This is a genomic window from Falsigemmobacter faecalis (genome assembly GCF_003863335.1).
GTDB classification, from domain to species: domain Bacteria; phylum Pseudomonadota; class Alphaproteobacteria; order Rhodobacterales; family Rhodobacteraceae; genus Wagnerdoeblera; species Wagnerdoeblera faecalis.
On record NZ_RRAZ01000017.1, the window covers coordinates 53,542 to 111,212 of the forward strand.

The 57,671-nt window shown below is 63.9% G+C and carries 46 protein-coding genes (1 of these 46 running past the window's edge); 13 read left to right on the forward strand and 33 right to left on the reverse strand.

Going from position 1 to position 57,671, the window contains the following annotated elements:
- Window positions 1-33: 33 nt before the first annotated feature.
- The 4 genes from EG244_RS12695 to proS all read right to left on the reverse strand — a co-directional run bounded on the left by EG244_RS12695 (window position 34) and on the right by proS (window position 4,850).
- Complete coding sequence (locus tag EG244_RS12695) at window positions 34-717, reverse strand: ABC transporter ATP-binding protein (protein ID WP_124965365.1); 684 nt, start codon at window positions 715-717, stop codon at window positions 34-36.
- Window positions 710-1,999 (reverse strand): ABC transporter permease, encoded by a 1,290-nt coding sequence (locus EG244_RS12700; RefSeq protein ID WP_124965366.1) that lies wholly within the window; start codon window positions 1,997-1,999, stop codon window positions 710-712. Before EG244_RS12700 ends, EG244_RS12695 begins: the two co-directional genes overlap by 8 nt.
- 1,022 nt (window positions 2,000-3,021) lie before the next feature.
- Window positions 3,022-3,267 carry a hypothetical protein gene (locus tag EG244_RS12705; RefSeq protein ID WP_124965367.1) on the reverse strand — a complete coding sequence of 82 codons (246 nt, stop codon included), beginning with the start codon at window positions 3,265-3,267 and terminating at the stop codon, window positions 3,022-3,024.
- Between the two features lie 245 nt (window positions 3,268-3,512).
- Window positions 3,513-4,850, reverse strand: a complete 1,338-nt coding sequence (gene proS / locus EG244_RS12710; protein ID WP_124965368.1) for a proline--tRNA ligase — start codon at window positions 4,848-4,850, stop codon at window positions 3,513-3,515.
- Window positions 4,851-5,015: 165 nt separating this feature from the next.
- On the opposite strand from proS, the gene EG244_RS12715 reads away from it, so the two are divergent.
- The 3 genes from EG244_RS12715 (at window position 5,016) to EG244_RS12725 (ending at window position 10,023) form a co-directional block, all read left to right on the forward strand.
- The gene (locus tag EG244_RS12715) at window positions 5,016-6,080 is read left to right on the forward strand and encodes an AI-2E family transporter (RefSeq protein WP_124965369.1); all 1,065 of its coding nucleotides are present in this window, start codon (window positions 5,016-5,018) and stop codon (window positions 6,078-6,080) included.
- Window positions 6,081-6,175: 95 nt separating this feature from the next.
- Window positions 6,176-8,350, forward strand: a complete 2,175-nt coding sequence (locus EG244_RS12720; protein ID WP_124965370.1) for an RNA degradosome polyphosphate kinase — start codon at window positions 6,176-6,178, stop codon at window positions 8,348-8,350.
- Window positions 8,351-8,502: 152 nt separating this feature from the next.
- On the forward strand, window positions 8,503-10,023 hold the full coding sequence (locus EG244_RS12725; protein ID WP_124965371.1) for a Ppx/GppA family phosphatase: 1,521 nt from the start codon (window positions 8,503-8,505) through the stop codon (window positions 10,021-10,023).
- Between the two features lie 66 nt (window positions 10,024-10,089).
- On the opposite strand, the gene EG244_RS12730 is transcribed toward EG244_RS12725, so the two are convergent.
- Window positions 10,090-11,394: a D-amino acid dehydrogenase gene (locus tag EG244_RS12730; protein WP_124965372.1), complete on the reverse strand. Its 1,305-nt coding sequence runs from the start codon at window positions 11,392-11,394 to the stop codon at window positions 10,090-10,092.
- Between the two features lie 189 nt (window positions 11,395-11,583).
- Complete coding sequence (locus tag EG244_RS12735) at window positions 11,584-12,174, reverse strand: transglycosylase SLT domain-containing protein (protein ID WP_124965373.1); 591 nt, start codon at window positions 12,172-12,174, stop codon at window positions 11,584-11,586.
- A 332-nt stretch (window positions 12,175-12,506) separates the two neighbouring features.
- Between EG244_RS12735 and gatB the strand changes: the two genes are divergently transcribed.
- Window positions 12,507-14,018 (forward strand): Asp-tRNA(Asn)/Glu-tRNA(Gln) amidotransferase subunit GatB, encoded by a 1,512-nt coding sequence (gene gatB, locus EG244_RS12740; protein WP_124965374.1) that lies wholly within the window; start codon window positions 12,507-12,509, stop codon window positions 14,016-14,018.
- A gap of 426 nt (window positions 14,019-14,444) precedes the next feature.
- On the opposite strand, the gene EG244_RS12745 is transcribed toward gatB, so the two are convergent.
- The 5 genes from EG244_RS12745 to EG244_RS12765 all read right to left on the reverse strand — a co-directional run bounded on the left by EG244_RS12745 (window position 14,445) and on the right by EG244_RS12765 (window position 19,165).
- Window positions 14,445-15,563 carry a hypothetical protein gene (locus EG244_RS12745; RefSeq protein WP_124965375.1) on the reverse strand — a complete coding sequence of 373 codons (1,119 nt, stop codon included), beginning with the start codon at window positions 15,561-15,563 and terminating at the stop codon, window positions 14,445-14,447.
- A 133-nt stretch (window positions 15,564-15,696) separates the two neighbouring features.
- Window positions 15,697-16,344, reverse strand: coding sequence for a L,D-transpeptidase (locus EG244_RS12750; protein ID WP_124965376.1), 648 nt, complete (start codon window positions 16,342-16,344; stop codon window positions 15,697-15,699).
- Window positions 16,345-16,435: 91 nt separating this feature from the next.
- Window positions 16,436-17,275, reverse strand: a complete 840-nt coding sequence (kynA, locus tag EG244_RS12755) for a tryptophan 2,3-dioxygenase (RefSeq protein ID WP_124965377.1) — start codon at window positions 17,273-17,275, stop codon at window positions 16,436-16,438.
- A 133-nt stretch (window positions 17,276-17,408) separates the two neighbouring features.
- Window positions 17,409-18,605, reverse strand: coding sequence for a kynureninase (kynU, locus tag EG244_RS12760; RefSeq protein WP_124965378.1), 1,197 nt, complete (start codon window positions 18,603-18,605; stop codon window positions 17,409-17,411).
- A 68-nt stretch (window positions 18,606-18,673) separates the two neighbouring features.
- Window positions 18,674-19,165, reverse strand: coding sequence for a hypothetical protein (locus EG244_RS12765; protein ID WP_124965379.1), 492 nt, complete (start codon window positions 19,163-19,165; stop codon window positions 18,674-18,676).
- A gap of 247 nt (window positions 19,166-19,412) precedes the next feature.
- On the opposite strand from EG244_RS12765, the gene EG244_RS12770 reads away from it, so the two are divergent.
- From EG244_RS12770 to EG244_RS12785, 4 genes are all read left to right on the forward strand, one after another.
- Window positions 19,413-20,459, forward strand: coding sequence for an ABC transporter substrate-binding protein (locus EG244_RS12770; protein ID WP_124965380.1), 1,047 nt, complete (start codon window positions 19,413-19,415; stop codon window positions 20,457-20,459).
- Between the two features lie 281 nt (window positions 20,460-20,740).
- Window positions 20,741-21,331, forward strand: a complete 591-nt coding sequence (locus EG244_RS20425) for a hypothetical protein (RefSeq protein WP_158617301.1) — start codon at window positions 20,741-20,743, stop codon at window positions 21,329-21,331.
- A 26-nt stretch (window positions 21,332-21,357) separates the two neighbouring features.
- Window positions 21,358-21,972: a hypothetical protein gene (locus tag EG244_RS12780; RefSeq protein WP_199737956.1), complete on the forward strand. Its 615-nt coding sequence runs from the start codon at window positions 21,358-21,360 to the stop codon at window positions 21,970-21,972.
- Between the two features lie 449 nt (window positions 21,973-22,421).
- The gene (locus EG244_RS12785; protein ID WP_124965382.1) at window positions 22,422-22,625 is read left to right on the forward strand and encodes a helix-turn-helix domain-containing protein; all 204 of its coding nucleotides are present in this window, start codon (window positions 22,422-22,424) and stop codon (window positions 22,623-22,625) included.
- 117 nt (window positions 22,626-22,742) lie between these two features.
- On the opposite strand, the gene tssM is transcribed toward EG244_RS12785, so the two are convergent.
- The 3 genes from tssM to EG244_RS12800 all read right to left on the reverse strand — a co-directional run bounded on the left by tssM (window position 22,743) and on the right by EG244_RS12800 (window position 30,923).
- The gene (tssM, locus tag EG244_RS12790) at window positions 22,743-26,084 is read right to left on the reverse strand and encodes a type VI secretion system membrane subunit TssM (RefSeq protein WP_124965383.1); all 3,342 of its coding nucleotides are present in this window, start codon (window positions 26,082-26,084) and stop codon (window positions 22,743-22,745) included.
- Complete coding sequence (icmH, locus tag EG244_RS12795) at window positions 26,081-27,523, reverse strand: type IVB secretion system protein IcmH/DotU (RefSeq protein ID WP_124965384.1); 1,443 nt, start codon at window positions 27,521-27,523, stop codon at window positions 26,081-26,083. Before icmH ends, tssM begins: the two co-directional genes overlap by 4 nt.
- Window positions 27,524-30,242: 2,719 nt before the next feature.
- A complete protein-coding gene (locus tag EG244_RS12800; RefSeq protein ID WP_124965385.1) occupies window positions 30,243-30,923 on the reverse strand; it encodes a nitroreductase in 681 nt (226 codons plus the stop codon).
- A gap of 188 nt (window positions 30,924-31,111) precedes the next feature.
- On the opposite strand from EG244_RS12800, the gene EG244_RS12805 reads away from it, so the two are divergent.
- Window positions 31,112-32,290, forward strand: a complete 1,179-nt coding sequence (locus tag EG244_RS12805; RefSeq protein ID WP_124965386.1) for a thiolase domain-containing protein — start codon at window positions 31,112-31,114, stop codon at window positions 32,288-32,290.
- 6 nt (window positions 32,291-32,296) lie between these two features.
- On the forward strand, window positions 32,297-33,448 hold the full coding sequence (locus EG244_RS12810) for an ATP-grasp domain-containing protein (protein ID WP_233589006.1): 1,152 nt from the start codon (window positions 32,297-32,299) through the stop codon (window positions 33,446-33,448).
- Here the strand turns inward: EG244_RS12810 and EG244_RS20430 are convergent.
- The 12 genes from EG244_RS20430 to secG all read right to left on the reverse strand — a co-directional run bounded on the left by EG244_RS20430 (window position 33,433) and on the right by secG (window position 45,059).
- Window positions 33,433-33,570 (reverse strand): cupredoxin domain-containing protein, encoded by a 138-nt coding sequence (locus EG244_RS20430; protein ID WP_158617303.1) that lies wholly within the window; start codon window positions 33,568-33,570, stop codon window positions 33,433-33,435. The two genes, EG244_RS12810 and EG244_RS20430, sit on opposite strands and share 16 nt — an antisense overlap.
- 16 nt (window positions 33,571-33,586) lie before the next feature.
- Window positions 33,587-34,570, reverse strand: coding sequence for a Rieske 2Fe-2S domain-containing protein (locus tag EG244_RS12815; protein ID WP_124965387.1), 984 nt, complete (start codon window positions 34,568-34,570; stop codon window positions 33,587-33,589).
- Window positions 34,567-35,664: a GNAT family N-acetyltransferase gene (locus tag EG244_RS12820; protein ID WP_124965388.1), complete on the reverse strand. Its 1,098-nt coding sequence runs from the start codon at window positions 35,662-35,664 to the stop codon at window positions 34,567-34,569. The genes EG244_RS12815 and EG244_RS12820 overlap by 4 nt, the downstream gene beginning before the upstream one ends.
- Entirely contained in the window at window positions 35,661-36,908 is a 1,248-nt protein-coding gene (locus EG244_RS12825) for a CoF synthetase (RefSeq protein WP_124965389.1), read from the reverse strand. The genes EG244_RS12820 and EG244_RS12825 overlap by 4 nt, the downstream gene beginning before the upstream one ends.
- Window positions 36,905-37,705: an MBL fold metallo-hydrolase gene (locus tag EG244_RS12830; RefSeq protein ID WP_124965390.1), complete on the reverse strand. Its 801-nt coding sequence runs from the start codon at window positions 37,703-37,705 to the stop codon at window positions 36,905-36,907. The genes EG244_RS12825 and EG244_RS12830 overlap by 4 nt, the downstream gene beginning before the upstream one ends.
- The gene (locus tag EG244_RS12835; RefSeq protein ID WP_124965391.1) at window positions 37,702-38,673 is read right to left on the reverse strand and encodes an NAD-dependent epimerase/dehydratase family protein; all 972 of its coding nucleotides are present in this window, start codon (window positions 38,671-38,673) and stop codon (window positions 37,702-37,704) included. Before EG244_RS12835 ends, EG244_RS12830 begins: the two co-directional genes overlap by 4 nt.
- Before the next feature lies 1 nt (window position 38,674).
- Window positions 38,675-39,652, reverse strand: a complete 978-nt coding sequence (locus EG244_RS12840; RefSeq protein WP_124965392.1) for a 3-oxoacyl-ACP synthase III family protein — start codon at window positions 39,650-39,652, stop codon at window positions 38,675-38,677.
- A gap of 58 nt (window positions 39,653-39,710) precedes the next feature.
- On the reverse strand, window positions 39,711-40,610 hold the full coding sequence (locus EG244_RS12845; RefSeq protein ID WP_124965393.1) for a LysR family transcriptional regulator: 900 nt from the start codon (window positions 40,608-40,610) through the stop codon (window positions 39,711-39,713).
- Window positions 40,611-40,613: 3 nt separating this feature from the next.
- Entirely contained in the window at window positions 40,614-41,582 is a 969-nt protein-coding gene (locus EG244_RS12850; RefSeq protein ID WP_124965394.1) for a glutathione S-transferase family protein, read from the reverse strand.
- 17 nt (window positions 41,583-41,599) lie between these two features.
- Window positions 41,600-42,433, reverse strand: coding sequence for a VOC family protein (locus EG244_RS12855; protein ID WP_124965395.1), 834 nt, complete (start codon window positions 42,431-42,433; stop codon window positions 41,600-41,602).
- A 492-nt stretch (window positions 42,434-42,925) separates the two neighbouring features.
- Window positions 42,926-44,569 (reverse strand): CTP synthase, encoded by a 1,644-nt coding sequence (locus EG244_RS12860; protein ID WP_124965396.1) that lies wholly within the window; start codon window positions 44,567-44,569, stop codon window positions 42,926-42,928.
- Window positions 44,570-44,705: 136 nt separating this feature from the next.
- Window positions 44,706-45,059: a preprotein translocase subunit SecG gene (gene secG, locus EG244_RS12865; protein WP_124965397.1), complete on the reverse strand. Its 354-nt coding sequence runs from the start codon at window positions 45,057-45,059 to the stop codon at window positions 44,706-44,708.
- A gap of 1,590 nt (window positions 45,060-46,649) precedes the next feature.
- Here secG and EG244_RS12870 point away from each other — a divergent pair.
- Both EG244_RS12870 and EG244_RS12875 read left to right on the forward strand, forming a co-directional pair.
- Window positions 46,650-47,942 (forward strand): adenylosuccinate synthase, encoded by a 1,293-nt coding sequence (locus EG244_RS12870; protein WP_124965398.1) that lies wholly within the window; start codon window positions 46,650-46,652, stop codon window positions 47,940-47,942.
- Entirely contained in the window at window positions 47,942-48,163 is a 222-nt protein-coding gene (locus EG244_RS12875; RefSeq protein WP_124965399.1) for a DUF2842 domain-containing protein, read from the forward strand. Before EG244_RS12870 ends, EG244_RS12875 begins: the two co-directional genes overlap by 1 nt.
- A gap of 66 nt (window positions 48,164-48,229) precedes the next feature.
- Here the strand turns inward: EG244_RS12875 and EG244_RS12880 are convergent, their stop codons facing one another.
- Window positions 48,230-50,206: a hypothetical protein gene (locus EG244_RS12880; RefSeq protein ID WP_124965400.1), complete on the reverse strand. Its 1,977-nt coding sequence runs from the start codon at window positions 50,204-50,206 to the stop codon at window positions 48,230-48,232.
- A gap of 137 nt (window positions 50,207-50,343) precedes the next feature.
- Here EG244_RS12880 and EG244_RS12885 point away from each other — a divergent pair, with 137 nt between their 5' ends.
- Complete coding sequence (locus tag EG244_RS12885; protein ID WP_124965401.1) at window positions 50,344-51,027, forward strand: thiamine diphosphokinase; 684 nt, start codon at window positions 50,344-50,346, stop codon at window positions 51,025-51,027.
- Here the strand turns inward: EG244_RS12885 and EG244_RS12890 are convergent.
- The 6 genes from EG244_RS12890 to EG244_RS12915 form a co-directional block, all read right to left on the reverse strand.
- A complete protein-coding gene (locus EG244_RS12890; protein WP_124965402.1) occupies window positions 50,957-51,892 on the reverse strand; it encodes a DMT family transporter in 936 nt (311 codons plus the stop codon). The genes EG244_RS12885 and EG244_RS12890 overlap by 71 nt on opposite strands.
- A gap of 120 nt (window positions 51,893-52,012) precedes the next feature.
- Complete coding sequence (locus tag EG244_RS12895; RefSeq protein WP_124965403.1) at window positions 52,013-53,182, reverse strand: ABC transporter substrate-binding protein; 1,170 nt, start codon at window positions 53,180-53,182, stop codon at window positions 52,013-52,015.
- A 45-nt stretch (window positions 53,183-53,227) separates the two neighbouring features.
- Entirely contained in the window at window positions 53,228-55,114 is a 1,887-nt protein-coding gene (locus tag EG244_RS12900; protein WP_124965404.1) for an AMP-dependent synthetase/ligase, read from the reverse strand.
- Window positions 55,115-55,116: 2 nt separating this feature from the next.
- Window positions 55,117-55,890: an ABC transporter ATP-binding protein gene (locus EG244_RS12905; protein ID WP_124965405.1), complete on the reverse strand. Its 774-nt coding sequence runs from the start codon at window positions 55,888-55,890 to the stop codon at window positions 55,117-55,119.
- Window positions 55,887-56,687, reverse strand: a complete 801-nt coding sequence (locus EG244_RS12910) for an ABC transporter ATP-binding protein (RefSeq protein WP_124965406.1) — start codon at window positions 56,685-56,687, stop codon at window positions 55,887-55,889. Before EG244_RS12910 ends, EG244_RS12905 begins: the two co-directional genes overlap by 4 nt.
- Window positions 56,684-57,671: the 3' portion of a branched-chain amino acid ABC transporter permease gene (locus tag EG244_RS12915; protein ID WP_124965407.1), read on the reverse strand. 95 nt of this gene lie beyond the right edge of the window; only the last 988 of its 1,083 coding nucleotides appear in the window; its start codon lies off the right edge, out of view; its stop codon occupies window positions 56,684-56,686. The genes EG244_RS12910 and EG244_RS12915 overlap by 4 nt, the downstream gene beginning before the upstream one ends.

Consider the following 57,671-nt stretch of genomic DNA (forward strand, 5'->3'; position numbering starts at 1 on the left):
AGGCAGCCCTCCCCGGCGCGCTCCAGAGAGCGCTCAGGCCCCGGTAATGGCGCCCTGTTCCAGCTTCACCACCCGGTCCATCCGGCCCGCCAGATCAAAGTTATGCGTGGCAATCAGCGCCGAAAGCCCGGTCTCCCGCACGATCTCCATCAGCACACCAAACACCTGATCCGAGGTCGCCGGATCCAGGTTCCCCGTGGGCTCATCCGCCAGCAACAGCTTCGGCCCATTGGCCAGCGCCCGGCAAAAGGCAACCCTCTGCGCCTCGCCCCCCGACAGTTGCGCCGGGCGGTGGCCCGCACGCGCCGAAAGCCCCACGCGGCCCAGCAATTCCATCGCCCGCGCCTTCGCGGCCTTATGCGTCCCGCCATTGGCCAGCTGCGGCAGCATGACATTCTCGAGCGCAGTAAATTCCGGCAGCAGATGGTGGAACTGATAGATAAAGCCCACCTCCGCGCGGCGGATCTCTGTGCGGGCACGGTCAGACAGACGCCCCACATCCTGCCCCGCAATCACCACCTGTCCGCTCTCAGCCTCATCCAGCAGTCCCGCGATATGCAAAAGCGTGGACTTGCCTGAGCCTGAGGGGGCGACCAGCGCCACCACCTGGCCGCGCGGCAGCACCAGATCGGCCCCCCGCAGCACCTCGACAGCACTGGGCTTTCCCGGATTATAGGTCTTGGTGATCCCCGAAAGGTGCAGCACAGCTTCACTCATGACGCAGCGCCTCCACCGGGTTCATCCGCGCCGCCCGCCAGGCAGGCGGCAGGGTCACGATAAAGGACAGCCCCAGCGACAGAGCTGCCGCTTTCACCACATCCACCAGCCGCAACTCGGCGGGCAGCGCATAGATGCCACGGATCTCCGGATCCCAGACCCCGCCATCCCCGACGCCATTCACCACCGCAAAGATAAAATCGATGTTCACCACGAACATCACCCCGAGAAACAACCCTAAAGCCGTCCCCGTCACCCCGGTCGCCACACCGCAGAGAAAGAAAATCCGCAGCACCGCCCCTTCGGTCAGCCCCATGGTGCGCAGAATGCCGATTGCCCGGCTTTTGGTACGCACCAGCATGATCAGACCCGCGATGATATTCAGCGAGGCAATCAGCACGAGGATCGACAGGATGATGAACATCACATTGTCCTCCACCGTCAGCGCCCGCAAAAACGCACCCGAACTGTCGCGCCAGGACCAGAGCAGCGCCCCGTCTCCGGCAGCGCGCAAAAGAGCGGGCGACATCTCATCGACCTTATCGGGGTCGGTCACCATAACCTCGATCTCATCCGCGAAGCCTTCGCGGTTGAAATAGCTCTGCGCCTCCGTGAAGGGCATATAGATGCGGGTGCGGTCGATGTCATAGCGACCTGCGGTAAAGATCGCCACCACCTCATAGGCGCTGACCCGTGGCGAGGTGCCAAAGGCGGTCTTTACGCCATCGGGTGAGATGATACGAAGGCGGTCGCCGACCATCACGCCGAGTTCCCGCGCCACGCCCGAGCCGATCGCCACGCCCTCGTCAAAGCGCGACAGATCCCCCTCAATCGTCGCCTGATCTCCGGCGACGCGGGGGATGCCTTTCAGGTCCTGCAGCGTAATGCCAAAAACTTCGGCCCCGGCATTGCGACCATTGGCATTTGCCATGATCTGCCCGCGCACCAGCGGTGCGGCCCGGGTGACGCCCGCGACCTGCGACAGCCGCTGCGCCTCAGCTTCGTACTCGGCAATACCCCGCTGCAGCCCGCCTTCCGGCGTGGAGCGCGCGGCGTGATAGACCGTCACATGGGCATTGGCCCCAAGGATCGTGTCAACAAATTCCGTCCGGAAGCCCGAGCGCACGGCAAGGGTTGCGACCAGCGCAAACACCGCCAGCGTAATGCCCAGCAGAGAGATGATGGTGACAACGGAGACCCCGCCATCAGCCCCGATGCCCCGCATATAGCGCCAGGCAACCATCCATTCGAAACGCGAAAACGGCGCGGTGCGATTAGCCAAATGTCCCTCCGGTCAGACCTGCGGCACCTTTGACAGGCAGAGCCAAAAGGTCAAGGCCAGAGGGCTGCGTCACACCCGCTGCGCTTATGACAGCTGCGCGAGCGCGGGGGAGATCAGGGGCGCTCAGGGGCGGCGAAGACAGCTTCGCGATGAAACACAGGGAAAGCTCAGCACAGAGAATGCGCAGGATGCGCTGCGAAAACAAAGAGCGACGCCAGGCCTCCACATGGATCGCTGGCAACAACGCGACGCGCGCTCAATACATGGCAGAGCGCATCATGACAGAAGAGACGCGCGCCGGACCTCACCGTGAGCACTGAGCACTGAGCACTGAGCACTGAGCACTGAGCACTGAGCACTGAGCACTGAGCACTGAGCACTGAGCACTGAGCACTGAGCACTGAGCACTGAGCACTGAGCACTGAGCACTGAGCACTGAGCACTGAGCACTGAGCACTGAGCACTGAGCACTGAGCACTGAGCACTGAGCACTGAGCACTGAGCACTGAGCACTGAGCACTGAGCACTGAGCACTGAGCACTGAGCACTGAGCACTGAGCACTGAGCACTGAGCACTGAGCACTGAGCACTGAGCACTGAGCACTGAGCACTGAGCACTGAGCACTGAGCACTGAGCACTGAGCACTGAGCACTGAGCACTGAGCACTGAGCACTGAGCACTGAGCACTGAGCACTGAGCACTGAGCACTGAGCACTGAGCACTGAGCACTGAGCACTGAGCACTGAGCACTGAGCACTGAGCACTGAGCACTGAGCACTGAGCACTGAGCACTGAGCACTGAGCACTGAGCACTGAGCACTGAGCACTGAGCACTGAGCACTGAGCACTGAGCACTGAGCACACAGACTACCCGGCGCAACTCATTGCAAGAAGCGAAAGTCGCGACCGAGGCTTCATGCGACGCTATGAAGGAAAGAGACCGCAGGCGACGCTGCGCCGGAGAGACCAAAGGCAGCGGACATGCACAGAGACGCGGGAGAGTTCAGAGACCGGCCGCCGTTTAGTGACGCGCGGGGACCGCATGGGGTTCGCCCCGCCGGTGCTCGGGGCCGCAATAGGCGGTGTAGTCCTCAAAATCCATCTGATCGCTGCGATGTGCCTGCCGCAATACGAGCGTGCAGCAGACCAGAGCGGCGATGCCATAGCCGATAAGAACCGAGAGCAGGAGGCCCGCCCCCAAAACCCCAAGTGTCACAGAGCCGGCAAAACCGATCAGAGACGTGATGATGACAAAGACGCCTGCCATTGCGGATTACCCTAAACCCGTTTCACCGAAAGATTGAATGTCATGGGGATCAAGGTCTGCATCCCCACCTGACAAAGTGTCCTCTTCGGGCGGGTCTGCGTCAAGACTGTCGCTAAAATGCAGGAGAAATCCCGCGTATCAGCGAAATTTGTTTCAATTTTGCATCCAATCGCCTGGTGACAGCGACAAAAAAAGGGGCCAGGGCCCCTCTTTCCGACTGTCGCCTGGGTTGCAAAGGCCCCGGCTCAGATGTTTTCGTAGATCGCGGCGATCTTTGCGATTGCCGCTTCCGCCGACATCTCTTCCGAAACACCGCTGCGGCGGCTGGTCACTTCGACCACGCCATTGGCCAGACCGCGCGGGCCCACGGTGATGCGCCAAGGCAGACCGATCAGATCCATGGTGGCGAATTTCGCGCCCGCACGCTCGTCGCGGTCATCGTAAAGCGCCTCAAGACCCTTTGTCGCCAGACCTTTGTAAAGCGCGTCACAGGCCGCATCGGTGCCTGCATCACCCTGCTTCAGGTTCACAATGCCCACCGGGAAGGGGGTCACGCCCTCGGGCCAGATGATGCCCTTGTCGTCGTGGCTGGCCTCAATGATCGCACCGAGCAGACGCGAAACGCCGATGCCATGCGAGCCCATTTCGACCGGAACCTGCTTGCCCTCGGGGCTGACGACGGTGGCGCCCATAGCCTCGGAATATTTGGTGCCGAAGTAGAAGATCTGGCCGACCTCAATCCCGCGCGCAACCATACGGTGCTCTTCGGGGACATCGGCGAAAATCCCCTCATCATGGGTCTCATCGGTGCGGGCATAGAGGGTGGTGAACTCGTCACAGACGGCCTTCACCGCCGCGCGGTCCTCGTAATCGACGGCGCGATCGCCCAGTTTCAGATCGGTGACGCGGGCGTCATAGAAGACTTCCGACTCACCCGTCTGCGCCAGAACCAGGAATTCATGGGTGTCTTCGCCGCCGATCGGTCCGGAATCGGCGCGCATCGGAATGGCGGTCAGACCCATGCGCTCATAGGTGCGCAGATAGCTGACCATATGGCGGTTATAGGCGTGCAGCGCGTCGTCTTTGGTCAGGTCGAAGTTGTAGCCGTCCTTCATCAGGAACTCGCGGCCACGCATCACGCCAAAGCGCGGGCGCATCTCATCGCGGAATTTCCACTGGATCTGATACAGCGTCAGCGGCAGCTGTTTGTAGGACGAGACATGGGCACGGAACATATCCGTGATCATTTCCTCATTGGTCGGCCCGTAAAGCATCTCACGGTCATGGCGGTCTTTGATGCGCAGCATCTCGGGGCCATAGGCGTCATAACGCCCGCTCTCGCGCCAGAGATCGGCCGATTGCAGCGTGGGCATCAGCACCGGCACGTGACCGGCGCGGATCTGTTCTTCATTGACGATCTGCTGAATGCGGCTGAGCACCCGCAGGCCCAGCGGCAGCCAGGAATAAATCCCCGCCGACTGCTGTTTGATCATACCCGCACGCAGCATATAGCGGTGCGAGACGATCTGCGCCTCTTTGGGGTCTTCCTTCAGAACGGGCAGGAAATAGCGGGACAGACGCATGGGCGGCCTCTGGCATAAGGGTTTGCGGTTTCCTAGCCGCTGCGCCCTGCCCTGACAAGTGCGCCATGGGGGAGCGCAGGGCCGCCTTTTGCGCCGCGCGGCCCCATTCTTCTTGAACACCGGGCCATCCTGGGCAATCTGTCTCAAACGATAAGGACGAGTGGTATGGCGCATCCGGTTCGCGATCAGCTGAAATACTGGGCCATCGGGATGGTGCTGCTGTTTGTGGTGCTCTGGGCGCTGGGCAAGGTGATGCTGCCCTTTCTGGTGGGCGGCGCGATTGCCTATTTCCTCGACCCCGTTGCCGACCGGCTGCAAAAGCTGGGGCTGTCGCGCACCGCAGCCACGGCGATCATTTCGCTGGCGGCACTCTTTGCGACTGTGGCGCTGTTTCTCTCGGTCATTCCGACCCTCGTGCGTCAGCTCAGCGATCTGATCAACGCCGCACCTGATATTATCCGCAAACTGATGGATTATCTTTATGAGCGCTTTCCCGAGCTGACCGATAATACCTCAACCATCCGCACCTCTCTGGCCGAACTGGGTGAGGCGATCAAATCCCGCGGCATGACGGTGGTGAATACCGTCATCGGCTCTGCGGTCAGTGTGCTCGACTGGGTGCTTTTCCTGGTCATCGTGCCGGTGGTGGCCTTTTATCTGCTGCTCGACTGGGACCGCATGATGCGCCGCATTGATGAGCTGCTGCCGCGTGACTATGCGCCGACCGTGCGCCATCTGGCGGGCGAGATTGACCGGGTGCTGGCGGCCTTTGTGCGCGGGCAGCTGACGGTCTGTCTGATCCTTGGCGGCTTTTACGCAGCCTCTCTGGCGGCGGTCGGGCTGCAGTTTGGCTTCATTGTCGGCGCCATTGCCGGGGCGATCACCTTCATTCCCTATATCGGCTCCATCGTTGGCGGCGTGCTCGCCATTGGCCTTGCACTGGTGCAATACTGGGGCGACTGGTGGTCGGTGGGACTGATTGCCGCAATCTTCGCGGTCGGACAGTTCCTTGAGGGCAATATCATCACGCCGCGTCTGGTGGGCGGCTCGGTCGGGCTGCACCCGGTCTGGCTGCTGTTTGCGCTTTCGGCCTTCGGCACGCTTTTTGGTTTTGCAGGAATGCTGGTGGCGGTTCCGGTGGCGGCAGCGATCGGCGTTCTCGTGCGCTATGCCTCGGCGCGCTATGTGGAGAGCGATATTTACCGCGGCGCGACCCCGCCCGAGCCCTGAGCCCTGCAGGCGGCTTTTCGTATTTTCACAGAAAGCCGCCTTGCGCCTGCAGATTTGTCACATCACTGTCACAGAGCAGCTTCATCAGTGACATCATGACCCAGGCCGATTTCCTCTCCGCACCCTTCGCCGATCCCGTCACGCTTCCCGAAGGCGAAACTGAGGGGGCAAAACGTTTTTTCAACCGTGAACTCAGCTGGCTGGCCTTTAACTGGCGCGTGCTGGAGGAGGCCGAAAACCCCCGTGTGCCGCTGCTTGAGCGGCTGCGGTTCCTGTCGATCTCGGCCACCAATCTCGATGAGTTCTACACCGTCCGCGTGGCAGGCCTGCGCCAGCTGGTGCGCTCGGGCAACCGGATGCTCTCAGATGATGGTCATCCCCCGGCAGAACAGCTGCGCCTGATCAACGCCGATGCCCGCGATCTGATGAGCACGCAGCAAAAAACCTACCGCAGCCTCAGCACGGCCATGGAAGAGGCCGGGATCTCGATCCTGACCCGCGCGCGTCTGACGCAGGGTGACCGGGACTTTCTGCGCGAGTATTTCCTGCACCAGGTGTTTCCGGTGCTCTCGCCGCTGGCGATTGATCCGGCGCATCCCTTCCCCTTCATCCCCAATACCGGCTTTTCGCTGGGGCTGGAGCTGGAGCGCACCTCCGATCGCCGCCGCCTGCAGGCCTTGCTGCCGATCCCGAACCAGATTTCGCGCTTTGTCATCCTGCCCGCCGAAGAGGGCAGATACCGCGTTCTGCCGCTGGAGGATCTGCTGCTGCTGAACCTCTCATCGCTTTTCCCGGGCTATGATGAGATCGGCCACTGCGCGTTCCGGGTGCTGCGCGACAGCGATCTGGAGGTCGAGGATGAGGCCGAGGATCTGGTGCGCGAATTCGAGACGGCCCTGAAGCGCCGCCGCCGCGGCGAGGTGATCCGGCTGAAAATCTCGGCCGGGGCGCCCGAGGCTTTGCGCGCGCTCATCATGGAAGAGCTCGACGTCACCTCAGATGAGGTGGTTGAGGTTAAGGGCCTGATCGGCGTGGCGGATCTGAAAGAGCTGGTGATCTCTTCGCGGCCCGATCTGCTCTGGCCGCCCTTCACCCCGCGCGTGCCCGAGCGGGTTCTGGATCACGACGGCGATATTTTCGCCGCGATCCGACAAAAGGACATGCTGCTGCATCATCCCTATGAGACCTTCGACATGGTCATCCGCTTTTTGCAGCAGGCGGCGCGCGACCCCAATGTGCTGGCGATCAAACAGACGCTTTACCGCACCTCTTACGACAGCCCCGTCGTGGATGCGCTGTGCGAAGCGGCGGAGAACGGCAAATCCATCACCGCGCTGGTTGAGTTGAAAGCCCGCTTCGATGAGGCCTCCAACATCCGCCAGTCACGCCGGCTTGAGCGCTCGGGCGCGCATGTGGTTTACGGCTTCATGCATTTGAAAACCCATGCGAAAATCTCAACCGTGGTGCGGCGTGAGGGTGACAGCCTGGTCACCTATACCCATTTCGGGACCGGCAATTACCACCCGATCACCGCGAAGATTTACACCGACCTCAGCTTCTTCACCTGTGATGCGGCGCTGGGCCGGGATGCGACCAAGGTGTTTAATTATCTCTCGGGCTATGTGCAGCCCGACAACCTGGAGAACCTTGCGATCTCGCCTATCAGCCAGAAACCGCGCCTGCTGGAGCTGATCGCGGCAGAGGCCGACCATGCCCGTCAGGGGCGGCGCGGTGAGATCTGGGCGAAGATGAACTCGCTCATTGATATGGAAGTGATCGACGCGCTTTACGCCGCAAGTCAGGCGGGGGTGAAGATCAGCCTTGTGGTGCGCGGCATGTGCGGGTTGCGGCCCGGCATTGCGGGGCTGTCGGAAAACATCCGCGTGAAATCCATCGTCGGGCGCTTCCTTGAGCACAGCCGCATCGTCTGCTTTGGCGGCGGTGAGGGGCTGCCCTCGCGCAATGCGCGGGTCTTCATCTCCTCGGCCGACTGGATGCGGCGCAACCTGAACCGCCGGGTCGAGACGCTGGTCGAGATCCTGAACCCCACCGTCAAGGCACAGATCGAAAGCCAGATCATGGCCGCCAATATGGCCGATGAGGCGCAGAGCTGGATTCTCGGCCCCGATGGCCGCTACGCGCGCCAGTTGCAAAGCGAAGATCAGCGGCTTTTCAGCTGTCATCGCTTCTTTATGGAGAACCCCTCGCTTTCGGGGCGCGGCTCTGCGGGGGCGGCCGATGTGCCGCGGCTGGGCTTTTCCGGGGATTGACGCGACGGTCCACTCCGCGCATTTTCGCGCAGTGGACCAAAGCTGCCGGGACTCCCGCTTGAAATCGAATCTTAAGGGATATGCAGCGTTTCAGGTCGCGGGGGCTTTCGCCTCGCGGCCTTTTCCCCTTCACGGCAAAGCCGGATTTCCTGATGATCGATGATTTTGAGCCCTTCGGCCGCCCGCTCTTTGAGGACCCCTCTGCCCGCGCCCTGAGCCGGGTTGGCGTGGTGGATGTCGGCTCAAACTCGGTGCGGATGGTGGTCTTTGACGGCGCGGCCCGCAGCCCGGCCTATTTCTACAACGAAAAGGTCATGGCGGGTCTTGGCAAAGGTCTGGCGCAGACCGGGCGTCTGAACCCCGAAGGCCGGATCCGGGCGCTGGCAGCGCTCCGCCGCTTTGCCGCGCTGGCCGACGGAATGGGCATTGCCCCCCTGACCGTGGTCGCCACCGCCGCCGTGCGCGAAGCCGAAGACGGCCCCGAATTTCAGGCCGAGGTTGAGCGCGAGACCGGGCTCAGACTTTTCGTCATCGACGGCCAGGAAGAGGCCCGTCTGACCGCCCAGGGCGTGCTTCTGGGCTGGCCCGATGCCTCCGGGATCGTCTGCGACATCGGTGGCAACTCGATGGAACTGGCGCGGATCGGCAAGGGCAAGGTCGGGGACCGTATCTCGACGCCGCTGGGGCCCTTCCGCCTGCAACAGGTCGAGGGCGGGCCTGAACAGCGCGCGAAGGTCATTGAGCGCATTTTGCGCAAAGCCCGTGATATCGTGAAGCCTGAGGGCGAGCGGCTCTATCTGGTGGGCGGCTCCTGGCGGGTGATCGCGCGCCTTGATATGGAGCGGCGCGGCTATCCGCTGACGGTTTTGCATGAATACCGCATGGAGCCTGCGGCGGTCCTTGAGACCGTGGACTGGATCCGGCGCAATGATCCCGCGACGCTGCGCAGCCGCACCGGCACTTCCGCTGAGCGGATGGAACTGGTGCCGCTGGCGGGCGAGGTTCTCTCCGCCATGGTGCAGATGTTCAGGCTGCGCGAGATTGACGTCTCATCCTATGGCATCCGCGAGGGGCTGCTCTATGAGCAGATGCCGCAGCGCCTGCGCGAGCGCGATCCGCTGATTGAGGCCGCCCGTCAGATGGAGGCCACGCAGTCCCGGATGCCGGGTTTTGGCAAGAAGCTCTTCACCTTCCTGTTGCCGCTGTTCAAAGACGCCGATATGGAACGCTCGCGGCTGATCAAAGCGGCCTGCCTGCTGCATGACACCACCTGGCGCTCGCATCCCGATTACCGCGCCGAGGTCTGCTTTGAGAACGCCACCCGCGCCAACTTAGGCGGGCTCGACCATCCCGGGCGGGTCTTCCTGGGGCTCTCGCTGCTGCACCGCTATAAAAACAGCCGCTCTGGCTCGCGCTTTGAGGCGCTGTTCCGGCTTTTGAACGAAGATGAGCTGCGTCAGGCCGAAGTGCTGGGCAAGGCGATGCGCTTTGGCGCGATGTTCGCTTTGGGGGATCCGAATGAGGCAGCAGCGCTGCGCTGGCAGCCAAAGAAGAAGCTTCTGGAGCTGACCCTGCAGCCAAGGGGAGAGGCCCTCTTTGCCGAAGTGGCCCAGGCGCGGTTCAAATCGCTTGCCAATGCTCTGGGCGCGACCGCGACCGTCAGATCCGCCTGAGCGCCCCGTCCCGGACATGAAAAAGCCGGCCCTTCGCGGGGCCGGCTTTTCTGCTGTCTGCGGATCTCAGATCGTGGCCGGGCGCAGCGGCGCGGCGCTGCGCGTTTCCGGCGCGCTGCGGCCATAGCGCGACACCGCCAGACCCGAGGGGTCGATCTGCGGCTGCAGGCCCGACATCAGATCCGCGAGCATCCGGCCCGAGCCTGCCGCCATGGTCCAGCCCAGCGTGCCGTGGCCGGTATTGGTCCAGAGGTTGCGATAGGGGGTCTGGCCCACAATCGGGGTGCCATCGGGCGTCATCGGGCGCAGGCCGGTCCAGAAGGTCGCCTGCGACAGATCGCCCGCCCCGCCGAACATCTCGGTCAGCGATTTCTCCAGCGTCTCGCGGCGGCGCTGGTGCAGGCTCAGATCATAGCCCGCGATTTCGGCCAGACCCCCGACCCGGATCCGGCCGCCCAGACGGGTGATCGCGACCTTGAAGGTCTCATCCATCACCGTCGAGACCGGGGCCTTCGCCTCATCCACGATCGGCGCGGTGATGGAATAGCCCTTCAGCGGCTGGATCGGCAGACGGATGCCCAGATGCTGCACGATCTGCGGCGCATAAGAGCCCAGCGCCACAACATAAGAATCCGCCTCCATCAGCCCCGCCGAAGTGGTGACCCCGGTGATGCGGTCGCCGTTCGACAGGATCGAATGGATCGTCACGCCATATTTGAAGGTCACACCGGCAGCAGCGGCCTTTTCCTGCAGGACATTGGTGAACTTAAAGCAATCGCCGGTGCCGTCACCCGGCAGACGCAGACCGCCCGCAATGCGGTGGGCTGATCCGGCCAGACCCGGCTCGGCCGCGATGCAGCCCGCGCGGTCGAGCACCTCAAAGGGCACGCCGTCTTTGCGCAGCACTTCGATGTCTTTCGCGGCGGCATCGACCTGCTTTTGCGTGCGGAAAACCTGCAGGGTGCCCTGCTCGCGGTTGTCATAGCTCAGGCCGGTCTCAGCGCGCAGATCATCCATGCAGTCGCGGCTATATTCCGCCAGACGCACCATGCGGCTTTTGTTGCGCGCATAGGCTTTGGAGGTGCAGTTCGCCAGCATCTCCAGCATCCAGCGCAGGCGGTCCTTGTCAGAGGTCCAGTGCAAAACCAGCGGGGCATGGCGCTCAAACATCCATTTCACGGCTTTGAACGGCACGCCCGGCGCGGCCCAGGGCGCGGAATAGCCAGGGCTGATCTGCCCGGCATTGGCAAAGCTGGTCTCCTGGGCGGCACCTGCGGCGCGGTCGATCACCGTCACCTCATGTCCGGCCTTCGCCAGATACCAGGCTGAGGTTACACCGATGACACCGGAGCCGAGGATAAGAATACGCATGCTGATCTCCGCCGCGCGACAGGACTATTCCCGCGATTTTAGACCGGATCAAAGTGCAGTTCCTGCGTTTCTTCAGCGCTGAATCGCGCGCAGAAACAAGAAACCCCCGCCGCAGAGGATCTGCACGGGGGTTTCTTCGCAAGGTTCGATATTCAACGCAAGATCTGCCCGCAGGCGGAAAGCCGCGACTCAGGCCTGACAATAGGCCTGATTGCGGGTCCAGGAGGCAATCTCTGCGCGCTTGGAGGCATTGCGCATCGGACCCCAGTCCATCGCCAGCCCGCCCCAGTCGCCCGGGCCGCCCGCCACTTTTCCGGTCTTTGCCACCTGCCGCGAGGCGATGTTCACCGCGCAGCTGAGATTGGCTTCGGCCTCATAAAGCGCGCCCGCATCGCAGCCATAGGCCCGCGCGGTGGCCGGAGAGATCTGCAACAGCCCGCGGTAGCGCCCGCCTGCCCCGGCAGCCTGCGGGTTCCAGGTGCTTTCATGCTTGGCCAGCGCCGAGAAGATGCCGACCCAGAAGGCCTGCTTTTCCGCCTCGGAGGCACCGGGATACCCCGGGCAGAAGGTGGTGACATCGGAAAGCGGCGTGGCCACCAGGGCCTGTCCCCGCGTCGAGATCGCGGCCAGCGTTGCTTTGGTCCAGTTCCCGGCATTGGGGCGATGATCCCAACGGGCGACGGGCGGCTCTGCGGTCGCATTGGCCCCCTCATTGAGGGTGCAGGCGGCGGGCAGAAGAGCAACAAGAGCGATGATCAGCGAGCGGGTAAGGGGTCTCATGCGAGGATCCGGGCAGCACCGGATCCAGTGCCCGGCGCGCGATTGCTGCCCGCCAGGTGCCCCCAGGGCAACCCTGTGGCCGGGAACTGGTCACAAATTGGCGAAATTTCGCCGGAAGCAGCAGGCAAAAAGCGGAATGTTCCCGATCAACCCCTGCAATGTTCCCATGGGCGGGGAGTAGCCGATAGAGGTCCGGCCCGCGGATTCGCCTCTGAGCGCGGCTTTCGACGGGGCGGTTGAAAAGCCGGATTGCGGCTCTGTGACCCGGCCTCGCGGCTTGCTCAATTTCGCCTGCTGCGCTATTCGGCAGGCTGCAACACCGGAGGCAGACCATGCTCGACCTGACCTATACCGCGCCGCAGCCGAAAGTGTATGCGGGCGCCAAGCAAGACTGGGAAATTGTGATCGGGATGGAGATCCATGCCCAGGTCTCCAGCCAGGCGAAGCTTTTCTCCGGCGCCTCGACTTCTTTTGGCGCAGAGCCGAATTCCAACGTCGCCTTCGTCGATGCCGCGATGCCGGGTATGCTGCCGGTCATCAATGAATTCTGCGTCGAGCAGGCTGTGCGCACCGGTCTGGGCCTGAAGGCAGGGATCAACCTGCGCTCGGCCTTTGACCGCAAGAACTATTTCTACCCGGATCTGCCGCAGGGCTATCAGATCAGCCAGCTTTATCACCCCATCGTGGGCGAGGGCGAAGTGCTGGTGGAACTCGCGCCCGGTATCGCCCGTCTGGTGCGCATCGAGCGGATCCACCTTGAGCAGGACGCCGGCAAGTCGATCCACGACATGGATCCGGCGCTGTCTTTTGTGGACTTCAACCGCACCGGCGTGGCGCTGATGGAGATCGTCTCGCGCCCCGATATCCGTGGCCCGGAAGAGGCCGCAGCCTTTGTGACCAAGCTGCGCCAGATCCTGCGCTATCTCGGCACCTGCGACGGCAATATGCAAAACGGCAATATGCGCGCCGATGTGAACGTCTCAATCTGCCCGATCGGCAATTATGAGAAGTTCCAGGAAACCGGCGATTTCGGCTGGCTTGGCACGCGCTGCGAGATCAAGAACATGAACTCGATGCGCTTTATCCAGGCGGCCATCGACGTTGAGGCCCGCCGCCAGATCGCCATCGTCGAAGACGGCGGCAAGGTGGATCAGGAAACCCGCCTTTACGATCCGGATAAAAACGAGACCCGCTCGATGCGCTCGAAGGAAGAAGCGCATGATTACCGCTACTTCCCCTGCCCCGATCTGCTGCCGCTGGAAATCGAGCAGGCCTGGGTCGATGAAATCGCCCGCACCATGCCGGAACTGCCGGACGCCAAAAAGCAGCGCTTCATGGGCGACTATGGTCTGACCGATTACGACGCCTCGGTTCTGACGGCAGAGCTTGATGCCGGTGCCTATTTTGACGCCGTGGCCGGTGGCCGTGACGGCAAGATTGCGGCCAACTGGGTCATCAATGAGCTCTTTGGCCGTCTGAACAAAGAAGGCCTTGAGATCGCAGCAAGCCCGGTTTCGGCCGTTCAGCTGGGTGGTCTTCTGGATCTCCTCGGCAATCAGGTGATCTCGGGCAAACTCGCGAAGGATCTCTTTGAAATCCTCTGGACGGAAGGCGGCGATCCGGCGGTCATCGTCGAAGAGCGCGGGATGAAGCAGGTGACCGACACCGGCGCGATCGAGAAAGCCGTCGAAGAGATCATCGCTGCCAACCCCGCGCAGGTCGAAAAAGCGAAGCAAAACCCGAAACTTGCGGGCTGGTTCGTGGGCCAGGTGATGAAATCGACCGGCGGCAAAGCCAACCCGGCTGCGGTGAATGACATCGTGAACGCCAAACTCGGCCTCTGATCTTCCGCTCAGCTGCGATCTTTAAAGCCCCGCCCTGATCAGGCGGGGTTTTTCTTTGGTGAGATCTGCGGAAGGCCCAGGGCCGTACGCGCCTCGGGCCAAATCGCTCCATGACCTCGGGTTCATCCGTGCTCCCTCAGAGCCCTTCCCGCCTGGGGAACTGGCTGCGAGGTCCCCTGTCCGGCTGGGAGCGTGCTGCTTGCATTGGCTTTGTTGATCCGCGCGGCAGGCGCATCCTCCGGGCCTGTGCCAGCCTGGCATGGCCGTGTTGCTGCCGCGGAGCGTGAAGCCACTCTGACGAGGCCTGGCAGCAACACGGCAATGAGCGGGTGTTTTCACCCCATACCTGCTCCGGGTCAGAGCGGGTCAGGAAAACAAAAGGACCGCCCGCGATCTGCGGGCGGTCCTGCTTATGCGACCGGCAGCTCAGAGCTTCGGCGCGGCGCCGACCATACCTTTTTGCAGCTCATAGGCCTCCTGGAGGCGCTTTGCCTCTGCCGGGGACCAGGTGTTCCAGAAGTCTGCATAGGCCACGTCCCCCTTGCGCAGCTCAACCTTCATTGAGCCCGCGCGGCCGGGGACATTGAAATCCTCATTGGTGTAGATCCGGACACCGGCACCGCAGGCAATCTGCATCTGCTCGCCATCGCTGCGCATACCATGCGAGGAATAGGGCACTGCGACGGCCTGCAGATGGATGGCCTCATCACAGACCTCCGAGTAAGCCGTGGACACAAGGGCCCCCGCGCGATCATAAAAGATCACACCCTTCATGCTGCCTTCGCCGTGTTTGTCGGCCAGAGATTTATCAAGCACATTGATCGCCAGATTTGCGCTTTCGGGGATGTTCCACTCACGGCCGATGAAGGCGACTTTCTCAGGGGCCTCGATCCCTGCCATCTGCGAGGTCCAGGTGATGAAGATCGTATCTTCAGCCCGGTCCAGGCGCTCACTTCTGCCTTTCGTCCACATTTCCAGCGCGCGGGTGCTGCCGTCGCGGTAGCTCAGGGTATTGCTGTCGCCCTCATCTTTGGCGAAGCCTTCGGCTTTCAGCTTCCCCTCAATCACTGCGCGGTCTTCACCGATGGTCATGCCAAGGACATCGAAATTCTTCGGCGCGGTCACCGCATCGCTGTCGGCATAGGGGCGCAGCACGGTGAACAGCTCATAGCTGTGCCCCTTCAGAGCGCCGCCTTCGGTGAAGGTGACTTCCAGCATACCCTTGTCGGCGGGCTTTGAGGTGAAGGCGATCTCCGCCGGGCAGGTCGCCGAGCTTTGCTGCTGCACGGCAGCGGTCTCAGCAATCACGCCGTCGTCTGCGCGCCGGAACGCCACCACGCATTTGCCATATCCCATGCCGCCAAAGCCCTGCACCGCGACGGTCAGCTCACCATAGCCGCCGATCTGCGTCAGATCAAAGCCGAGCTGGCCCTGCGCATCGCTGTAGCCATTCACGGTGTGATAGCCATCGGTGCCGGCAAAGCCCGTGGCAGCCGTGCTCAGCAGCACCGCCGTGAGAGCCGTCGTTTTCAACATGTGACGCATCGCGCGCCTCCCTTCAGATTGACAGGGGGATGGGCGCAAAGCATGGGTCAAAAGTCAACAAGACGCCGTGTAGATCACTGAGAAAATTTAACTTTCAACCGGGGGCAAAGGCAAATCCGCCCCCGGTGGTATTTCAGCGCACAATGACTTTCGCGCCGGGGCTGACGCGGGCGTGCAGATCAATGACATCCTGCTGGATCATCCGGAAACAGCCCGCCGAGGCATTGCCGCCGATCGAGCGCCAGTCCGGCGTGCCATGAATGCGGAAACCCGTGTCATAGCCGTCTTTGTAAAGATAGATCGCCCGCGCCCCGAGGGGGTTACTCAGCCCGCCGGGCTGGCCGTCTTTCCAGCGCTCCAGCGAGGGGGTGCGCTTGATCATCTCCGGCGGCGGGGTCCACTTCGGCCAGCGCGCCTTGTGGTTCACGACTGTCTCGCCCTTCCAGCCGAAACCGTCTTTGCCGATGCCAATGCCATAGCGCAGCGCCGAACGCTCATCCTGGATCAGATAGAGATGGCGTGTGGTGGTATCCACGAGGATCGTCCCCGGAGCCTCCTCCGGCAGCGGGTTCGGCACCAGCGTGCGCTGATATTCGACCGGCACTTTCGCCGGATCGAGGGCCGGGATCTTAAAGCCGCCGTCTTCGCGGGCGGACCAGTCCACCGGCTGAAGTTCTTCCGCGATCGGCGGCGGCGGTTTCGGCACGAACTGACCTTTGTCCGCGTCCCAGGTGCAGGCTGCGAGTGCGAGAAGCGCAGCTGTCAGAAAAAGCTTTCTCATACCCTCTCCGGGGTTATTCCATCACGGGATAAGTGCACCCTTTTGCGCGCAGGTGGAAGGGGCGGGTTCTCCCCACCCTGCCCGCAGTTGGTTAAAGAGTGGTTCGCATACGCCAGAGTTCGGGGAAAAGTTCCACCTCCAGCATACGGCGCAGATAGCTCACGCCCTCGGTGCCGCCGGTGCCGCGCCGAAAGCCGATCACCCGCTCAACCGTGGTGACATGGTTAAAGCGCCAGCGGCGGAAGTAGTCCTCAAAATCCACCAGCTTCTCGGCCAGCTCATAAGCCTCCCACCACCTTTCGGGATTGCGGTAGACCTCACACCAGACCGCCTCAATGCGCGTGTCTTCCGCCCAGGGCGCGCGCAGATCGCGGCTCAGAATGTCCTGCGGCACCGCCAGCCCCATGCGCGACAGCGCCCGCAGCGCCTCATCATAAAGCGAAGGTTTCGCCAGTTCTGCCTCCAGAGCCGCGACCAGATCGGGGCGGTGCTCATGGGGGCCGAGCATCGCAAGATTGCGGTTACCCACGGCATATTCGATCAGCCGGTACTGCGCCGACTGAAACCCCGAGCTTTGCCCGAGGCTGGGGCGGAAGCTCTGGTAATCGCTGGGCGTCATGGTGCGCAGCACATCCCAGGCAGAGTTCAGCTGCTCAAAGATCCGCGCGATGCGGCTGAGCATCTTGAAGGCCTGGCGCAGCTGATCCGCGGCCAGCGCCTGGCGGCAGGCATTCATCTCATGCAGCGCGAGGCGCATCCACAGCTCAGAGGTCTGGTGCTGGATGATGAAAAGCATCTCATCATGGGCCTGCGACAGCGGCTTTTGTGCAGACAGGATGGTATCAAGCTGCAGATAATCGACATAGGACATGCGGTCCTGAAACGACATCTGCGCGCCCTCGCGGGCGGGATTATAGGGACACTGGCTCATAACGGGCTCCGGGGGGATGTGTGTGGGGGGACAAAGCGGGCTCAGGCCCGCGCCGTCCCCACCCAAAGCTCCGCCATCCTGCGCCAGAGGCAGGCCCAGGCCGCCGGGCGGCACAGAGGCGGAAGTCGCTTCATCAGGTCACGGCAGCTTTCGTTTTGAACTCATCGCGGTCCCAGGCTTTGGTTTCCAGGATTTCCGCCAGGATGTCCACCGCGCGGCTGACCTCCTCAAGCCCGATATAGAGCGGGGTGAAGCCGAAGCGCAGAATATCGGGCGCGCGGAAGTCGCCCACCACACCGCGCGAAATCAGCGCCTGCATGACGGCATAGCCCTCCGGGTGGCGAAAGCTGACCTGCGAGCCGCGCGCGGCATGATCCATCGGGGTCGCAAGCTCAAGGCCCGGGCATTTCGCGGTGACGCCCGCGATGAAAGCATCGGTCAGCTCCAGCGATCGCGCCCGCAGATCCCGGACCGCGACCCCTTCCCAGACGTCGAGCGCCGCATCGAGCGCTGCAAGCTGCAGGATCGCCGGGGTGCCCACACGCATCCGCTCAATCCCCGCGCCGGGGCGATAGGTCAGATCAAAGGCGAAGGGGCTGTCATGGCCGAGCCAGCCCGAGAGGGCCGGGCGCACCTGATCGGCGAGGCGGGGTGCCACATAGATGAAGGCCGGACCACCCGGGCCGGAGTTCAGATATTTATAGCTGCAGCCCACGGCAAAATCCGCGCCACCAGCGGCCACTTCGCAATCGACGGCACCGGCACTATGCGCCAGATCCCAGATCGCCAGCGCGCCCGCGGCATGGGCTTTTGCCGTCAGCGCAGCCATGTTGTGGCGACGACCGGTGCGGTAGTCGACCTCGGTGATCAGGATGGCAGCGACCGTCTCATCAATCGCAGCCTCGACCTCTTCGGGGGCGACGGTTTTCAGCACATACTCCGGGCCCAGCGTGCGCAGCAGACCATCGGCAATATAAAGATCCGACGGGAAATTGCCGGTATCCGAAAGCACCACCCGACGCCCGGGGCGCAGCTCCAGCGCCGAGGCAAGCGCCTGATAGACCTTGATCGAGAGCGTATCGCCCATGACCACGGCCCCCGCCTCAGCGCCGATCAGCCGGGCGATACGGTCGCCCACACGGCGCGGCATCTCCATCCAGCCCGCGCGGTTCCAGGCGGTAATCAGCATACCGCCCCATTCCTGCTGCACCGCCGCCGCCACCCGCGCAGGCACCCCTTTGGGCAGCGGACCCAGCGAATTGCCGTCGAGATAGATCATGCCCTCAGGCAGATCGAACAGGGCTTTGGTTGCGTTGAAATCGACCGGCATGACGCCTCTCCGTAGCAGGGGTTGGCGGCAGTGAAACAAAGGCCGGATGAAGTTTCAAGCTTAAAGCGTCACGCCATCCATTCGGCATCTTCCGGCAGCGACAGCAGATCCGGCAGCGACAGCGCCACCCCGGCCCCGAGGAGATGCTCGGTGATGCGCCCCCGGGCCTCGCCCTGCGACCAGAAGATCTGGGTCAGACAAAGCCCGAGCGGCTGCGAGACAACCCGTCCGCTTTCGGCCGCATACCAATAAAGCTGCCCCCCGGTCCCCCCGGCTCCCTGCCGGGCAGACCAGGCAACCAGCAGCGCATCGACGCTCTGCCGCTCGCGCCGCCAGGCGGCGAAATCCACCAGCGCCAGCCCTTCGGCGAGGGCCGGGTGCAGCACTTCGGGCACCTGCTCCAGACGGCGCATCCAGATCAGATCGCTGACCAGCGCGCGCGACAAAAGATCGCCGAAAGCCCCCTCGCGCGCCTGCAAAAGCCCGCGCAGGCGCGGTACCGGCAGGGCGTCCAGACAGTCCAGCAGCAGATGGTTCTGCCAGCGATTGAAGCGTGCCATCCGCAGGCACCAGCGCTGAGTGATCACTTTGTAACGCCATAGTTGCCCCGACCGGCCGACTATGCCCGATGACGGCAGCTTTGCACCAGAAATTATAGCCCTGACGCGCGTCCCCCGCAGCCTGCCCCCCCCTGCATCTTTTTCGGTCACCCGCTGCCTGCCCCCCCTCGCGCTGCGGTTCGCCCTTGAGGGGGACGGGCGGCTTCGCTAGGCTCCGCGATCTGATCTCCCGCTTTGAGGACCAATGATGATCCGCAAATCCGCCCTTCTCCTTTCCGCCGTCAGTTTCCTCGCCACGCCGGCGATTTCGGCAGATGCTGATCTTACCATTTTTGACTGGGCCGGTTTTGAGGTCGATGGCCTCTTTGCCGAATATGTCGCCAAACACGGCACCACGCCCACCTTCGCGCTTTTCGGCGATGACGATGAGGCCTTCCAGAAGGTCGCCTCGGGCTTTCGGGTCGACGGCGTTCACCCCTGCTCGCAGATGGTGTCGAAATACCGCGATGCCGGTCTGATTGAGCCCTGGGATACCTCGAAGATCCCGGCGTTCAACGACATCTATCCTGCGATGCTCGATTCTGAGGTGTTTAAGGACGAGCAGGGCATCTGGTTCCTGCCGTCTTACTGGGGTGCCACCGCCGTGGCCTATAACACCGAGACCGTTCCGGCCGAAGACGTTGCCTCGCTGCAGGTCTTTGTGAACCCGAAATATCAGGGCCGCATCTCGCTGCCCGACAGCTCGGATGACGTCTGGTCGCTGGCCTATCTCGCCACCGGCGTGACCGACTGGACCGAGGTCACCGACGCGCAGTATCAGGCCGCCGCCGACTGGCTGCGCAAGGCCCATGAGAACGTCTATCACTACTGGGCTGACCCGGCCGATCAGATCCAGCAGATGGCCGCTGGCGCGGTCAGCATCTCCTGGTCCTGGAATGACGGGGTGGCGCTTTTGCAGGCGGAGAACTACCCCGTTGGCTTCCAGCGCGAAGCAACCGAGGGCTCGGCCACCTTCACCTGCGGTTTCGTCAATATGAAAGACGGCCCCGGCTCTGAAGAGAAGCTCTATGATTTCGTGAACTCCTGGATCCGTGCCGATGCGGCCAAACCGCTCCTGGAGGAGCTGGGCTATGGCCACGCCAACCAGAAGGGCATGGAAGGCATCGACAAAGAGACCCTGGTGAAGGCCGGTCTGCAGGAAATCAGCGCTCCGACCCTCGCTCAGGTGCCCAATGATCCGAAGCTGCGCGAGCGTCAGCTGGCAGAGTTTGAAAAGATCAAAGCCGGTTTCTGAGCGGATTTGTTCCAAAGGTTTTTGAAAGCCGGCCCTGATGGGCCGGCTTTTGCCATTCCGAAGCAGGCGTGCGGCGGATCATTGCTGCAACCCTGAGTGTAACCGGTCAAAGATTTTTAAATTTACCGATATATTACAAGTAATTATGAATTACCCATATTTCCGAACAGCATTCCATACCCGCTGTTCAGCAGGTGCGACTCAAAGAACCGGCGGAACTGGAGAGCCCGCTTCCGCTTTGTCTCATCAGGAAATCACGGTTACCGTATGGAGGAAAACCGATGCTGATGAACCGGACACCGCTGATCACGGGCCTTATGGCACTCGCCCTTGCTGCACCCTCCTTGGCGCAGACCCCGGCGGCCCCGACCGCCCCTGAGACGCCTCCGGCCGCCACGACCCCGATGACGCCGCCCGCAACCCCCATGGCCCCCGCCACCCCGGGTGCCGCAGGTACACCGATGGCCCCGGGTGCCGCCGGCACCCCGATGGATTGCGACGCCGAGTTCACCCGCCGCGATACGGATGCAAACGGAATGCTCAGCGAAACTGAGGCGCCCTCTTATTATGCCCGCGCCCGCATTGATGGCAAAGAGATCGCGGCGACCGGCGTGAGCAAAGACGACTTTCTGGCCGCCTGTCACGGCGATGCCTTTGATCGCGCTGAACCCGAGGCCGGTGCCCCCTTTGAAGGTGCCAACAGCTTCACCGAAAACCAGGCCCGCGACCGTGCCATTGCCTGGGGCCTCACCGATGTCGCTGAGATGACCAAAGACGATAACGGCATCTGGCGCAGCAGCGGCAAGCTGGACGGTGCGGATGTCGATGTCGCCGTCGACTACAAAGGCAATGTCGTCACCAGCACCAAATAACCCGGCTCGGATTGAGGAGAGTTTACATGACTGTTATTACCCGACTTTACCGCACTTATGACGATGCCCGCCGTGCGATTGATGCCGTGAACGGTATGAAACTCGCGGGGGTGGATGCCTCCTTCGCGGGCAACGAATCCGTGCAGACCACGCACCGGGACTATCAGACCCGTCTGGGTGAGCCGGTCGACCGCGTTGAAATGCATGACGCCCCGACCGCGACGGCAACCGGTGCAGGTGTTGGCGCAGCGGTGGGCGGCGGTGCAGGTCTGCTCGCGGGTCTTGGGATGCTGGCGATCCCGGGTCTCGGCCCGGTCGTGGCGGCGGGCTGGCTGGCAGCGACCCTTGCGGGGGCCGCAGGCGGGGCGCTGGCCGGTGGCGCAATCGGTGCGCTCGCCGATCTCGGGATCCCCGAGGAAGACGCCCCGGTTTACGGTGAAGCGCTGCGCCGCGGCGGGGTTCTGGTGTCCGTCCGCACGCCGGATGAGCATCGGATCGCGGTTGAGAATGCCCTCACCGTGGTTGACGCGGCCGAACTCTCGGAACTGCGCAGCCGCTATGAAGGCGAGGGCTGGCACGCCGCGGAGACCGAGGAGGAACGCGCGAGGCGTCTGCGCAGCACGCCCCCGCCGATGATCTGACTTTAGCACCCACAGCCCTGAGTAACGGTCCGCCGCCCCCGGCACCGGACTGTCACCAGGCACTCTCAGAGAGCCGGAGATCCCTATGACCAGAGAGCCTGATAAGACCACGCCGCGCCCGGGCGAACCGGCTCAGAGCCAGGCGCAGCCGCAACCGCCGTCTGAGCAGCGTCAGGATCAGCCTCTCCGGCAGATCGGCGCGACTCAGGAGGCGGCCCGCGACGAGGCTGAAGAGGACTGAGAGCGCCGCTCCCGCGCTTTCTGGTCTGATCACGCCTGCGTGGTTTTGTCACCGCCCGCCCCGACCGGGGCGGGCGGTGCTTTGTTTTTAAGGGGTTTCTCTGCGGACCCGCGTCTGGCCGGGCGCGATCACGCAGCCATCCCGTTGCAGAGCCGCGAAGACTGTGCGAAAGGCGCGCTTTCCCGTCTGACAGTCAGAAAAGACCACCATGCACCTCTCCGAAAAAGACCGCGACATGCTGCTGAAGACTCTGGACAGCAAGAACCCGGAACTGCTCCAGGCCCGGATGGCCAATGCGCTTTTGCTGCTTGCAGACGGTTTGAGCGCTGAGGATGTGGCCGGACTTCTGTTCATCGAAGAACAGACCGTATCGACCTGGGAAAAGATTTACGCCCGTCGCCACGCCGCCTGAGGCCGCCGGACCCGCCGGCTGCCTGGTCAGCCGGCGTCCATCCCCCCCCGCGGTCCGGCACGGATGACCGGATCGACTGCAGATCGCGCGACCGCTTTTCGCAATCTGCGCCCTGCCTCAGAACGACTGCGGGCAACGGAATGTCATCAGCGCCGCCAGCGGAAGAGCGGAAGCCCCCCGGGCTTTGACCGTGAAACTCACCGCCCGCCCGCCGATGCGAAAGACCAGAACGGTTTCTCCCTCTCCTGCAGACCGCATCTCCGCGGCCGCCATCAACCGCATCAGGGCCCAGGGCCCCTCACGGCTCAGGCTGTGCGCGGATCCGGGCTCCGCAGCCTCCAGTGTCACCCGCGCGTGACCCGCAGGCCCCGGCCAGGTCACCTCCGCAGGCTCTGTCTCCCCGTGAGAGGAAGTGAACCGCGTCCCGCCACTCTCCAGCACCACCCTGCGGATCTTCGGGTCAAGCGCATGGGGCGTCATCCGGAAGGTCACCTCCGGCCCCGGATCGGATGCGAAGAAGACCTCACGGATCTGCGCGGCCTGGCGAAAGGCCTCCAGCACCGCCGGGGCAAATCCGGGATCGGTGCCTCCGTGCGGTCGTGACCTCCAGGCCCCCTCGCTCCGGGTCTCGACAAATGGGGCAAGATTTGCCTGAAAGAAACTCTCCAGCTTCCCCTTTGCTCCGAAAAGCATTGCGAAATCCTGCAACGAGACCTCAGATCCTGCACCGGGCACAAAAGGATAGCCGCTGGACGTGACCTGCCGGCAAAGCGGCAGAACCTCCCGCTGCCAGCGCTTCGTCAGTGCGGCGCGAAGGCTTTCCCCCCCGGGTGCGGCCACTCCCTCGCGGATCTGCGCCGACCATCGGCTGACCGGTGCCGCGACCTTGTCCAGCTTCAACAGCTCTTTTGCTTCCGGGCGTCCCGCCCCTCTGAGGGGGATGTCCCGGTGCAGCTCCCCCATATCCGCGATCATCAGATCGAGCGGCGAGGGCCGCCCGCCCCCCGCGCCCAGCAGTTCGCGAAAAGGCCGGAAATGGTTCTCAACAACAGCGCCCGGCGCCTCGCCGCCACGCCCGGTGACAGGCCGCCGTGGCAGAGCGGACAGCCCGCCGCCTGCCGCATCAGACCGCTGGGCAGTTGCATCATCCGGCAGGGTCAACCAGGTCTCCCGCGCGATCGCATTCATCAGGTTTCGCAGCGGCGAGGCCGGCTGCGACAGCACCCCCAGAACTTCAACCGCATGGGCCGGGCTTTCAAACGCGGAGATATCAAGATCGCCCAGAAGCCCCTCATAGCGCGCGATATAGGCCTGATAGTATAGCCCCAGCACATCGCGGGTGATCGCCCGGTAAGCCCGCCCGTCCCCCTCCGGGCCGGTCACGGGGCCGAGGACCCATGCATCTCTTTGCAGCCGCATTGCCACATCCGCAGCGGCAGGCAAAAAAAACTGATGAAAGCCCTGTCGTGTGTAAAGCCCTGAAATACCCTCGCTCAGCGCGGCACCGGAGGGCCGCAGCAGCGCCTGTGCCGCACCATGCCCCGCCGCATCCTGCAACCGGAACGGTGGCAGACCGGCGGTGGCAGCACGGGCAACGATGCCATCATAAATCCGCTGCGCCTGGGGCATACGGGTCAGAACCCCCCGCATCTGCCCGACCAGATGCGCGTTGAGAGCCACCCTCTCCATCGGCTGGCGGATCAACTGGCCGAGATGATAGGCAACACGCCCCGTCAGCTCTTCAGAGCTGTGCTGCGCCATATCTTCGGCGAACCAGGCGAAAACCTCGGGGGGCGCCAGCGGGCCGGCCTGACCCAGCATCAGAGCGACCTTCAGTGCCGGGAAGATCACCCCGGGCTCATTCACGCGACTTTGCATCACCTCTTCGAGGCGCAGAAGAAGCCGCGGCAGAAGAAGACGGTTCAGCGCGTTTCGATAGGCCAGGCGCGCGTCATTCTGCAGCAGATCGCCCTGGTAAAGCCCTAACCCCAGGGCGGGTGATGCGCCCAGAACCTCTGCTTCGGGATTGCCGGGCAGACGGCTGAGCCGGTCAAGCACCGGGATCACGCCGGCCAGATCGCTGTCAGTGACCGGCCCCTGAGGGATCAGGGCCTCAGCCTCCCGCGCCTGCTGGGCAATCCGTTCGACCAACGCCTGATTGCCCAGATAGCTTTTGATCAGCGGCCACCCCAAACCCGCGCTCAGCGCCAGAGCTGCCGCCAGGGCCGTTGCCTGTACCCATCTGCCGCGCCGCCCGGCCCGGTCACCCGCAGAAACCAGCCCCGCTTCAGGCAGGATGATCTGCTGAAAAAGGCCGTTTAAAAACAACGGCTCACTCGCGGAGCCTGCGGCAGAGGGCATCGGACCCTCTACCCCGAATTTCTGCAGCATGGCAGGTCGCAGCGGATCGACCCGTCGGCCCCCCCCGCCGCCCGAGCTGAGCCACGCCCCGCGCAAAGCTCCGACAGTCTGAGCCTGGCCCTGCGCAAAAACCTCCCCCAGCCAACCCGTTGCAAGCGGGCGAAGAACCGCCATTGCAGCGGGAAAATCGACGATCAGACTGCAGCGTTCGGGATCGCTTTCAGCCGCAAGCCGCCCGACTGTGCCCGCGCTGAGCTGCCTCAGCAGCGCATCAAAACCGCGATCAAACTCCGCCACCGGGTCATTCTGGCCGCCGCGCCGCAGCAGCGGCAGCGTAAAGCCCCAGAGCGGCGGCGGTGCCGTACCCGAGGCCTCAAAGGTTTCAGTAAATCCCGCGATCAGATCACTGCCGGTGAAAAGGACCCAGACCGGCAGTGCAAGGCCAAACTCTGCCTGAAGATCACCAAGCTGACGGCGCAGGGCGTCAGCTTCGGCCCGACGGGCCGGGGCGTCGTGGCGGATCAGATCCGGCAGGCTGGCGGTCAGGATCACCCCATTCACCGGCTGACGGCTTCGGTGCTTTTTCAAAACCGCCGCCAGGCCCGGCGGAAGATCGCGGCCTGTGGTCTCAATCAGAACGGCTTCATCGGCGCGCCATATCCGGAAGTCCCTGTCGGCCAGATCGCCGCCTTCCCGGGTATCTCCAGGCGGCAGACCAAGGCCGGAATTCAAAATTACCGTCGTTTTCCCAACGCCTTCGGAACCGAGGACCAGATACCAGGGCCGCTCATAAAGCCGACCTGCGGCTTTGCTGCGCAGCCCGATCTCAGAAAGACCCGCAGGATAGAGCCCCGACAGATCGCGCAGCAGCGCCGCATCGCGCCGCCTGTCGCGACGGCTGCCCCATAAAAGCACCAGCGAAATGCCCCCCCAAAGGACAGCGATTAGCGCCGGACGGACGGTCATATCCTCCAGGGGAAGCGCCTCTCCGATGCGCAGGAGGGGGCCGAAGACCCAAAGGAAGAATGTCAGCGATGCCCCCGTCAGCAGCGCAGCCGCACAGCGCGGGAGGGAGTTTTTCAGCCGCCACCGCATCATTCTTTACGCTCCATCACCAGCGAAATATCGATCCTGCGGGTCTGGGACCTGCCCTCAGATCTGCCATCCCGGGCCGTTAACTCCCTAACGACACGCACCTCCTTTGCCAGCTGCACAGAGGGATCGGCCAGGTCTGCAAATCTGGCCCGCAAGGCCGCGGCCCGGGCAAGCGTGAGGTGCAGACCCGTCGGAAACCTGGCCGAGAGCTGCGGCTGATGATCGGAGTGCCCCCCGACCAAAACCTGCCCCTGGAATGTGACCAGCGCCGCGGCCAGGCGCTGCAACAGAGGCTGCGCCTCCGGCCGCAGCTGGTCGGAACCGCGCCGGAAAAGCTGCTCACTGTCCAGGCTGAGGGTGATCGTGGTCCCGTCGCGCACCAGGCGGATCTGATCTGCGGCAATCTCCGCAGCAAGGCGGGTTTCAAGCAGGCTGCGTTCTGCCTCCATCTCCTGTGAAAGCTCAGGCACAAAGGCCGGCGCGCGACGGCTGAGCACATCAGACCTGCCACGATCGGGCGCGGCCAGCGCAGCGAAAGCCGCCTCACTCTGACGCGCCAGAGCAAGGCTGAGGATCAGAAAACCCGCGGGCAGAAGAAAGGCGACCAGGGCCACAGCCAGCAACAGCGGTGTCAGAAACGACCGCTCGCGGTGCCTGCAGAGTACCGGTCTTCCAAGCGGCGCGCGGCCCCCGGCCCTGGCCCGCCGCAGGTCCTGAAGGAGGCCCGCAAGCCGCGCGCGGATCACGTGAAGACGCTCGGCCCCCGCCTGCGTCCCGCGCAATTCGCCCGCAAAGCCCAGCGCCAGGCAGAAGTGAAAAAACTCCAGCAGATCAATGTTCTGCTCAGGATTTTCCTCAAGGCTGGCCAGCAGATCCCGGAACCGGCTGCCCCCCACATTTTCGCGGTGAAACCTGCCAACCATGAGGTCGCGATCCCAGCCCAAGGCCTCCGCCCAGGGCCTGCAGCGCGCCACGTCATCCAGCGTCGCGCAGACCGCATAGCGCGCCAGCTTTACCTGCTGCGGGTGAGCCCCCCTTTGCAGCGCAAGGACTTCAAAGGCGCGCACCTCAGCCATGGCCGCGCGCTGCAGCGCCGCGGGATCGGAAAGGCGCGGGAGCGCGCGCATGCGCCCGATCAGAGAGAACAGAATGGAGGCGGCTGACAGCAGCGGATTATGATCTGTCAGGCTGTCATCAGGCTGCGGATCACGGCGGGAAAGCGGCCCTGGCCTCGGGCTTTGCGGATCAGATGATCCGGCATCGCTTCTGGTGTCCGGACGTGTGAAAGCATCTCTGCCACTCATCGCGCTCTCCTTACCAGCGGCACAGCACGCCGGGGTGTCCGGCTGTGCCCAACGGAGCCACCGCCACCGCAGGCCGTTCTCCTCTCCGGTTGAGAGAGCCCTCCCAGCGTCTGAGAGCGCTCCATGCGATGGGTGCATCGCAGGTGACAGTGTCGCCGAAGTGACCTCTCAATCCGGGGAACTGAGGCGATGATGGCACCGGTCGCCGGGCGGCCCCCTCGCGGGCTGTAAGAAGGGGGCGCAGCCTCCGGGCGCACCCTCGCTGCGACCGCTTTGCAAAGCAGGTCTGCTGCCGAAGGGATCAGCCCGCCTGTCGTGATCCGGGTCACAGATTGCTGTCGTAGTGTCCGTCGGGCGATCAGATCCTGTCTGTCGTCAGAGGAAAGGTCTGCCTTGAAGACCCTCTGCCTTCCACATCTCTGATGCCCCTGAAGTGGCCCGGATAAAGGCCGATCCGCTTTTACGAGCGCATCAGGGTTGAGGGGTCTGGCCCCGGAGCTTGCCGCCCCCCACAACAGGCCATCCTGCAGCGGCGTGGCACACCAGTTCCGGCCCTCGGCGGTGGTCGCACCATCAGGCCAGGCGGGTGCCTCATTCCCCGCCTGTAGCGCCCGGCGTCGTTCAGGCGCAAAGCGATCAGCATGACGTGCTGCGCGGGGCTGCGTCGGAGCCAGACTGAGCGCAGGCAGATCAGCGGCAGCCCATCCCCAAAACTCTCTGTCGGGCAGACAGACCGAGGCATTTCCCCGAGTATCTCCACGAATGACCCGGTGCCGCTCATGACGAACCTGCGCTATCAGAACGGGCCGCGTGCGGCGGGGGAGATCTGTGCAGGCGCCGTGATACACGACCCCACTGCCCTGAGTATGACAACCGCGCATCGCCCGAGCAGCCCTGGGTGCAAGCCCGCCGGTGTCTTTGCGAGCGAAGGCGCAGACACTTGCACCGGCGGGCCTCAAGCAAAGCGGATGAACGCTGCGTGTCTGGCACGCTCGGGCGGATTTAAAGTTCTGCGCCCGGCTTCGCATATCGTCGGCCCCAAAGGCCAGGCCGCCGCCAGGTGCCATGAGCGGATCTGCCGTCAGACTGTCCCTTTCAGCCAGAGCGACTGTCAGCCCCGGGGGTGCGCTGCGGCCGCTGGGATCCCTGGAGAGGCGCTTATCATGCGCCGGTTGCGGCATAAAAAGAGGATCCGCCCTTCGGAGCAAGCTGGCCGCGAACCTTGCGACAGGCCGAACATCCCCCAGCGCCACAGCGGGAAGGCGCGCGATTGCTGCTCTGCTGCGATTGCCGGACGTGGCGTCAGGGGACCAAAGACTCCGGTCGAGGCCGTCTGTCCGGCGAACCGGATTGCGCGCCAGGCAGACCGGATTATCCGGATGCCTGCGCGGGTGACCGGCGGATTTCGATGGATATCCTGAGTGCAACCACCCCTCAGGGGCCGTAGCGGAAGGATCCTGCCGGGCGCTGCGCGGAACCCACTGCAGTAATCGCCGCAGAGGCGGGTCAGGTTGAATGAAACGGGCATCAGCATCGTCTTCACCCCAGCGCTCGCGGCCGGTTCCTGACCCGCGGGCTTTGCGGGGAAAGCCCGCCAGAATAATCGCCGTGCAGGCAGCGGAGTGCCGCTTCACCGCATCTGCTGTCCCTTTCGACGCGCTCGGCAGAGCGGTTTTGAACAGCGGACAGCCAGGAGGCCCCATGGGCAGCGGAACAGGGAACGGGTTGCGATCGTGACGCCTGGTCCGGGCGTTGAGGCGGGAGGGGCGGATCGCCGCCACTTCGCAGCCCGGAGACGCCTGACGGGCGACTGTTCCGCAGCGGCAGCGGCAGATATTCCGGGCGTGACCGGCGGAGTGCCGCTGTCGGGACAGCGTCCCGCGTTCATCACAGAAAGACCCCGGAGGAACCCGGGAGCGCCGGTATGGGCTCAAACAGAGACCGCTTTCGATCTGCAAAACAGGATACTCGATGACCGCCTCAGGACAGAGCCGATGACCCTGGGACAGATAGAGACGGGTGAAATCGCCGCGAGACCTCTGGCTTCTGCGCGTGAGTGCAGACCCCTGCAAACCAGTGCAAAGCCTGGCATAGCCCTGGAGCCCCCCCCCGGCAGCGGATCCGCAAACCGTCCCGCCTGCGGCGGCTGTCACGCGCGCCGACACCGGGGATCGCGCGGGCGCATCACTTACGCATGGCTCTGCACTGTTCACGGCACCCTTCCTTTACCCGGATCTGCAGATCCTGGTCGCACCCGTAAAATCGAACGTCTTACAGTCGGCCCTGAGGCCATCCCGGTGATCTACAGATGGACTGAAGATCGTTTAAATTGAGTGAAGGCATTCAATCTCATTCACAGGGAGAAATCGTTAAGGCGGAGAAAATAACATTGCTTCCGTGTGAGCCGCACAGAACCTGCGGGGTTCGCAGCCCCCGAAAGGAGCCGCCGGAGTGGGTCATCTTCAGAGGGATCGCGCGATACGCCGGCGCCATCGGCACCGCGCACTTTGGGGTGAGCAATTCGGGCTCCCCAAAGGCACTGGAAAGATGAAGCCCGCAGCTGACAGCAGACCTGTGTGATCGCTCCCTGAAGGCGGGGTCATCCCGAAGTCCCGGGGGAGGGATGCCCGGGAAATCCGCAGGCGCGTTATGCGCTTCGGTCATCCCGCAGATCCGGGGGGATTACAGACCGGTCAGAGTTCTGCCCGCAAAACGAAGGATGAGGGCGGCGGCCCTGCTGATCGAGGGAACCACCGGACGCGCGGTCAGCACAGTGAGCAGACCCCGCCGCCAGGGCGGCCAGTCGGAAAGCCTTGCCGGGGCGCAGCGCCATAAGCTGCCCCGCCCGCAGGATCGCTCAGCCGATGTAGGTCACAAACTCCTCCGGCGCCATGCGCTCAGGGGTAAAGGCGTTTTCGGGCGCGGAGGGGTCTTCATAGCCGAGGGCCATGCCGCAGATCAGCTGAAGATTATCCGCCAGCCCGAGGCGCTGCGGGATGAGGCGCGGGAAATCGGCGAAGGCGGCCTGGGGGCAGCTGTGCAGCCCGAAGCCACGGGCCGCAATCATGATATTCTGAATGAACATCCCCAGATCGAGCCAGCTTCCGATCTCCATATCGCGTTCCAGCAGAAAGAATATCCCGGCCGGTGCGTCGAAGAAGCGGAAGTTGCGGGCATGTTGCGCAGCCATTCGCGCGGTCTCGCCTTTGGCGATCCCCAGCGCGGAATACAGCCCCCAGCCGGTGGCGCGGCGGCGCGCCAGATAGGGCTCCCGCCAGGTGCGGGGGTAATAGTCGTATTCCCGACCCTCCACCTCTCCGGCGAGATATTTCGCGCTGAGCTCCTCGCCCAGCGCTTTCAAAGGGGCACCGGTCACCACGGCCACATGCCAGGGCTGGATATTGGAGCCGGAAGGGGTGCGGGCCGCCGCGGCAAGGATCTCGCGGATCGTCTCGCCCGGCACCTCTTTGGGCAGATAGGCCCGGACCGAGCGGCGCGAGCGGATGGCCTCAAGGACCGGGTTCTCAGTTGACGTCATCGATGTTCTCCCCACCTCTGGGGAACAATCTGCGGCGGGTGTCGGCGGGACACAAGGCTGCGGGTGCTGATCTCATGCCTTTTGCGGGGGCTGTTGCGGCGCTGGCTTGATCGGCAGCCGCATTCGCATTATCTTTGAGTAAGCTGTATACCGATGAGTAACATCGGCCAGCTTCAGGAGGAGCCAGGATGATCCCGAACGTCTCGAATGTCAGCATCATCGGTGCGGGTCACACCCGCTTCGGTCGGCTGTCGCAAAATCTCGAAGAGCTGATAACCGAAGTCACGCAGGAGGCGCTTGCAGACGCCGGGGTTGCGGCTGCGGAGGTCGATGCGATCTTCGTGGGCCATTTCAACTCGGGCCTGGTGTCGGACGGCTTCCCCTCTTCGCTGGTGCATCAGGCCGATCCGGGCTTTCGCTTTACTCCGGCGGCGCGGATGGAGAATGCCTGCGCTTCGGGTTCAGCCGCGATCTTTGCCGGTCTGAACGCGATCCTGTCGGGTCAGGCCGAAACGGTTCTGATCGTGGGCGTTGAGAAAATGACCTCGCGCAGCACGGCAGAGGTGACCACGGCCCTCGCCGGTGCGGGCTATCAGAACGATGAATTTGAAGCCTCGCTGAGCTTTCCGGATGTCTTCGCCCTGGCCGCGCGCAATTATGCAGAGCGCTATGGCGACCCGCTGCCCGCCATGGCGAAGATCGCCTCCAAAAACCACATGAACGCGATGAAAAACCCCCTCGCGCAGATGCACCGTCCGATGACGCCGGAACAGGCAGGCACCGTCACCGAGAAGAACCCGGTGATCTCGGCGCCGCTGCGGCTTTCGGACTGCTCGCTGATCTCGGACGGGGCGGCGGCGATCGTGCTGACCACCACGGCGCGGGCGAAGGACTTCCCCAAGGCCGTTCAGTTCAAAGCGGCGGTGCATGTCAGCGACAGCCTGCCGATGTCGGGTCGCGATGTGATCGGCTTTGAGGGCCCGGCCCGCGCGATCGGCAAGGCCTATGAGCAGGCGGGTGTGACGGTCAAAGACCTGAGCTTTGCCGAGGTGCATGACTGCTTCACCATTGCCGAGCTGCTGATCTATGAAGCCATGGGTCTTGCTGAAAAGGGCAAGGGCGCAGAGGCGATTGAAAACGGCACCGTTCTGGCGGATGGCGCGCTTCCGGTGAACCTCTCGGGCGGGCTGAAGGCCAAGGGGCATCCGGTGGGGGCAACGGGTGTGTCGATGCATGCGCTGTCTTATCGTCAGCTGACCGGACAGGCGGGCGAGATGCAGCTTGAGACCCCCGAGACCGCGCTTATCTTCAATATGGGCGGCGCGGCGGTGGCCAATTACGCAACGATTCTCAGCCGTCGCGACTGATCCGTGGTGGCTTTGCCTCACACCCTTCTTGTAACCGGCGCGCGGGCGCCGGTTGCTTTGCATCTGACGCGGCTTTTGTCGGCGGCGGGCCACCGGGTTCTGCTGGCCGACAGCCTGCACCGCCCGCTGGCCGGGTATTCGCGCCTGCATGACGGCTGCCACCTGATCCCCTCACCGCGCTTTGCGCCTGAGGCCTGTGCGGCGGCGCTGAAGCAGCTGATCGCGCAGGAAGGGATCGGTCTCGTAATCCCGACCTGCGAAGAGATCTTCCATCTGGCTTCCTTCTGGCAGGCGGGGGACATGCCCTGCCCGCTTCTCGCGCCGCCCTTCCCGGCGCTGATGCGCGCGCATCACAAGGGCTGGTTCATCGAGGATTGCGCGGCGGCAGGTCTGGCGGTGCCCGACACCACCCTCCTGACCGATCGGGCCGGGCTGGAGCGGCAGATGCCCCATGCCCGGGATCTGGTCTTCAAACCCGCCTGGTCGCGCTTTGCCGATCAGGTGCTGATCCGGCCCAAAGCGGCGGTCGTCGCAGGGCTGCGCCCAAGCCCCAAAACCCCCTGGATCGCCCAGCGCTTTGTTGCCGGTGAAGAGATCTGCGTTTACGCCCTCGCCTCTGAGGGGCGTTTGACGGCGCTGTCGCCCTATCGTGCGCTGCTGCGGGCCGGACAGGGCGCGGCCATCGCCTTTGAGCCGCTGCAGGATCCGGGGATTGAGGACTTCGTCACCCGCTATATTGAAGCTACCGGCTGGAGCGGGCAGATCTCTTTTGATCTGATGCGGCTGCCGGACGGCAGTGTGCTCCCGCTTGAATGCAACCCCCGCGCCACCTCGGGGCTGCATTTCTTCTCTGATGGCCCTGAGTTCACCCGGGCCCTCAGCGGTGCGGGTCCGATACTGCGCCCCCGGAGCTGGCCGCCGATGGGATCACGGCTCGCGGTCTGGCTGAGCAATCTGGGCAAATTCCGCTCCACCGCGCATCTCAATGTCACCATCACGGATATTCATCACTGGCCCGGGGACAGTCTCTCCAAACTGACGCAGCTGCGCGGCCTTTTGCCCATTGCGCGCCAGGCGCTGCGGCTGCGTAAATCGCTGATCGCGGCCTCAACCCATGACATCGAGTGGAACGGGCCGGAGGATCAGGCCGCTTTGTAACGCATCCGCGGGTTTGACGCCGCATCCGGCCACTCGCCTTTGGGGAGTTTTGTGACATCGCGGCGCAGGAGATCCGGAGGCGGCGGCTGCCAGATCGCAGCCCCGCCCGACGACCCGCCCATGAAGCAGGCTCCCGGATCACAGCTCGATATAATGGATGCGCGGGTGGGCCGCCGCATCCGGCATCCCGCCTTCGAGGATCTTTGCAATATCGCGGCGCAGAAAGTCTAACGGGCCGATCACCGGCTTTTGCCCCGGCACCGCATTGGCGCGGGCTGAGGCGAGGACCCGGCGGTCCTGCTCAAGCGCGACGCGAAAGAGCGGTTTGAAAAACAGCGCCTTCAGATGGCCAAGGCCGCCCTGCTTCGGACCGGCAAGCCAGCCCACCCCCTCCACCGTCTCCGGATCGGCCTGACGCAGGTGAAACGAGGTCGCCAGCACCATGCCGCCTGGCCCCCAATATTCCAGCTCTGCAATCCCCGGTGCCAGAAAACGCCCCACGGTTTTCATCCGCGCCCCCTCCAGCAGCTTAGAGATCAGCCCGTGCTGCGCTTCCTCGCCCTCATAGCTGGCCTCTACCCGGCCAGGCCCGCCGGTCACCTCAACCTTCACCCGGTAGCGTTTGGAGGAAAGGCCCCGCAGCACGCCTTTATGGGTGAAATGGGTATGGGTCGCATCCAGGATATTTTCGGCCGCATCAATCAGCGTGGACCGGGTGGAGCTGCGCACGAGGCGCGTCACAATCTCCTGACCGGCGAGGCAATGGCTGTAAGGCAGCCCCTCGGGTGTGCCGGAGGCCACAAAGATCGCGCCCTCATGCTCCACCGCGCGAAAGCGGCGCACGCGCAGCGGCGGCACCGTCTCACAAAGCCCCGGAATCGCCGTACAGGCACCGTCGCCGCCAAAACGCCAGCCGTGATAGGGGCACTCAATCTCACCGCCCACCACCCTGCCTTTCGACAGCTCGACAAAACGATGCGGGCAGCGATCCGTCAGCGCCGCCACGCCATCTGCCGTGCGAAACAGCACCAGCGCCTCGCCGTCCCACATCACCCGCAGAGGCTTTGCCCCCAGATCGCCAGAGCGGGCCAGCGCGACCCAATGGCCGGAAACCGTCGTCATAAATCAAACCTTTGCAAAAGCGGAATGCCAAGCCGGGTCAGGACCCCGGCGATGACAGCGGTGGCGCGGCGCGCCCCCCCGGACAGATGCCCGGTATAAACGGCGGTATATTCAATGACCGGGCGGGCGCGGCGGTTCTTTTTAAAGCCCGCCGCCCCGGCGCTCATGTTGAAAAAGCGCCCGCCCGCTTCGGCCCGCTGCCGCGAGAGGGCCATCATGCGGCGATAAAGCCCCTCAGCCTCCGGGCGGGAGGTGTCATAGCCCACAACCGGCTGGGTGAGCGTGAGGCCGCTTTCAAACAACCCGGTCACCGCCACCAGATCCCCGCCCGGCGCGCGCAGCGCGATCAGATCCAAAAGGCCCGCCCGGTGCATCTCGCTGAGAAACAGCCCCTGATACTGCGGGTTCAGAGGGGTGTATTTCTGCAGATAAAGCTGGCCGTAAAGCCCGGCTGCGGCGTCATAATCCGCTCGGGAAAGCCTGGTCACCACCTCAAAGCGCCCGTCGCGGAGCAGCGCGTCATCGCGCTTTATATCGCGCGAACGGGCCGGGCTGCGACCATCATAAAGCCAGATCCGCCGCGCGGGCAGCATCTGAAATCCCGCCCCCTTCAGGGCCGCCATGGTCGCGCCATCCGCCACCTCATTGAGCGAGCGGATCACCAGCGCCCGGGCCGGATGCGCGGCACAAAGCCGGTCGCGGATCACCCCGGCCTCCGCCGCCCCGAGCCCGGGGACCGGATTGGTGGAGAAAAGCCAGTTGTTGATCTGCACCTGATGATCGAGCCCGCTGGCCGTCAGCAGGGGGCGGCAGGCGCGGATCAGCCCGGCCATGCTGCGCTGCAACACAGGCTGGCGGGCGAAATGGCGGATCTCTTCCAGCGCGTAATCGATATAGGCCGCCGAGGGGCGGCAGATATAGCAGTTCCCCGCTTCATCGCGGTCGTTCAGCGTCAGGGGAAAAGCGGCACCCTGCAGCTCAAAAAGCGACATCCGGGTTGTCAGCCCCGCGATCAGATCCGGCATCGGGCGCGCGTTCATCAGCGCCACAAAGGCAGCAGCCCGCGCAAGGTCCGCCGCCGCAAGCCCGCTCATCCGCGGGCCTTCACGCGGTTCTCGACCCGGCGAAGCTTGCGCGACGGATCAAAGCCCAGCGGCTGCCGCAGCAGCACCACCCCGACGCCAAGCCCGCGCCCGGACAGATAGTCCCGCAAAGCCGCCAGCGCCCGCGCCGCCGCCTCTTCCGGAAGATCGGGGGGCAGCACCAGTTGAATGACCAGATCCCCGCTGCGGATCACCCGGTAATCCGTGATGCGCGGATCGGACTTCACTACCGCATTGCGCAGAGCATCGGGCGTAATAAGCCGCCCCGCGATCTCAAAGCAGTCGTCGCGCCGCCCTGCCACCTCGCTTATCACCCGCAGCGGTGAGCCACAGGCGCAGGGCTCATCTGACAGGCGCAGCAGATCATTCATCCGGTAGCGCGCCATGATCTGCGTCTCGCGCCGGAAGCTGGTGATCAGCGGGCTGACAAGGCCGTCGCCCAGCGGCTCAAACTCAAAAAAGACGGAATCTTCCGCCAGATGCAAAGACCCATGCGCGCAGGAGACCCCCAAAAGCCCCTCCGTCGCCATATAGATCTGCCGCAGCGTCAGCCCGGCCCAGGCCTCAATCTCTGCGCGCTCCTGCGTCTCCAGCGTCTCAGCCGCCGAGAAAATCCGCTTCGGGCGAAACACCGTACCACGCGCCGCAAGCCAGCTGAGAAGGCGCGGCGGCGCGATGAGGACCGTGGGGGCAAAGGCCTCCAGCGCCTCAATAAAAGTCTCAGGCCCTGCGGTGATATCGAAAAACCGCAGCTCAATCCGGCCGGTCTGTCGCGCGGCGTCATAAAGCCGGGTGTTTTGCGGCAGGATCACCGCAACTCTTTGGCGCGATAGCAAAAGATCGGGGATCGCCTTGCCCAGCAGGCTGCCCAGCCAGCGATAGCGCTCGGCGTCAGAGATCACGAAATAGCCACGGTTACCGCTGGTGCCGGTGCTGGCGCCAACCGTGTAATCACCGATGCGGCAATCCCGCGACAGCGCCCCCGCGACCTCGGCTGCGGTGATGCCGGGACGGTTGAAAGCCGCAAAATCCGCCATCAACTGCGCTTTATCCATCACCGACAGATCCTGCAGCCGCGCAGCGCCCCGGCGATAAGCCGCGACCTGGATCACATCACGCGCCAGCCAGCGGGCCAGCGCACGGGCCTGCCAGGCCTCAAAGCGCGCCCGGCTGACCCGGCCTGAAGCGGCGATGCGGGCGGCGGCAAAGCTGATCAGCGCCCCGGCCGCTTTCATGCGCCCTCTCTTTCGTCAAAAGGCGTGGGCGCGGGGTCGTGGCAGAGCACGATCGCCGCCCCCCGCGCCTCAGCCTCGCGCACAAAACGGCGGCTGTCGGCGGCGGCGGTGGCATCACTCGCGACGAGAGAGGCCGTCACACGCGGGCTGCCTCCGGGCAGCAGCGCGGGCTTTACCCATTCCGTATCAACGGCATAAAAGAGCCGCACCCCGGGGAACCACAGCCCGAAATGGCCCTCTGCGTGCCCCGGCAGCGCCACGGCCAGCACCGAGCCATCCCCGAAAAGATCCCGCCCCCCCGGAGGGCCGTCGCGCTGCGGCAGGCCCTCGACTTCGGTCAGGCGGTCCTCAAGGTCCTCGGGCAGCAGCTCCGAGAACACACCGTGGCGCAGATTGGCAAAGGCCCCCGCCGCACGGATGGCCCGCAAAGCGCCGCCATGGCCGATCACCCGCGCCCTTGGGAAAAGCCCAAGGCCAGAGATGTGATCGGCGTGGTAATGCGTCACGATCACCACCTTGATATCCGCCGGGCGCAGGCCCTGGCGGGCCAGAAAATCGACCGGCTGCGCGTCAGGGGCGATCTGCAGGGCACGGGCGTAAAGCTTGAGCGGCAGTGAGCGCTCAGCCCCTTCGGTCACGGCATAGCTGTAGCCGGTGTCGATCAGGACCGGCCCGACTGTCGGGTGGATGAACAGCCCATAGCGCACCCTCAGACGCAGTTTCGGGAAGCCGCCGCCGCGCTGCACCAGCCCGCGTCGCACCGGCACCCAGGCGCTGTTGGCAAAGACCGGGATCATGGCGCAGGCCCGAAAGTGCGGCGCAGCCCCTCCTCAAAGGAGATCTGCGGCTGCCAGCCCAAAGCCTCGCGCGCGCGGCTGAGGTCCAGGCTTTGGCGGAAGGCAAAGAGCGCCAGCGAATAGGGCGTGATCATCGGCTCATGGCCGCGAAGCCGGGCCGCGAATTCGACAAAGCGCGCCACCGCCATGGCCCCGCGCCAGGGCAGCGGACGCCAGCGGGGGGTGAAGCCCGCTCTTTCGCAGGCCGCCTCCACGATCTCGACCACCGACAGCATTTCACCACCGGAGATATTATAAACCGCACGCTCGGCTTCTTCCGGCGCGTCCAGTGCCGCGCGGATGGCAGAGACGACGTCATCGACATGGGTCAGATCAATCGCCGCCTCTCCGCCGCGCAGCATCGGCAGCGGGCGCCCTTTGGCGACCCGCAGCAGGCGCGGCAGAAGCGCCGTATCGCCCGCGCCATAGATCCCGCGCGGGCGCAGAATGATCGGGCCAACCTCGGGGGTATCGAGGACCAGATCCTCGGCCTCGCGCTTGGTGCGGGCGTAGTGGTTGATCGGCGCAGGCAGCGGTGCGGTCTCAGAGAGATTGATCTGATCGCGCGCCGCAAAGGCCACCGCGGGGCTGGAGATCTGCACAAAGCGCCGCACCGCACAGGCCCGCGCCACGGCCAGGGCCTGGGCCGTGCCCGCCACATTCGCCGCCCGAAACGCCGCCAGCGGCCCAAAGGGCGATGAAAGTGCTGCCGTATGCACCACCGCATCAAAAGGACCAGCCAGCGTCAGCACCGCCAGCGAGGCCGGGTCCGAGAGGTCCGCCGCAACCGTTCGGATCCCCTCAGCCTCAAGCGCCGCCAGCGCCGCGCCGCTGCGCCCGGTGCCGACCACATCGCGGCCCTCGCGCGACAGGCTGCGGATCAAAGCGCCGCCTAAAAACCCCGTGGCTCCGGTCACAAGTACACGCATCTCAGATCTCCAGTGCCAGACCGCCAAAGGATACCCCCGCCGAGGTGCCAAGGATCAGAACCTTTGTGCCCGGGCTTACCCGCCCTTCACGCCGCGCCAGATCCAGCACCAGCGGGATCGAGGCCGCGATCTGATTGCCATAATCTGCCGCCACATTCACCACCCGCTCCGGCGCAAAGCCCGTCAGGCGGATCATATGCGCCAGCCCGCCGGGGCTGGCCTGATGCGGGATCACCAGATCGGGACCATGGCTCCAGCCTGCGCGGGCCAGGAGATCCTTCACAAAGCCCGCGAAATGGCGTGCGGTCAGGCGAAAAAGTTCGCGCCCGTCCATGCGGAAAATCGCATTTTGGGCAAAGTCCTGCGGCGCGTTGTGAAAGTCATACCGCGTGCCGCCCGAGCCGATCGAACAGGCCTGCCAGCCCGAGGGGTAGCTGCGCAACAGCGCCGCCGCCAGCCGCCCAGAACCGCCGCCACGAAGAACCAGAGCGCCTGCCCCATCGCCAAAAAGCCCCGCCACCTCCGGCGCCTCCGCCCAGGGCAGCGCACGGGAGGCCAGCTCTGAGGAGACGATCAGCCCGTATTGCCCCTCTCCGAGCATCCGGGAGGCCACCTCAAATCCGGTCACAAAACTCAGGCAGGAGCTGTTGACGTCAAAGGCCGCCAGCTGCCCCTCTCCCGCGCCAAGCGCACCCGCCAGCAGCGGCGCGGTGGCCGGAAGCGGCTGGTAAGGCACCGCTGAGGCACCGATCACCAGCGAGAGCTCAGCCGCCGCAATCCCCGCATCGGCCAGCGCCTGCCGCGCGGCAGTCACCGCCAGCGTGATCTGGTCTTCGCCCGGGGCCACCTCATAGCGGCTCTGCACACCGCAGGCGGCCTCCAGCCAGCCCTCAGGGCGATTCAGGCGGTGGTCGATCTCAGCCGATGTCAGGCGGCGCTGCGGCAGGGCCGAACCCGTGCCACAAAGCGTGATGTGCATGGGCTGACCTCATTATTCGCGACCCGTTACCCTCTGATGTAGCAACGCAATCCCCCGCTCACAAGGAAGAGGGGGGATTTCCCCCCCGGCCGAAGTCCTGCGCCAGTGCATCAACCAGCGCCCGCACCTTGCCCGCCAGATGCCGACCCGGCGGCCAGACCACATGAATTGGGATCGCCGGTGGCTCAAAATCCGCCAGCACCGGCACCAGCGCCCCGGAGGCCAGCGCGTCACCAGCGACGAAATCCGGCAGCCGCGTGATGCCAAAGCCGGAAAGCGCCGCAGTCAGGCAGGCTTCGGCATTGGAAAACCGCAGCCGCCCCGTCACGCCCACCGGCTCTGCGCCAAGAAAGAACCAGCGGGTCGGGTCGCGCATATTGCTGTCAAGGATAAGATCCTGGCCTGCGAGGTCTTCGGGTGCCTGCGGCACGCCGCGCGCCTCAAGATACTCTGGTGAGGCCAGGGTCATCAGCCGCGCCGCGCCCAGACGCCGGGCAATCAGACTACTGTCGGGGGCCATGCCGACGCGCACCGCCAGATCAAAGCCCTCTTCGAGAAGGTTCACCACCCGGTCTGAAAACTGCACATCCAGCCGGATCGCCGGATAATCCGCCGCAAAGCGCATCATCAAAGGCACCAGCCGCCGGGTTCCAAAGGTCACCGGGGCCGAAACCCTGAGCCGTCCGGCCGCCAGCCCCGACTGGCTGCGGACCGAAGCCTCCAGCGCCTCCATCTCGGCCAGAAGATCCTTCATCCGCTCGTAATAGACCTGCCCAGCTTCGGTTGGGGCGAGGGCCCTTGTGGTGCGGTTGAGAAGCTGAACGCCCAGATCCGCCTCAAGCCGTGCGACCAGGCGCGAGGCCTGGCCGGAGGAGGTCTGCAACCGCCGCGCGGCGGCTGCAAAACTGCCGGTGTCGAGCACCGAAACGAACATACGGTCACAGGCGAGGCGATCCAAAGCTCACTCCCGGCGCAGCCAGGGCAGATCGGGTCCTTTGGGCACAATGCCGTTCGGGTTCAGCGCCCGGATCGAATAATAGCCGCGCTTGACGTGATCGATATTCACCGTCTCGCGCACGCCCGGAATATTCAGCGCCCGTTCCAGATAGCTTTGCAGCGCGGGGTAATCCGCAATGCGGCGGCGGTTGCATTTGAAGAGCCCGTGATAGGCCGCATCAAACCGCACCAGCGTCACAAAAAGGCGCACATCAGCTTCGGTGAAGCGGCTGCCCATGAGCCAGGGGCCGGTGCGGTGCAGACGCTCTTCAAGCGTGTCGAGGCAGTCAAAGACGCCCTCATAGGCCTCATCATAGGCGATCTGCGTGGTGGCAAAACCCGCACGGTAAACGCCGTTGTTCAGCGCCGGATAGATCGCGGCATTGATCGCATCAATCCCCTCGCGCAGATCTTCGGGGTAAAGATCGGGACCCGAGGCCAGATCGCCAAAGCCCGAGTTGAACATCCGCACGATATCGGCGGATTCGTTGTTCACGATGGTGCCGCGCTTTTTGTCCCACAGGACCGGCACCGTGGCGCGTCCGGTATAACCCGGGTCGGCCATGGTGTAGATCTGGTGCATATAGACAGCGCCGTTCAAGTCATCAGGCCCGGTGAACTGCGGCCCCTTTTCCGTGCCAAAGCGCCAGCCCTGGGGGCTGAGTTCCGGCTCGACCACCGAGACGGAAACCACTTCGGTCAGCCCCTTCATGCGCCGCGCGATCAGCGCACGCGAGGCCCAGGGACAGATCAGCGCGACATAAAGATGATAGCGCCCGGCCTCGGCCTGAAAGCCGCCCTCTCCGGTCGGACCTGCGGCGCCATCGGGCGTGATCCAGTTGCGAAAGCCCGAGACCTGGCGGACAAAGCCGCCCTTGTCGTCTTTCGCCTGGACCGGCTGCCAGTCTTCGGTCCATTTGCCATTTACCAGCATATCGCTTTTCCTCTGTCTCAGATCGCGCGGATGGTGAGGGGGGTGTTCCAGGGGTCACGCAGCTCAAACCCCAGGGGGGCATCGGCACCAAGGCCGGCGGCGCGGCGCAGCTGCAAAGCGCGGCCCGCATCGACGCGCAGCTCCATATCCGTCAGACCCGTTGAGGGCATGGCGCGCGGCGCGGCATTGCGGCTGTTCCAGACATTGGCCGCGATATGGTGGTGATAGCCATCCGCCGACATAAAGACCGCGCCGGGGTAATGACAGGTCACATCAAGACCGAGTTCGCCGACGTAGAACTTCTCCGCCTCAGCGACCGAGCCCACCTGCAGATGCACATGGCCAATGACCGAGCCCTCTGGAAAGCCCTGCCATTTACCGGACTTCGCCGATTTCACCAGGCCTTCGACATCGAGAGGATCGCTCGACATCTCCACCAGGCCCCCCTTCCAGGACCATTGATCCCGGGGCCGGTCGATGTAAATCTCAATGCCATTGCCTTCGGGATCGTTGAGGTAGATGGCTTCTGAGACAAGGTGATCTGCCACGCCGCTCACCGGGGCCTGTTGTGCGATGGCCTGTTTCACCCAGGCGCCAAGATCCGCCCGGGAGGGCAGAAGGAAGGCCGTATGGAAGAGACCGGCTTCTTTGGCTGCCCGTTGACGTGCTGCGCGATCCTGCCGCAATTCGAGCAGAACCTCTGAGCCCGAGCCATAGCGTGCCGTCTCACCGTCACGGCCCATCGGATGCAGGCCGATGACCTCTTCGTAATAGCGGCCGACCTTGTCCAGATCACGGACGGTCAGGGCCACGCGCCCCATATGAAGGCTAGTTCCGGTCGGATTGCTCATCTCGGTCTCCCCTGCCTCATGAACCAACGCCCGAGGCTGAAATTGCGTTGCCGTGAATATGCCTTTGTTGTGATTAATGCGAAACCGGTCATGATTGAGATAAACTCCTTCCGAAACGGAAGGAATAGGGCGGCAATCCTGCGACTTTACCCCGCATCCCGCTGGCAACTGCGGGATACTCAGTCAAAAGAGGAGCCCCGGATGCTCACAGGGGCGCTCACAAGAGGGCCAGGCGTCAGGCCCAGAGACAATGTCGTTGCGCGCGCCTCCGGTCTCCCGCCTGCTGACGGATCCTCCGAGCCCGGGTGGTCGCAGAGGTACCCAACGAGTGCCCTGCGGCTCTGACGTCCTGTCCTCATACAGGCCTAAGCCCCCCCTGCCCGCTGCCGGATTCCTCCGTGAAAGGAGGAGGCCGTTCAGATGCCAGTGAGGCCCATAAAAGACAGCCCCGGCCACTGGGGCCGGGGCTGTCTGCCGCCGATCTGAGAGGGCTCAGACCAGACGGGAATTTTCGGTCGCCGCGCGCACGAAATCGGCAAAGAGCGGGTGCGGCTCAAAGGGTTTCGACTTCAGTTCCGGGTGGAACTGCACGCCGATATACCACGGGTGATCCTCAACCTCGACGATCTCGGGCAGTTTGCCGTCGGGCGAAAGGCCCGAGAACTTCAGCCCGCAACCCTCAAGCTGCTCCATGTAGCGCGCATCAACCTCATAGCGGTGGCGGTGACGCTCTTCGATCTCAGTGGTGCCATAGATGCGGGCCACGTGGCTGCCGGGGACCAGCTTCGCCGAGTAAGCGCCCAGACGCATGGTGCCGCCCTTGTCGTCGGTCGACTTGCGCTCAACCCTGTGGTTGCCCTGCACCCATTCTTTCAGGTGGTAAACCACCGGGGTGAAGCGCTTTTCACCGGCTTCATGGTCAAACTCTTCCGAGCCTGCGTCATCGATGCCGGCAAGGTTGCGTGCCGCTTCAATGACCGCCATCTGCATCCCCAGACAGATGCCCATGTAAGGCACCTTCTTTTCGCGGGCAAAGCGGGCCGCTTTGATCTTGCCCTCGGTGCCGCGCTCACCAAAGCCGCCCGGAACGAGGATCGCATGGAAGCCTTCGAGCCAGGGTGCCGGGTCTTCTTTGTCGAAGATCTCGGCGTCGATCCACTCAGCGCGCACCTTCACACGGTTGGCCATGCCACCATGGGTCAGGGCTTCCGCGATCGATTTATAGGCGTCTTCCAGCTGGGTGTATTTGCCCACGATAGCGACGCGCACTTCGCCTTCGGGGTTCGCCATGCGGTCCATGACGTCTTCCCAGCGGGCCAGATTGGGCTTCGGCGCAGGCTCAATGCCAAAGGCATTCAGCACGGCCGTATCAAGGCCTTCCGCGTGATAGGCCAGGGGTGCCTGATAGATGGTCTTCAGGTCATAGGCCGGGATCACATGCTCTTTGCGCACATTGCAGAAGAGAGCGATCTTCTCGCGCTCACGCTCGGGGATCGGGTGCTCCGAGCGGCAGACGAGGACATCCGGGGCCAGACCGATCGACTGCAGTTCCTTCACGGAGTGCTGGGTCGGTTTGGTCTTCAGCTCACCCGATGCGGCCAGATAGGGCAGCAGCGTCAGGTGCATCAGGATGCATTCACCGCGCGGACGCTCATGGATGAACTGGCGGATGGCTTCAAAGAAGGGCAGGCCTTCGATATCGCCAACGGTGCCGCCGATTTCGCAGAGCATGAAATCAACCTCATCTTCGCCGATGCGAAGGTAGTCTTTGATTTCATTGGTGACATGGGGGACGACCTGAATGGTCTTGCCCAGGTAATCACCACGGCGCTCGCGCTCAAGCACGTTGGAATAGATGCGACCCGAGGAGATCGAATCGGTCTTGCGGGCAGAAACGCCGGTGAAGCGCTCATAGTGGCCGAGGTCGAGGTCGGTTTCCGCGCCGTCATCGGTCACGAAAACTTCGCCATGCTCAAAGGGCGACATCGTGCCGGGGTCGACGTTCAGATAGGGGTCAAGCTTGCGCAGACGCACGGTATAGCCGCGGGCCTGAAGCAAAGCGCCAAGAGCTGCCGAAGCCAGCCCTTTACCAAGGGACGAAACAACGCCGCCGGTAATGAAGATATAACGTGCCAAGGCGGCCTCCGTGAGTTGGCGAGCGAATAGCAGAATCGCAGGATCACGGGAGTCAGATCATATGGACCCGATCCCCCAAATGCAATGCGCGCCCATGTGACCCGGGCGCGCAGGCAGCGAATTCAGTAAAGTGGGATCAGTCGACGCGCGGCGGCGTCAGCGGCTGACTGCCAATGCCCGGCGGCAGCAGATCCGAACCCGGAGCGGCCGGCGCGGTCATCTGACCATCGGCACCCGGAACGGTATCAACAACCGAGGACCCGGCGGCATCCTGACGCGCCAGAACGGTCAGCGCGAGCGAGGTGCAGATAAAGGCGATCGCGAGGCCCCAGGTGACTTTGCTCATCGCGGTCGCGGCTGCGCGGCCTGAGACGACGCCCCCGCCACCCCCGCCGATTCCGAGGCCACCGCCCTCCGAGCGCTGCAGCAGGACAACCCCCACCAGCGCAAGCGCGAGGATCAGATGAACGGTGAGGACGATATTTTCCATGCTCAGAACCTTATGATCGGCTGACGCGACTGTTTAGGCGCAGAACATCTCCGGCGCAAGCACCCGCGCAAGGGAAGTTCGCCGCAGGGGAATGATTTTACTTTCGGGCAGCGCTTCTGCGCGCAGGGCGTTTCGGCGCCTTCCGGCGTAAGAAGGCGCCTGCCCGCAAAGGAGACCCCGTCCCGGCGCAGTCCAAAGGCCTGCAAGCCCCCTGCGCAGAGGGTTTGCGCTGCCGGAACGGACCCCGCGGCTGTCCTCAGGCTGGCGGGGGCATTCTGCGCATCAGCCCCGGCCCGTATCGGCTGTGCTTCCCTTTCCGGTCACAAACGACCGGGTCCCGGCCTGCGCTGACCTTCGGTCTCCGCCCCGGCCGGACAAAGGCCCGGCTCGGCAGCTTTGCAGAATCAGCCCCGTCTCCGCCAGACAGCGATCTCCCGGCTCCCCGCTTTGAGGAAGGATATCAAAGCTACCCTGCCCCACCCCCTCAGATCAGACAGAACGGGCGGCACGGATCCCGGGGGACCTGGCTATGACATCAGGGGGTGCGGCATGGCCCTCGACACTCCCTCTTGCGACAAGGGACGGGAACCAAAGCAATCGTTCGCGGGCCGCACTCTTGAACTTCGCCACCTCATCACCCGGCGGGCAGTTGGTCTGAACCCGACAGCCCCCAAAGAGCCGGGCCCCGGCCACGGCGCAGATCGTCGCAGCCCGATGCGATCTTCCCTGCAGGATCGCTCCCGTACCAGCCGCGACACGTTCAGCAGAACTGCCTGACCTCGCAATCAGCGGCGCGCTGGAGCGGTGATCCGCAAAGCTGTCGTCACCACAGAGTGGCCTTGGCAACAGCCGCGCCCTTCCCGTCAGCGCCGCCTGAACGTCCCGCGGTGCCTCAACCTCGCAGAGGCTTCGGGCGAAGACCCGCGAAACTGAATGAGATCACCGCTCTGATGACCGCGGCGCTATTCGCGTCATTGCTGTCGGGTCTTGCCTGAGCGCCGCAGCTCCGGCGGTGATCCGGGCCGCAGATGCACAGCAGGGAAAGGCGCGCGCGGCAAAATCGCTCTGCCAGCGGTGCCGCGCAAGCCAGCCCTGACGGGCATCGCCAGAGAGGCTCTGAGGCTGATGTGACCCGATTGGAGCGACGGGTGGCTCTGCGGAAGGCGGCACCAGGCCGCAGCGCCGCCTTCCCTGTCCGGAACCTCTCAGGATCGGGTCGCCCGATGGTCCCCGGCCCTGCGTCCCGGACTGCTCAGGTCCTGACGCGCCCGTGGCAGAACGCTGCATCGCAAAGGGGGCTCAACCGCCCCTGCCCGGACATCAGTCCCCCCCACGAACCCGTGGCATTTTCTCCGCGATGCGGCAGAAGGGCGCCAGGGCCTGCCCTTCGGTCTTGCCGTCCGGCGCACAATCGGCCAGAAGAAAGCGAAACCCATGCCTGGTTCCGACCGGCACTTCCCGGGCTGCCGGTTTCACCCGCTGCCTGATGACGCATGCTGAACCATGCGTTTTTTGGTATTTTCAGGTTTCCACTCTGCTGCCCTCTCGTTATAGGGGCCGGGGTTTTCTCTCGAGGCAAGGATATTCCTCATGGCCAATGTTGTTGTCGTGGGCGCCCAGTGGGGCGACGAAGGCAAAGGCAAGATCGTCGACTGGCTGTCGGAGCGCGCGGATGTCATCGCCCGCTTCCAGGGTGGTCATAACGCAGGCCACACGCTGGTAATCGACGGCAATGTCTACAAGCTCTCGCTGCTGCCCTCGGGCATCGTGCGCGGCGGCAAGCTGTCGGTGATCGGCAACGGCGTTGTTCTGGATCCGTGGCACCTCGTCACCGAGATCGAAAAGCTGCGCGGTCAGGGCGTCGATATCTCGCCCGAGAACCTGATGATCGCTGAGAACACCTCGCTGATCCTGCCGCTGCATGGCGAGCTGGACCGCGCCCGTGAAGGCGCTGTGGGTGTGGCGAAAATCGGCACCACCGGTCGTGGTATCGGCCCGGCTTATGAAGACAAAGTCGGCCGTCGCGCGATCCGCGTCGCGGATCTCGCCGATGAAGCCACCGTTGAGCTGCGCGTTGACCGCCTGCTGGCCCACCACGATGCGCTGCGCCGTGGTCTGGGCCTGGAGCCGATCGACCGTGCCGCACTCATCGCGGTTCTGAAAGAGATCGCGCCGAGCGTGCTGCCCTATGCACAGCCGGTCTGGAAAGTGCTGACCGACGCCCGCCGCGCCGGCAAGCGCATCCTCTTTGAGGGCGCACAGGGCGCGCTGCTGGACGTTGATTTCGGCACCTATCCCTTCGTGACCTCGTCGAACACCCTTGCGGGTCAGGCCGCGACCGGTGTGGGCCTTGGGCCGACCGCGATCGACTTCGTGCTGGGCATCGTGAAGGCCTATACCACCCGCGTCGGTGAAGGCCCCTTCGCTGCCGAGCTGAACGACGAAGACGGCCAGCGTCTGGGCGAGCGCGGCCATGAGTTTGGCACCGTGACCGGCCGTAAGCGCCGCTGCGGCTGGTTCGATGCGGTTCTCGTCCGTCAGACCTGCGCCACCTCGGGTGTCTCGGGCATCGCGCTGACCAAGCTCGACGTGCTGGACGGCTTCAAGACGCTGAAAATCTGCGTGGCTTATGAACTCGATGGCAAGCGCATCGACTTCCTGCCGACCGCTGCAGACCAGCAGGCGCGCTGCAAGCCGATCTACGAAGAGCTGGACGGCTGGAGCGAATCGACCGAGGGCGCACGCTCCTGGGCTGACCTTCCGGCCGCGGCGATCAAATACGTCCGCCGCGTGGAAGAGCTGATCCAATGCCCGGTTGCCATGCTCTCGACCTCGCCCGAGCGCGACGACACCATCCTCGTCACCGACCCCTTCGCTGACTGATGGCGCTGAGCTACCGCAATCGCAAGCGCCTGGCGCTTTTCGTTCTGGTGATCGGCCTGCCCGTTTATATCGTGCTGGCCGTGACCCTGGTGGGTCTGATCGAGCGTCCCTCCATCTGGGCGGAACTCGCGATCTATGTGGCCCTGGGCATCCTGTGGATCCTGCCGCTGAGAAAGGTTTTTCTTGGCGTGGGTCAGGACGATCCGGACCGCCGCGACTGACCCTGCGGTAAAGAAAAAAGGCGCATCCTGCGGGATGCGCCTTTTTTCATGTCTCGGGTCCTGGTCTCAGGCGGCAGCGCCGTCTTCGGCCAGGGTGAACAACCCGCGGCTGGCGCGCAGGATGCGGCCTTCACGCAGCAGGGTGCCAAAGGCGATCAGCGCCTCATCCCTGCTGAAACCGCGGGCTTCAAGCTCTGCCTCGCGCATCAGTTGCGGGCGGGTGAAGACCGGCTCCTCTGCGGAGGCCAGGATCGACTGAGCGGCAGTCTCCAGAAGCTCGGTTGCCGCATCAATCGAAAGACCCGGAGCACGGGCCGCCAGCGGCGCGGGGGCCACGGCTTCGGCAAGAACCGCCGAGCTGACCCGGCGCGGGCGCATCGGAGCGGCGGGAGCGGGGGCGGGGGCCGCGACGGCCGCGGGGGCCCGCTCAACGCGCTGCGACGAGACCAGCACCAGCGGCGCCACACGCCCCCCTGCTGCCGGACGGCCTGCTTCTTCGGCGCTGACCGCATCGGCCAGATCGTTGCGGTAGACCACCGTCTCATCCTTCGGTTCACGGCGCAGGCCCGGGATCATCCGCTCTGCCACGGTGGCCGCAACGGCCGCCTTCAGATGCGCGATGGTCGAGGTGCGGCGACGGGTGGCGGGCTCTTCCATTTCAGAGCCGACCTGACGGATCAGACGCTCCACCGAGACCTGTGCGACGGCGGCCGCAGGCGGCGCATCGGGGCGCTCGCGCAGCGGACGAAGCGGCGCGGGGCGTGCGGTGGCCGCACCGCTGCGCTCAGGGCGGCGCGGGCGGGCCGGAAGCGCGGTCTCAGCCTCTGCGGCGGCCTCTGCGGCGATCTCGGCAACGGGTGCCACTTCGGCCACGGCTTCTGCCACGCCAGGCGCCTCAGGCAGATGCAGGCGCGGCAGAGAGGCCGCCGGGGCCTCTTTCGTCTCCTCAAGCGCCCCCAGAAGCGAGGCGATCATGCTGTCCGTCTCTGCGCTGTCGCTGGTCGCCACCGGAGCGTCTTCGCGCAGGATGCGGATGACACGGCGCGGAGGGCCGGGCTGCACCGGCGTCTCAGCAGCTGCCTGCGCGGTCATACGCGCAATCAGGCTTTGGACATCGGGGGAGGCCTCCGCCGCAGCGGCGGGGGGCACAGGTGCGACAGTGTCACGGGCCAGATCGTCACGGGCCTCTGCTTCAAAGCCTGCAAGGCTGCTTTCGAGCGCATCAAAGCTGAACCCGCTATCCGCAGCAGCTGCGGCATTTTCAGCTTCACGCGCGGCGCGGCGGGCGCGGCGGCGCTCCATCTGGCGGCTGCGGCGGCGGACTTCCCAGCCATTGGGGCTGTCAGCGGCGGCCTCTTCCTTTGCGGCTTCCGCCGGATCAGCGGCGACCGTATCGGACGGCGCTTCGGTCTGCAGCGCCTCAGCCTCTGCCAGCAGGCTGGCAGCGGTGCGGGAGCCCGCCGCAACAAGGTCTTCGCCCAGATCGCTTTCCGGGGCCAGATCCAGCGTCAGATCGGTCAGATCGGGCATTTCAGCCTCAATCGGGCCGGCAGAGATTTCCTCAGCTGCCCCAGCCTCATATGCGGCTTCTTCTGCGACCTCAGCATCGGCGTCGCGGGCCTGAGAGGCGGCGCGAAGACGCATCAGCCGCTCGGCCACGCTTTCACCGCCGGCTTCAGGCGCATCGACCGCCCGCAGCGCAGGACGCTGCGCCGGCAGTTCCGGCTGCGCGTCTTCAGCGGTATGCATGGTGATGCGCGGCTGAACATGCTCAGCCTCGGACGGATCTTCTTCGGCGCGCAGCACGACGCTGTTCTCCGTCACCCGCGCCTCAACACGGCGCTGGATCTCGCGCTCGGCGATGCGGTGCAGCATGGCTGCATCGGGCTGCGGCGGCTCTGCGCCAAAGTAGCGGTCTTCTGACGCCAGATCGCGGAAATACTCCGCAATCGCCTTCATCGTGCCGAATGGGTCGTTAAACCCCTCCAATGTGCAGGAGAAGGTTCCGTAAGAAACCGTCAGAATACGGTTCTGTTGCACCATGACATTCTGCCTTCCGTCGGAACGAAATCCTTAACTCCCCCTGTTATGGCCTGCCTCCTGGGAGGCGGCGGGGCGAGAAAAAGGATTGTTCGTGGCCGAACTTGCCAAACTTTGCCTTAATTGAGATGAGTTTTCCCATGGAAACGAAACTTGTCGAGTCCCTCCATGGGATCACCCTGATCGGCGGCGGCCCTGTGCAGCCCGCCCTGATGACCGAAGCTCTGGCCCTCGCTCCCACTGTGGTTGCAGCGGACGGAGGGGCTGATCGGGCAATAAAACTTGGGATTACACCCCATGCGGTGATCGGTGATCTGGACAGTCTGAGCCGTGCCGCACGCCAGCGGTTCGCCGACCGGTTGCACCGCATCCCTGAGCAGTCTTCCACCGATTTCGACAAGGCGCTGCGCCACATTTCCGCCCCATTCTGCCTCTGCCTCGGCTTTTCGGGCGGCAGGGTTGATCACGCCCTCGCCGTCTTCAACTGCCTCGTGCAAAGGCCCGGGCGGCGGGCGCTGATTCTGTCGCCCTCAGATGTGGTTTTTGCAGCGCCTGCACAAACTGAGATCCGGTTGTCGCTGCCGCCGCGCTGCCGGGTGTCGCTGTTTCCGATGGCGGCGGTCACCGGCACCTCCGCGGGGCTGCGCTGGCCGATTGAGGGGATCAGCTTCAGCCCGGCGGGGGCCATCGGCACCTCGAATATTGCGACCGCCCCCGAGGTCAGCCTGCGCTTTGATCAGCCAGGGATGCTGGTCATTCTGCCGCGCGCGCAGCTGCGGGCCGCGCTTTCTGCGCTCGGGACTGAACATGTTCGCGGAAAATGATGTAAAGCCCTGAGGCCACGATCACCCCGATCCCGCACCAGGTCAGAAAATCGGGGAAATCGCCAAAGACCGCCCAGGCCAGCGTCGCGGCGGAGACGATCTCCAGATAATGCAGCGGCGCAAGCACCGATGAGGCCGCAAAGCGGAAGGCATAGGTCATCATCATATGGCTGACTGTGGCCGCAACGCCGACGCCCGCAACCCAGGCCCAGGCAATGCCCTCAGGCATCATCGGGGCGAGATCGGGGATCTGCCACAGCGCCCCGGCCGCCAGCAGCGGCAGACAGATCAGCGCTGACATCCAGGCCGTGTGAAACTGCATCGCCTCAGGGGCCACATGCAGCGAGGCGGCGCGGGTGATCATCATATAGGCCGCAAAGCTGATCGCCGTGCCAACGGGCAGCAGCGCCACCAGACCAAATTCCGAAAACGAGGGCTGGATTACCAGCAGCGCCCCCGCAAAACCCACCGCACAGGCGGCGATCCGGCGCGGGCCGACCCGCTCAGCAAAGAGCATCCATCCGGCCAGCAGAATGATGAAAGGCTCAACAAAAGCGATGGCCAGGGCATCGGCGATCGGCATGACCGCCACCGCCCGCACAAAGGTCAGCGTGGCGATGACCGAGGCCAGCGAGCGCCAGAACACCAGCTGCGCACCGCGACGGCTCAGCACCCGCGAAAACCGCCCGCTCATCAGCACCGGGGCCATCAGCGCGCCCTGCACCACATAACGCCCAAGCGTGATGATCCCCACCGAGACCGTCGCCGTGGCCAGTTTCGAGCTGACATCGATCAGCGGCGCAAAGAGGCAAAAGCCCAGCATCAGAACAATCCCGGTCATCACCCGGTCACCGGAACGCTGCATCGCCTGCCCTCTTTTACCTGCCCCCTCCGATGCATAGCCGCAGCGGCGCTTTGGTAAAGAGCGAAAGCGCAAATAAAACGGCAGCCCCGAAGGGCTGCCGCGCAGGTGCTTTCCCGAAGATCAGAGCGCTTCGCGCGCGATCAGATGCCACATGCCGTCACGGACGATCGAAATGGTCACCTCATTGGCGCCCTGATGATTGTCGGCGGTGTATTTCATATGCATGTCGGTCAGCTCATCATGATAATCGAGCGATTCCATCCCCGCGAGGAAGGTCTCCTGGTTCAGGTCTTTGCCCGCCGCTTCCAGAGCGCGCACCACCAGATCGGCGGTGGTATAGCCCAGCATCGCAAAGCCGGTCGCGGGCTGGCCGTATTTCTCTTCATAGGCCTTGATGAAAGCGGCCGGAACCGGATCGGCTTTGCGCGGCTGCAGATCCACCCAGCCTGCGGCAGCATAAAGCCCGTCGGTGACGCCACCGGGGACGGCGGCCACGGCCTCAAGGAAGCCCGCAGAGGTCGCGAGGAACTTCACATCGGTCCAGCCCAGCTGTTTGGCGGTGCCGACCACGGTGATGCCTGCGCGCACGCCCAGCGCCATGGTGACGATTTCACAGCCATCGGCCTTCAGCTTTTGCACCGCGCCCACGAAATCCTGCTCATCGGGTTTGTGGGTGGTCTCAGAGACAAACTCCAGACCCAGCTCTGCCGCCTTTTCTTTGGTAGCCGAAGAGATCTCGGTGCCGAAATCCGTCGGCAGATACATCGTGCAGACTTTTTTCAGCCCGGTCTCTTTGGCGAGATAGCGCAGCCCCGCCACGGTCTGATCGTAATAGCTGGAGAAGCCGGTGAATTTGGTCTTGAAGTTGTCATGTGGCAACATCTCCCGCGCCGCGGTCAGCGGGTTGATGTTAAAGACGCCCTTGGGGTCCATCACCTGAAAGCCCGCAAGGTTATGCGGCGTGCCCAGCGACTGGATCATCGCGAAGACTTTGTCGCGGTTGACCAGCTTGTTATAGGCCTGGGTCGCGCGGGGCAGCTGATAGCCCATGTCTTCAGCGATGAATTTGATCTGGCGGCCATGCACGCCCCCCGCGGCATTGGCCTGCGCAAAGCGCAAAGAGGCGCCGTTCATCGCGGGCACGCCGATGGCGGCGAAGATCCCCGACATATCATTGACCGAGCCGATCACGACTTCACTGTCGCTCACGCCCTGGGTCTGTGCATAGGCCGCCTGGGACAGGCCCAGAGCCAGCACGGCGGTTGCTACTGCCTTCATGGTCCGTTTCATTCCGTCCTCCCTGCTGCGGTGCCCTCCCGAGGCTTCCGCATCCATTCAATACATCTCGTCGATCAGTCCCTTGTGCTTCTTCTCCACGAAGCTGCGCTTGAGCTTCATGGTGGCGGTCAACTCGTCGTCTTCAGCCGTCAGCAAAACATCGATCAGGCGGAAATCCTTGATCTGCTCGACACGGGCGAATTCTTTGTTCACGGCATCAACTTCGGTGCGGATCAGCGCCTGCACCTCTTCGGTGCGGGTCAGCGAGGCGAAGTCGGAATAGAAGACCTTATGGGTCTGGGCGTATTTCTCGACATTCTCCTGATCGATCATAACCAGCGCGGTCAGATATTTGCGCCGGTCGCCGATGATCACCGCATCCGAGATGTAATGGCTGAACTTCAGCCGGCTTTCGATCTCAGCCGGGGTGATGTTCTTGCCGCCCGCCGTGATGATGATGTCCTTGAGGCGCCCGGTGACCGAGAGATAGCCCTGCGCATCAATCTGCCCGATATCCCCGGTCCTGAGCCAGCCGTCTGCGGTAAAGGTCTCGGCGGTTTTCTCCGGCAGGTTCAGATAGCCTTTGAAATTCGCCAGCGCCTTTGTCTGGATTTCACCGTCTTCAGCAATCCGCAGCTCCACCCCCGGCATCGCCTGGCCGACTGAGCCATGCTTTTCCATCCCGGGGCGGTTCACGGTGCAATTGGCGGCGTTTTCCGTCATGCCGTAGCCCTCATAGACCGGCACGCCGATGGCGCGGTACCATTTGATCAGCGCGGGGCTGATCGGGGCCGCGCCTGAAATCCCCTGCTGCAGCCGGTCAAGCCCCAGAAGCTGGCGCAGATTGCGAAAGACCAGAAGATCTGCCGCGCCAATGGCCAGGCGCTGCGCCGGGTTCGGCGCTTTGCCCGCCGCCTGCAGATCGGCGCGCAGCATCCCCGCCTTCATCGCCAGCTCAAAGGCTTTGCGCCCGGTCCAGGTCGCCTCCTGCGCCAGGATCAGCACGCGGGAATAGATCTTCTCCCAGACCCGCGGCACGGCTGAGAAGGTCTGCGGGCTGACCTCGCGCAGATTGTCAAAGACCGTCTCGGTGCTCTCGGCAAAATTCACGATGGAGCGCGCCGCCAGCGGGAAATAGGCCGAGTTATCACGCTCAAAGATATGACAAAGCGGCAGGAAGCACAGCTGCTCTGCCCCCGGCTTGACCGCCAGATTGCACAGCCCGCCGTGGATGGCGTGGATGATATTTTCATGGGTCAGCATCGCGCCCTTGGGCGGACCGGTGGTGCCTGAGGTATAGATCAGCAGCGCCACATCCTCAGCGCGGTTGAGGTCAATCTCCGCCTCAAAGAACCCCGGCTTTGCTGCCTCACAACTGCGGCCCAGCTCATAAAGCTGCTCAAGGAAAAGAAAACGATCCCCCGTCAGGGCATGCAGCCCCTCGTCTTCGAGAATGATGACCTTTTCAACGCCCGGTGCGCCGTCCGGGATTTCGAGGAATTTATCAAGCTGCTCTTCGTTTTCGACCACCAGAAAACGGCAGCGGCTGTCGGTCAGGATATAGCCCAGCTGGCTGGCCGAATCGGTGGTATAGACCCCCGAGGAGACGCCCCCCATACATTGCACGCCCTGATCGATATAGAGCCATTCTTTGCGGTCTTCGGACAGGATCTGCACCACATCGCCGCGCTGCATCCCAAGGCTGCGCAGGGCAAGACCGATCCATCTGGCATGGGTGTAATACTCCCCCCAGGTGAATTCCTTCCAGATGCCTAAATGCTTTTCGCGATGCGCCACCGCATCAGGGACCTCCTGCGCGCGCTGGCGAAACAGCGTCGAGAGCGTGGCGCAGCCGTCCACCATCAGCGGGCGCTGGCTGCTGTCTTCATTGATCGAGATGCCTTTGACGCTGCGCATTTTCGGCAGGGTTTGATTCAGAGACATGCTCACCTCCAGGTCTTGCGGCGCTTCCAGCGGCGTTCACCGCGGGCACCTTCATTGGCATGGCCCAGATAGAAGCTCTGAATGTCCTCGGATTCCGCCAGCCGCGCGGCTGAGCCGTTCATCACGATACGCCCCAGCTCCAGCACATAGCCATCATCGGCCAGATCCAGCGCCACGGCGGCGTTTTGCTCGACCAGCATCATGGTGACGCCCTCATCTTTATTGAGACGGCGCAGGATGGCGAAAATCTCCTGGGTCAGCAGCGGCGAAAGCCCCAGCGAAGGCTCATCGAGCAGCATGAGTTTCGGCCGCAGCATCAGCCCCCGCCCGATGGCCAGCATCTGCTGCTGCCCGCCCGAAAGCGTGCCCGCCTCCTGGGCGCGGCGCTCGGCCAGGATCGGGAAATAGGTGAAAACCATCTCACGGTCGCGGGCGATCTCGGCCTTATCGCGGCGCCGGTAGGCCCCGAGGGTCAGGTTCTCATCCACCGTCAGCAGCGGAAAGACCTCACGCCCTTCCGGAACATGGACGATACCGGCCTCAACCACGCGGTGGGGTTCCAACCCGCTGACCCGCTCACCCTCAAGCAAAATCTCGCCTTTTTCGGCATTCATAATGCCCGAAATGGTCTTCAGAAGCGTGGTTTTGCCCGCCCCATTGGCCCCCAGAACGGTGACCACCCTGCCCCGCGCCACGCTGAGCGAGACACCGCGCAGCGCCATGATCGGGCCGTAAAAGGTCTCAAGGTTGCGGATTTCCAGCAGCGGTGTGCTCATTGACGCTCTCCGCTGGCTGAGGCGGTTTTCGACACCGCACTGGTCCCGAGATAGGCCGCGATCACTGCCGGGTCAGACTGCACCTGCGCGGGCGTGCCCTCAGCGATCTTTTTGCCGCCATCGAGGGCCACGACCCGGTCACAGACCCGCGCGACAAGGCCCATGTCATGCTCGACCATCACAACGGTGATCCCCATCTGGCGGCGAATATCGTCAATCCACCAGCGCATGTTCTGCGTCTCTTCAACCGAGAGGCCGGATGCCGGCTCATCGAGCAGCAAAAGCCGCGGCTTGGTGGCCAGCGCCCGCCCGAGTTCCACCACCTTGCGGATGCCGTAAGGCAGCCCCGCAATGCGCTGGTCGCGGTAGGGCTGCAGATCAAGGAAATCGATGACCTCCTCCACCGCCTCGCGATGCGCGCGCTCCTCGGCGCGGACGCGGGGGGTAAAGAAGATATTCTCCAGCGCACTTGTGCTGCGGTGGCGGTGCCTTCCCACCAGCAGGTTCTGAAGCACCGTCGCCTGGTGAAACAGCTCAATATTCTGAAAGGTGCGCGCCACACCCAGGGCCGGAACGGCATGGGAGGGACGGGCCAGCAGGTCCTGGCCGTCAAAGCGGATCGAGCCGGAGGCCGGGGTGTAAAACCGCGAAATCAGGTTAAAGACCGTCGATTTGCCGGCACCGTTCGGCCCCACCAGGGCGAAAACCTCGCCCTCTTTGACCGAGAGGTTCAGCGCGTTCACCGCCGTCAGCCCGCCGAATTTCAGGGTGACGTCTTTTAATTCCAAAAGGCTCACCGCAGACGCTCCGTTTTCAGATAGGATTTCTGGCGCTTGAACATGTCCTTACGCGCAAAGGGAAACAATTCTGCCCATGTGCGTATTTTCAGCCAGCGTCCATAAAGCCCCATCGGCTCAAACAGGATGAAGAGGATCAGCAGGAAGCCAAAGACCCCGGTCTCCAGCCCCGGAACCGACATCCCCCGCCCAAAAGACGAGGTCAGGATCGACAACAGCTGCGGCAGGAAGGCCACCACCACCGCGCCAAGGAAGGCGCCGTGAATAAAGCCAAGACCACCGACCACCACCATCATCACCAGCTGAATGGCGATCAGGAAGTTGAAGGTCTCATTGTTGAAGGCCCCCGCAAAGAGCCCCATCAGCGCTCCACCAAGACCCGCAATCGCGCAGGACAGCCCAAAAGCCATGGTCTTGGTGCGCGCGATATCAACCCCCATGGCCTGGGCCGAGATTTCACTGTCGCGCACCGCCGCAAAGCTGCGCCCCAGCGGCGAGCGCAGGATATTGCGGTAGGCCCAGGTCACGCCCAGCACCACCACCAGCACCATCCAGTAGTAATAATCCGGCGTAGACCACCGATCGATCACCAGCCCTAAGATATTGATTTCCGGCGCATATTTCCCGTTCACGCCCCCCGTCCAGGGCGCCAGCAGCACGATCAGGTCATCGGCCAGAATCGCCAGGGCCAGGGTGGCAATCGCCAGATAGACCCCATGCAGCTTCAGCGCCGGAATGGCGATCAGCCCGCCGATCACCCCGGTGATGACTCCCGCCAGCAGGAAAGCGACAATAAAGGGCACCCCCGCTTCCATCATCAGCACACAGGCATAGCAGCCAAGCGCCATGAAAGCCGAATGCCCCAGGCTCACTTGCCCCGTCTGCCCGGTCAGCAGCATCAGCCCCAGACCCGAGACACTCCAGATCAGCACATTGGTCATCTCACCGATGAAGAACTCATCGAGCAGCAAGGGCAGCCCCATG

Coding starts and splice junctions, on each gene's coding strand:
- EG244_RS12695 (WP_124965365.1), bottom strand. CDS start 717: ATGAGTGAAGCTGTGCTGCACCTTTCGGGGATCACCAAGACCTATAAT.
- EG244_RS12705 (WP_124965367.1), bottom strand. CDS start 3,267: ATGGCAGGCGTCTTTGTCATCATCACGTCTCTGATCGGTTTTGCCGGC.
- proS (WP_124965368.1), bottom strand. CDS start 4,850: ATGCGTCTGTCCCGCTATTTCCTGCCCGTTCTGAAGGAAGACCCCAAA.
- EG244_RS12715 (WP_124965369.1), top strand. CDS start 5,016: ATGGCGCATCCGGTTCGCGATCAGCTGAAATACTGGGCCATCGGGATG.
- EG244_RS12720 (WP_124965370.1), top strand. CDS start 6,176: ATGACCCAGGCCGATTTCCTCTCCGCACCCTTCGCCGATCCCGTCACG.
- EG244_RS12725 (WP_124965371.1), top strand. CDS start 8,503: ATGATCGATGATTTTGAGCCCTTCGGCCGCCCGCTCTTTGAGGACCCC.
- EG244_RS12730 (WP_124965372.1), bottom strand. CDS start 11,394: ATGCGTATTCTTATCCTCGGCTCCGGTGTCATCGGTGTAACCTCAGCC.
- EG244_RS12735 (WP_124965373.1), bottom strand. CDS start 12,174: ATGAGACCCCTTACCCGCTCGCTGATCATCGCTCTTGTTGCTCTTCTG.
- gatB (WP_124965374.1), top strand. CDS start 12,507: ATGCTCGACCTGACCTATACCGCGCCGCAGCCGAAAGTGTATGCGGGC.
- EG244_RS12745 (WP_124965375.1), bottom strand. CDS start 15,563: ATGCGTCACATGTTGAAAACGACGGCTCTCACGGCGGTGCTGCTGAGC.
- EG244_RS12750 (WP_124965376.1), bottom strand. CDS start 16,344: ATGAGAAAGCTTTTTCTGACAGCTGCGCTTCTCGCACTCGCAGCCTGC.
- kynA (WP_124965377.1), bottom strand. CDS start 17,275: ATGAGCCAGTGTCCCTATAATCCCGCCCGCGAGGGCGCGCAGATGTCG.
- kynU (WP_124965378.1), bottom strand. CDS start 18,605: ATGCCGGTCGATTTCAACGCAACCAAAGCCCTGTTCGATCTGCCTGAG.
- EG244_RS12765 (WP_124965379.1), bottom strand. CDS start 19,165: ATGGCACGCTTCAATCGCTGGCAGAACCATCTGCTGCTGGACTGTCTG.
- EG244_RS12770 (WP_124965380.1), top strand. CDS start 19,413: ATGATCCGCAAATCCGCCCTTCTCCTTTCCGCCGTCAGTTTCCTCGCC.
- EG244_RS20425 (WP_158617301.1), top strand. CDS start 20,741: ATGCTGATGAACCGGACACCGCTGATCACGGGCCTTATGGCACTCGCC.
- EG244_RS12780 (WP_199737956.1), top strand. CDS start 21,358: ATGACTGTTATTACCCGACTTTACCGCACTTATGACGATGCCCGCCGT.
- EG244_RS12785 (WP_124965382.1), top strand. CDS start 22,422: ATGCACCTCTCCGAAAAAGACCGCGACATGCTGCTGAAGACTCTGGAC.
- tssM (WP_124965383.1), bottom strand. CDS start 26,084: ATGATGCGGTGGCGGCTGAAAAACTCCCTCCCGCGCTGTGCGGCTGCG.
- icmH (WP_124965384.1), bottom strand. CDS start 27,523: ATGCACCCATCGCATGGAGCGCTCTCAGACGCTGGGAGGGCTCTCTCA.
- EG244_RS12800 (WP_124965385.1), bottom strand. CDS start 30,923: ATGACGTCAACTGAGAACCCGGTCCTTGAGGCCATCCGCTCGCGCCGC.
- EG244_RS12805 (WP_124965386.1), top strand. CDS start 31,112: ATGATCCCGAACGTCTCGAATGTCAGCATCATCGGTGCGGGTCACACC.
- EG244_RS20430 (WP_158617303.1), bottom strand. CDS start 33,570: ATGGGCGGGTCGTCGGGCGGGGCTGCGATCTGGCAGCCGCCGCCTCCG.
- EG244_RS12815 (WP_124965387.1), bottom strand. CDS start 34,570: ATGACGACGGTTTCCGGCCATTGGGTCGCGCTGGCCCGCTCTGGCGAT.
- EG244_RS12820 (WP_124965388.1), bottom strand. CDS start 35,664: ATGAGCGGGCTTGCGGCGGCGGACCTTGCGCGGGCTGCTGCCTTTGTG.
- EG244_RS12825 (WP_124965389.1), bottom strand. CDS start 36,908: ATGAAAGCGGCCGGGGCGCTGATCAGCTTTGCCGCCGCCCGCATCGCC.
- EG244_RS12830 (WP_124965390.1), bottom strand. CDS start 37,705: ATGATCCCGGTCTTTGCCAACAGCGCCTGGGTGCCGGTGCGACGCGGG.
- EG244_RS12835 (WP_124965391.1), bottom strand. CDS start 38,673: ATGCGTGTACTTGTGACCGGAGCCACGGGGTTTTTAGGCGGCGCTTTG.
- EG244_RS12840 (WP_124965392.1), bottom strand. CDS start 39,652: ATGCACATCACGCTTTGTGGCACGGGTTCGGCCCTGCCGCAGCGCCGC.
- EG244_RS12850 (WP_124965394.1), bottom strand. CDS start 41,582: ATGCTGGTAAATGGCAAATGGACCGAAGACTGGCAGCCGGTCCAGGCG.
- EG244_RS12855 (WP_124965395.1), bottom strand. CDS start 42,433: ATGAGCAATCCGACCGGAACTAGCCTTCATATGGGGCGCGTGGCCCTG.
- secG (WP_124965397.1), bottom strand. CDS start 45,059: ATGGAAAATATCGTCCTCACCGTTCATCTGATCCTCGCGCTTGCGCTG.
- EG244_RS12870 (WP_124965398.1), top strand. CDS start 46,650: ATGGCCAATGTTGTTGTCGTGGGCGCCCAGTGGGGCGACGAAGGCAAA.
- EG244_RS12875 (WP_124965399.1), top strand. CDS start 47,942: ATGGCGCTGAGCTACCGCAATCGCAAGCGCCTGGCGCTTTTCGTTCTG.
- EG244_RS12880 (WP_124965400.1), bottom strand. CDS start 50,206: ATGGTGCAACAGAACCGTATTCTGACGGTTTCTTACGGAACCTTCTCC.
- EG244_RS12885 (WP_124965401.1), top strand. CDS start 50,344: ATGGAAACGAAACTTGTCGAGTCCCTCCATGGGATCACCCTGATCGGC.
- EG244_RS12890 (WP_124965402.1), bottom strand. CDS start 51,892: ATGCAGCGTTCCGGTGACCGGGTGATGACCGGGATTGTTCTGATGCTG.
- EG244_RS12895 (WP_124965403.1), bottom strand. CDS start 53,182: ATGAAACGGACCATGAAGGCAGTAGCAACCGCCGTGCTGGCTCTGGGC.
- EG244_RS12900 (WP_124965404.1), bottom strand. CDS start 55,114: ATGTCTCTGAATCAAACCCTGCCGAAAATGCGCAGCGTCAAAGGCATC.
- EG244_RS12905 (WP_124965405.1), bottom strand. CDS start 55,890: ATGAGCACACCGCTGCTGGAAATCCGCAACCTTGAGACCTTTTACGGC.